Source organism: Coleofasciculus sp. G3-WIS-01 (assembly GCF_040223135.1).
In the GTDB taxonomy this organism is placed as follows: domain Bacteria; phylum Cyanobacteriota; class Cyanobacteriia; order Cyanobacteriales; family Coleofasciculaceae; genus Coleofasciculus.
This window is the reverse complement of sequence record NZ_JAVJZI010000090.1, coordinates 1-57513: the sequence shown is the minus strand read 5'-3', so window position 1 is coordinate 57513 and position 57513 is coordinate 1. Positions and strand designations below refer to the sequence as shown.

Sequence of the window (57513 nt, the reverse complement as noted above, 5' to 3'; positions counted from 1 at the left end):
AGTAGATGTCAATGTTGACCAACCGGGGACAGTAGCCCAACTCCCTGGTAACAACCAACCCATGCTGCCTGCGGCAGGTCAAACCACGGATCAAGCTTGGCAGGAGTGGGTACAGCCTGTGTTTGACTTTTTGTCCAAACTTCCGGCGATAATCAGCTCATTTTATTATGAGTACCAACAAGCCATCATTTTGATTGGGCTAGTGATAGCCGGCTTTATTACCGTGTATGTCACCCTAGCTGTACTGGATGCCATTAACGACATTCCCTTATTAGCCCCAATTTTTGAACTTGTCGGGATTGGTTACACTATCTGGTTTATTGCCCGTTATCTTTGGAAAGCCGAAAGTCGCCAAGAATTGGCTCAAGAGTTTGATGCTCTTAAAGGACAATTGCTCGGCAAAGATTCAACTCATAGTTAACTTGATAAATATTCCCACCTGAGTCTTGGATTTGGGTGGGGATTATCCGAGAAAACCAAGCCGAGAAGGGAGGGTTTTGTGGTTCAGCTATTGGTGACAAGCCAGCTTTATGCCTAACGGTAGCCCCTAAAATTGACCCTTCGACTACGTTTAGGGCATGGTTATGACTTCCCAAAAAGCGATACTAGGGATTAACTCGAATAATTCTAGGCATATTACAAATTTCTTGATTACTCTCCTCACTAGCTTGATTTGCCGTTAGGGAATTGACTAAATCAGAAATACCCTCGGCTCCAGTTTTTTGCAGGGTTTGCAAAAGCTGATAACTGTGGCTAATTAAATCGGTTACCTGAATTTCTTCATAAATAGGTTGGTAGTCACCTAAGCGTCTAATTCCCTCCCCAAGCAAGATGACAGCGCCACGCCAGTTAAGATTATTGAGGTGGTAGCAAGCGACCGAAATCTGTAATATGCCTTGATAAAACTGTTTTTTTGGCTCGACAGCATCCATCCACAACGCCTCTAAGGTGTCGTGACAGGCATAAAATTCCTGTTGATTAAATTGCTCAACACCTTGCCAAAATTGCTCAGTCATGGGTGATTAATTCTAATGTATGAGTCATTGGTCATTTAAGGTTAAAAATGACCAATGACCAATGACATAAAGACAATTAAGCCATACTATCTCGAACGGATTGAATCTCCTCCATGGCAATGTCCTGCTGTTCTCCAGAAAATTCGTTGTCTGGTGTCAAAAACAACATACAGTGGCACTCTTTGCGCTCACGCATGGGGATGCAAGGACAATTCCAATAGGTGGCTTTCACCTCGGCTTCTTTGTCTTCATAATGACGGCAAGGGCATAGGGGTGAACCTAAATCATCTTTGTGCTTAGCCAATCCTTCAATGACGACAGCCGTTACCGAGGGGTCAACACAAAAGTAAGTACCCGTTCGTTTTGCATAAGTTTCGGCGAAATTCTTCATCGCCGCCAGTGTTTTCTCATTGGAAAGATTGGTGGTTTCTGATGTACTCATAAGTAAAATTCGCTAGATACCCTATTCCTTGGCGTGGTCGTTCAACTTTTGTTTGCATTTTAACGCAAACCAGGTTCCCCGAAGGTCATGAAGGGTGTTAAGTTCGGGTAAGGGATTGTTGTAACTGACGTTGTAAGGGTTCTTCAGGATCAATGATTCTACCCGTGCAATTGGTAACTCCTGAAGCCTGTCGGTCAGGTTCGGCTAATATTGATGGAGACCAAAATAACCAACGACTACCCGGAGGGAGGGAATTGAGACTGGAGGATTCTTGTGTGAGCCAGATTAAGGGAAGATAAGGAGGATCGCCAGTTTCTGTATCTTCTCCAGGTTGGGTCGCAGCCAGGGCTTCTAAGACGACTTGATTGCCGTGTAATAACCCTGTTCTAGCTGTCCAGAGTCTAGCGTCAAGCTGACGAGAACAGGCATAGAAGTAGAGGGAGGCGGCGGCAATAACGGCTGATTCAAAATCCTCAGATTGCCAACTTACCGAACTATCAAGGCAAATGATAATTTCTTGAGATCCGGTAAAGACTTCTAACTCCCGTACCATCAATTCCCCATAACGGGCGCTGGTGCGCCAATGAATCAGACGAGTTGCATCACCCACACGGTAAGGTCGTAGCGATCGCGTCAGGTCTTCTGTGGCTGATTGAGAACGGCGATCGCTTAACAGTTGTAAACTATCATCTGTGCCGATTTCGTCTACGATGGGGCAACTGGTCAGGGGTAATACCGTGGGATAAACAACCGCTGTGGCTGGCCCATGGCGGCTACGACGACACCAAAATAATCCTACGGGGTTTCCGGTTCTCAGTTGGATCTCATGCCAATGGTAGACGCCCCGCTTTTTGGTGGAATGGAAATAAACCCAGTGATAGACACGGCTCGGCGCAATGGTTTCAATCGCGGTTTGCAGGGGTTTTCCCAGTTCCGATTGGAGCATGTCCTGAACTTGTAATAAAGTTTTGGCACGAGCCGTGGGATTTTCAATATCGATTTCAATGGTGAGTTCCTCGCCCACACTCACCGGAAAGATGGGATTTCGGTGGACTTTCAGATGACGTAGCGACAAGGGCGGCAAGATAGCCGCTAACCCCAATAGGGCAAAAATTATACCACTGATCACATACAGCCATCCTGACATGGTATTGGTCGCCGCACCAAAGAAACAAATCGCAATACCCGCTAATATCCATCCAGCATAAGCAGGAGTGACCCAATGGGTTTCTAACCAATCCGTGATCCGAGTAATGATTCCCATCTGACACAATCCCTACCCTGTTTAAGGTTTGATCTTATCCCATTCAATCAATTGACATCCTCCCTCGCCGGAGACGAGGGATTCCTAAACCTCACGATTTAGGTTTCTGCTTCTTTCCCCTAAGAAAAAGCGAGAGAGGTTTTTCGCAACTGCCCTTTGGACTTATGCCCATCAGGTCTTATGTTCGCTCCACAGACTATCACCGCAAGCCCTGCGGCGAGAATATTATTCGCGGCATTAATATCTCGGTCATGGTGGGTTCTACACTCTGGACAATCCCATTCCCTGACATCAAGCGGCAATTTATCAACAATGTGTCCACAGTGTCCACAGCGCTTAGAGCTGGGAAACCATCGGTCAATCTTAACCAGTGTCCGACCGTACCACTGGCACTTGTATTCCAACTGTCTAACCAGTTCGCTCCAGCTTGCGTCAGCAATTGCTTGAGCTAACTTGTGGTTTTTCATCATATTCTTCACTGCTAAGTCTTCGACAACAATCGTTTGATTTTCACGTACCAGTCGAGTCGTTAGTTTGTGAAGAAAATCTTTACGGGCATCAGCGATTTGAGCATGGATTCGGGCAACCTGCTGCCGAGCCTTTTCCCTATTATTTGAACCTTTAACTTTGCGAGATAATGCTTTTTGAGCTTGTCTCAACTTGCGTTTTAGCCGCTTAAAGTGCTTTGGATTAGCAATCTTTTCCCCATCGCTGGTCGCCACCAAAGAAGTAACACCTGCATCAATCCCAATCGCTTTGTCAAGTTGAGGGAATGTCTTAACAGTATGATCCTCAACCAATAGAGAGACAAACCACCGTCCAGAAACATCTAGCCTTACTGTAACCGTAGAGGGTTCGCAGTTTTCTGGAAGGGTTCGACTCCAGCGAATTGGTAAGGGTTCGCGACATTTTGCTAACCATAATTGCCCATCTTTCCACTTAAAAGCAGAACGGGTAAACTCAGCACTACCGCCGTTACGCAACTTCAAGAAGTTGGGATACTTAGCACGACCTGCCCAGAAATTGGTAAACGCTTTTTGCAAGTTTCTCAATCCCTGCTGCAATGGTACGCAGCTAACTTCATTGAGGAACTGCAAGTCTTCTTGCTTTTTCCAATCTGTCAGCATAGCGGATGTCTGTTTGTAGTCAATCCGCTCTTGCCTTTCATACCAGCCTTCAGTTCGGGTGTGCAACGCCAAGTTGTAGACCAACCGAACACAACCCAACGTGCGGCGCAAGAGTTGTTCTTGTTCCGGCGTTGGGTAAAAGCGGTATCGGTAGGCGCGTTGAGTCATGCATCACATTCTATCACATTCCCTGTAAAAACTGTAAACTGTAACCGGAGGCGCGGCTTTCCTCCCTCGCTTTTAGCGAGGGAGGAAAGCCGCTTGCGAAAGATGACTCCAGAGTTGGGTGAAGCATTTTTGCAGCCAGTTATGATGCTTCGGAGTAAGTTTTTGGCAAAAATGCTTCACCCCTACGACTGATGAAACCATGCCGTTAGTGCCACAGCCAAAGCATCTGCTGCATCATCTGGCTTGGGTATATTCTCTAAATTTAACTCTCGTGTCACCGCTTGCTGTACCTCGTACTTGTCCGCGTTACCATAACCCGTCAACGCTTGCTTCACCTGCCCGGGTGTAAACTCCACCATTGGCACCTGATGCTGAGCTGACACCAACGTGACAACCCCCCGTGCCTGAGCTACGGTAATTGTCGTACTCATCCGATAAAAAAACAGCTTCTCTACGGCAACTAGATCCGGCTGCCACTGTTCGAGTAAGGTATGCAAATCTTCATAAATTGTACAGAGTCGCTGCCCCATCTCTGTCCGTGCTGGCGTCTGAATTACACCAAAATCCAATAACTGCACCAATTCAGAGGTTGATTTTCCCTGAACCTTGGTCATCTGTTTGACTTCAGCTTGGCAGATAATTGCCCCAAAGCCTAAAATCGCTAGTCCTGGGTCTAGTCCTAAAATTCGCTTTCCCATCTACCTTGCCGTATCCTAGAACACCAGTCTAGTCGTTTTGATGATCCACTTCCCCATGAGATTAATCGCCATCCCAGTATAATTCCCAGAATGTATCCTGACAGACATATCCAAAAGAGCTAATAAAGAATATGGCACAGTTGACAATCGACAACTCTCCACTCACGTCAAGGACTTGAGCAATTACACTGCTCTTAGCTAAAGTCTATCCAGTTTTGTTCTCTGTTTCTGGTATCAGCGATGTCCTCAATTAGTCTCTTCAAACGCGCTCTACGTACCCTGCACAATGAGTCAAGAGGTAGGACGCCTCGACAAGTCAATCGGTGGTTTAAGTGGTTAGCGCCTGGACTTTTCGTCAAACGCTGGTTGCTTCTGAGTGCCATAGGCGTACTACTGACGAGTCTGGGGGTGGCGATTTGGGCAAAGCTAACCCCCATTTTTTACTTAATCCAACTCACGTCCACCATTCTGGAAACAATCACCACGGTTATCCCCAACTATGTATCCGGACCGATGGCGATTATTTGTGGTCTGATTTTCATCTTCTGGGGACAAACCCGGACGGTGGGTTCGATTACTGAGGCTTTAAAACCCGGAGGCGATGAAGAACTGATAGACGTGCTGATTGCCCATCGTCGCCTGTATCGTGGTCCAAAAATTGTGGTTGTGGGAGGCGGTACGGGGTTGTCTACCTTACTCCGAGGACTGAAAATTTACAGCGCCCATATTACTGCTATTGTTACCGTAGCCGATGATGGCGGTTCCTCTGGGCGGCTGCGCCAAGAATTTGGGGTTCTGCCTCCGGGAGATATTCGCAACTGTTTGGCAGCTTTAGCCGACCAAGAAAAATTATTAACTGAGCTGTTTCAGTACCGCTTCTCGGCGGGCAATGGTCTAGTGGGTCACAGTTTTGGTAATTTATTCTTGACGGCAATGAGCGAGATTACGGGGGACTTAGAACGGGCAATTTCTGCCAGTTCTCAAGTCTTAGCGGTGCGGGGACGAGTTCTCCCAGCTACGTTGAGCGATGTTTGTCTGTGGGCAGAATTAGAAGATGGGCGTCGGATTGAAGGTGAATCGAATATTACGGCTGCCAATGGTAAAATCGTGAAAATGGGTTGCACGCCAGAAAATCCCCCGGCTCTTCCCGCCGTGCTCAAAGCAATTCACGAAGCCGATTACATTATTATTGGTCCGGGTAGTCTGTATACCAGCATCGTGCCGAATCTGTTAGTCCCAGAAATTACTGATGCGATCGCGGCAAGTACCGTTCCCCGGATCTATGTGTGTAATATCATGACTCAACCGGGTGAAACTGACGGATATACGGTTGCCGATCATGTTCGCGCCCTAGACAATGCTTGTAGTCAACCCCTATTTGATGCGGTTTTAGTCCATCGAAAGGTTCCTTCCGCCCAAGCATTGATTAAATATTCCCAAGTGAATTCCCATCCCGTTTTTCTAGATCGAGAAGAAACCGAGACTCTAGGACGACGCATTGTTTTAGCCAATGTGATGGATGAAGATGAGAACACTAATCTAGTGCGACATAACCCCGAAAAGTTAGCCCGGGTGTTGCTACGCTGGTACAGTCGCGCTCATCTGTTGTAATTTAGAGTTGATCGGGTAGAAGGGAAAGAATGACTCAATTGCGTCTAAAGGATGCACAAGCCACGCGATCGCTAGGTGTTCGTCTGGGGGAATCTTTGAGAGCGGGTAGCGTGATTTTACTAGAGGGAGATTTAGGTGCGGGTAAAACCACACTGGTGCAGGGAATTGGTGCAGGCTTGGGCATCACGGACGCGATCGTCAGTCCCACGTTTACTCTAATTAACGAATATCTAGAAGGACGCATTCCACTCTATCATCTAGATTTGTACCGCCTAGAATCGGAAGCCGTAGCTGGGTTACATCCAGAAAGCTATTGGGAAGGCGTGGAAATGCCTTTGGGAATCGTCGCGATCGAGTGGGCGGATCGATTACCCTATTTACCAGAATCTTATCTGCATCTGAATTTAACCTATTTAAGCGAAGGTGGACGCCAAGCCCAACTGATTTGTGTCTCAACGGGGAAATCTGAGGCGGCGCACGAACTGCGTCTGTGACATCATCCCACACCAGAATCTTTGATTTGGTGTGGGCTTCCAAGCTTCACAACTTGGATTTATCCTGAGTGTTTATGGGATAGAGTTCTCATTTGCCACCAATGGAACGCTCAGCAGAAAAAGGACAAACTTGACCAGAGTAAGCAACAACTCGCCTAAACTCATTATGGGGGAGATGCCAGCAAATTCTGGTAGAGATTAAAGAACACCGTCAATTCCACCCCAGACCAAACGAGTGAGTCTTATGGCTTTATCCGTAGCACAGGGGGAAATCTTACAGTGATTGGAGTGCAGGTGCATTGAATGGATAGAGGTACAAATGAGCGATCGCAACAAGTCCTACGAACAACTCCAGGCGGAAGTGGCATCCCTACGCCGACAAGTGATTAAACTGAAAATGACTAAAATGGCGTTTGATGCCCAACATCAGCTCATGAGAACCTTTGCCACAACTTTGCAAGCGGCGAGGGGGACACTGATGCTCAGAGCCATGTTGCAACAAATTGTGACGATTGCTACCAAGCTAACTCGTGCTGAATCTAGTAGTTTGTTCTTACTCGATACCCATGGCGTTGTCACCGAAAGTATTCTGGCTCGTGGTGCGACGCTACGTGGACAAAAGCAACGGCTGATTGGTCAAGTATTGGATAAAGGTTTAGCGGGTTGGGTTTATCGTAACCGCCAACTGGGACTGATTACTGATACGATCAAGGACGAGCGCTGGTTGACTTTACCTAATCAACCTTATTCCGTTCGCTCCGCCCTTGGCATCCCGATTCTTATGGGTAAGGAAGTATTAGGAATTCTCACGTTAACCCACTCACAACCTGGACATTTTAGCCCGGAATCTGCTCATCTAATGCAAATCACAGCAGAATCTATGGCACTGGTGCTTGACAATGCTCGACTCTATCATGAACGTCAGCAGCAAGAAATGGACTTAGAGTTACAGCAGACTCAAACGCAAGCAACCGATCAATCTCGCCAAAGTGTACCTCAATCCTTCAGCGAGAAAGAATTTTCCCGAATTGGCATATATATCCTGTTTGGCGAAGGTAATTTTCTCTATGTCAATCCCAGATTAGCCGAAATTTTTGGCTATACTTTTGGGGAACTGATCTCCTTAGAATCGGTTCTAGATCTCGTATGCCTGGACAATCGTAAGTTTATTGAACAACAAATCTCTAGTTGCATTCAGGGTCAAAACAAAAACCTTTCCTGTCGCTTTAAAGGGCAGCGGAAAGATAGAAGTTTGATTAATATAGAAGTCTATGGAAACCGAACTAAGCTTTACGGTCGGTTTGTAATTATCGGGGCACTCAGAGCAATGTGACTAGAGTTAATAGGTTAAAATAATAGATAATAATGTATAAGAGTTCTGATTAAGCAAGAAATTTTAAATTATAAAAATTCAAAATTAAGCTAATTAAAGAATTTGAATAAATTATGAATCAACCTCAAGCTATAAAATCTTTGCTGGAATCAGTGGCGGCTGGCGAAATGAGTCCGGCGGTTGCCTTAGATAAACTCAAACATTTTACCTTTGAGTCAGTTAGTGACTTTGCGAAGATTGACCATCACCGCACATTAAGAACAGGTTTTCCAGAGGTGATTTGGGGTTTAGGTAAAACACCTGATCAAATTGCACAAATTATGGCAGCAATGCGAAAACGCAATTCAGTTGTGATGGCAACGCGCATATTCCCTGATGTGTTTGCCCAGCTCCAAGCCACAGTCCCCGATATCCACTATTATCCGACTGCCCGGATTTGTGCGATCGCCCCCGAAACTATTCCATCCAATTCTCCCGGAACGATTAGTATTATATGCGCTGGAACCTCAGATTTATGGGTGGCTGAAGAAGCAGCAGTTACGGCTCAACTGTGTGGATTTCAAGTCCTGCGTCTGTGGGATGTGGGTGTAGCGGGACTCCACCGCTTGCTGAGTCATCAACAGGTGATTGCTGAGGCGAATGTGCTAATTGTCGTAGCTGGAATGGAAGGAGCATTACCTAGTGTTGTTGCGGGTTTAGCTGATTCTCCAGTCATTGCCGTTCCCACCAGCATCGGCTATGGTGCTAGTTTTGGCGGACTCGCTCCTCTTTTAACCATGCTCAATTCTTGTGCGCCGGGAGTGGGAGTGGTGAATATTGATAACGGTTTTGGTGCGGCAATTCTGGCAGGTCAAATTCTGCGGGCGGCTGAAAAATTATCGAGGGAATAGGAAACTCTTAACTTTGACATTAATGTGATCAACCCATACCCTGTGATCTATTCCCACACCGGATGAACCCTGATGAATGCCATCACTGTAATATTTTTGATTAGTGGATTTGTTTTATTGATTGTCGGAGCAGAGATTCTGGTACGGGGAGCATCCAAATTAGCTGTATCTGCTGGACTTTCACCCCTAGTCGTCGGATTAACGGTTGTTGCCTATGGCACCAGCGCTCCGGAATTAGCTGTATCTGTACAGTCGAGCTATGCGGGACAAGCCGATATTGCCATTGGTAATGTCGTGGGTAGCAATATTGCCAATATTTTGTTAATTCTGGGTGCTTGCGCCGCCGCTGCTCCGTTGATTGTCTCGCGACAGTTGGTGCGACTGGATGCGCCCCTAATGACTGGAATATCGTTAATGGTATGGTTAATGGGGTGGGACGGTAAACTCGGTCGAGGGGATGGGATTTTCCTGGTTATGGGAGCGATCGCTTATACCCTATTTACCCTATACCAAGGACGTCAAGAAAGTCAGTCCCAGGAATTATCTGAGGAAAACAGTAATCGCGGCTCTCGCCGAGGGATCTATCAGATTTTACTCAACCTAGGACTAATTATTGGCGGTGTAGGGCTTTTGGTGCTCGGCTCAGACTACCTAATCAAAGGATCTGTAAATGTTGCCCAAACCCTTGGGGTAAGTCAATTGATTATTGGCTTAACCATTGTTGCCGTTGGCACTTCGCTACCAGAAATTGCCACGTCAGTTGTTGCCGCGATTCGAGGTGAACGGGATATTGCGGTTGGTAATGCGGTTGGCAGTAATATTTTTAATCTCCTGTTAGTGTTGGGAGTGTGTGGTGTCCTTGCGCCTGAGGGTATAGCAGTATCAATACCTGCTTTAACTTTTGACATTCCCGTCATGATTGCTGTAGCCGTTGCTTGCCTGCCAATTTTCTTTACGGGTTATCGGATTGATCGGTGGGAGGGGATTCTGTTTCTGGCATACTACGTCGCTTATACGCTGTATTTGTTTCTTAACGCAACTGAACATGATGCGTTGGAAGAATTTAGCGCGATCATGCTCTTGTTTGTCATGCCGTTGACTCTAATAACATTGGTTATTCTGGCGGTTCGTTCCTTCCGCAAAAATTGAATTGTTATCCGCCATTTTTCCAAAAACTTTTGTGGAGGACTTTACAGAGGTGTTGATAGGTAGAATCTCCCAACCTGTTCAACTTAATGTTTACAGCCAAGGTAAAGGCTTTCCGATTCTCTGCCTCCATGGTCATCCGGGATCGGGTCGTTGTATGTCGGTTTTTACCGACCATCTATCTCAACGATTCCAAACCCTGTCTCCTGACTTGCGAGGATATGGTCGCAGTCGTACCTTAGAAGCGTTTCAGATGAGTGATCACCTGATAGATTTGGAGGATTTACTTAACCGCTTCCAGATCAATCGTTGTTTGGTACTCGGTTGGTCTCTGGGTGGGATTCTCGCCATGGAATTAGCGCTAAGTCTACCTGAGAGAGTTAGTGGTTTAATTTTAGTCGCCACAGCCGCACGACCTAGAGGAAACCATCCTGCGATCGCGTGGCAGGATAATCTCTATACAGGGATCGCCTCTGTGTTGAATCGCGTCTCTCCAGGATGGCGGTGGAACATTGAAACCTTTGGGGTGCGATCGCTCTATCGCTATCTCATCCAAAACCATAGTGCAACAGCTTACCAGTATTTGGCACAGGAAGCCTTATCTGCTTATCTTCAAACCTCTAGGGTGGCAACTGGTGCCCTCAATCAAGCATTAAAAGCTGGATACAATAGACTGGCTGACCTAGAAAAAATTCAATGTCCCTGTCTAGTATTAGCGGGAGAAGCCGATCGCCATATCACCGCTACATCGAGTCAAGAAACGGCTCAACACCTACGAAAATCTCAGTGGCGTTGCTATCCTCATACAGCTCACCTTTTTCCTTGGGAAATTCCCAATCAGGTACTCAGTGATATTGATAATTGGATTGAACGTCACCCTCAAGTTGTTGATCTCAGGGGACAAAAAGAACCCTAAAAAAGGTTTTAACAAAAGCTTCCGTGTTTCCTATACCCTACCTAGAATGTTGATTCTAGGTAGGGACTGCGCTCAACTTTTGTTCAATTGTTCCCGACACCCGACAAGACGTTCTAGGAAAGTTGTCCACTCAAGGTTGGGACTCTCACACTAACCGTTGACTCTTCCAAGTTTTCGTCAAAAATTGTTAGATGAATCGGTTTGCCGCGCATAATCGTCACGGAAATCCCTTGAGCGCCTTCATTTTCTAGATCTTCAATATATCCACCTTGAGCGGATTCGGCTTCCTGTTTACTGGAGAATGGACCGAAATAGTAGGTGCATTGGGGATCGTCTGTGATGATTTCTACCCAAAACGCCAAGCCTAAAAATTGGAGAGTGTTGATCAAAAGTTCTTTCATACTATTTACCTAGTCGATGGGATGCTATGTGGTCTTGTTTATTCCCTGCTGTTTACATTTTGTTATACTACTTTACGTTTCTTTTTTCCAAGAATTTTTGCTGAGATCGTCAAGATGCAGTGGGTTAACCCAACGCTGACGATAGGTTTCATACAACGTCATGGCTGCGGCTACAGAAGCGTTGAGGCTAGGAGTCTTGCCATACAGGGGAACCGAAACCAACACATCACAGCAGCGCTGAGTCAACAGACTTAGACCACTACCTTCTGAACCAATAACTAATACTATCGAACCGCTTAAGTCAACAGTGTGTAGTAGCTTACCACCGTCAGCACAAGTCCCATAAATCCAAAAACCAGCGGTTTTCAGCTCCTCTAAAGCCCGACTCAGATTGACCACTCTGGCAATCTGCAAGGTTTCTAACGCGCCGGCTGCTACTTTCATCACGGTGGAGGTAACGCCTACGGCTCGTCGTTGGGGAATAACCAAACCTTGAGCGCCCAAGGCTTCTGCAGTACGAATAATAGCACCTAAATTGTGGGGATCACTAATCCCGTCACAAACGATGATCACGGGGTATTTGCTGGTGGATTTGGCAGTTTGAATCAAATCCCCTAACTCCTTGTAGGAGTAAGGCGCAACTTGAGCCGCGACACCTTGATGATTGGCGCCTTGAGTAATTTGGCTCAGGCGTCGCGGATCAACTTCATCGATAACCGTACCGTTGGCTTTAGCTTGCAGTAGTAACGAGTGAAAGCGGTGATCATAGCGTAACTGGGGCAAAATCCACACCCGATTGAGCTGGCGTTGATTTTCTAGGGCGGCTAAAACCGGATGACGTCCGTAGAGTAAGTCAACATCTTCTGACAAAGTGGACTCAGACTCCGTTGTTTGTGAAGGCAACGGTTGGGAATCTGGGTGACGTTTGAGAATAGGCTTATCAGGGGAGCGTTGATCCCTGAAGAATTTACCTTTAGAGGAGGGACGGCGATGGTCATGTTGGAACTTCCCTAGCTTCGGCTTGCCAGAGGTGTGAGAGCGGCGATCTTGATTAGCCATAGTATTATAGTATACGAATGATTTAGGGGGTATCGAGTTCTAAATACGCCAATAACTCAGTCAAACGTTGGGGATCACTCAGATACAGATATCCAAGTAATGTTTCTAAGCTGGTGGCTTGTTGATAGATTTTGCGATTGAGGCGTCGTGACGTTCCAGTCGCTGCATTCCGTCCACGTCGCAATAGTGCCAATTCGGGTTCAGTTAGGTAAGGTTCGAGTGTTCGCAGCGTATTCGCTTGACTTTCGGCGCGGACTTGAGCCACGACTTGATCATGATAATCACATAGACGTTTAGGTGGGAGTAAATAGCGACTGCGAATATAGAGTTCATACACAGCATCTCCCAGATAAGCCAACGCCCCTGGTGAGATCTGTTGAATTTGGCATTGGGGATCGGCAGCAGCATTCAATTGCCGAAATCGGGCTTCTGTTCCAGAAAGGGCTGAGTTATTGTCTGTGCTGTTTGAAGTCTCTTCCTGCTGCTCCATAAAACTCGGACAAGATGAAGGGCGATTTCAATGCCCGTCCCTATTTTAGCCGGCTCCTAGACGTAACCTGCTACGTCTGGAACATGTTTCTTGACGAACAAAGGGAAATCCCCCGCCGCAATGTCAGGGGATGGGTTTCACAGTTTTTTCGGTCAACTAGGCTTTTTTGACGTTTTCTAAGGCTACGTCAACCGATGGTTGAAGTGAGAGAAATTGTTCTAGACGCACTAACTTCACCGTTTGAGTCACACGGGGATTGGTGACAATTTGCAATTTTCCCTCAGCCGTTTGAGCCTTTTTCGCTATACGCACTAAAGCGCCTAAGCCCGAACTATCCACGAAATCGATCTTAGAGAGATCCAAAATAATATTTTTAGGTCCCTCATCAACACATTTACCAATAACCTTCCCAAAGGTTGGTTCTGAGAAGGCATCTAACAATCCAGTCAGGCGGAAAAGTTGATAATTGCTTTTGACCTCACGAGTCCCTCTTAAGCTGACTGTCAGGTTGAGTTGCTCAGGAATAACACCCTCCTAGCTGTACTTACACTAAACTAATTCAACATGGGTTGGTGGTTTACCAGCGATTAAGCTCATTCGATAGTATAGCGAGAAGTTTAGTGATCATCCACATCGAGTTCGGCGGGCGTGGAAATAACCCACCGATCAAAATTTTTCCCTCGCTTCCAGAGGTAGCCGATTACATCTGGAATATGGCTAGCGAACTTATGTACGGGCTTTGTGCGATCGCATGGATTCGACAAACTGATTAAACAAGTAGTCGGCATCATGAGGACCCGGACTCGCTTCTGGATGGTATTGCACCGAGAAGAATGGTAGCGTCTTGTGACGCAATCCTGCCACAGTACGGTCATTCAGGTTTAGATGAGTAATTTCCACATCTGCCCCTAATGACTCAGACTTGATCGCAAATCCATGGTTTTGGCTAGTAATTTCTACCCGTTGCTGTAACCCAGCCGGGTGATTCAACCCACGATGCCCGAATTTTAGCTTAAAAGTTTCAGCTTCCATCGAAAGCCCCAATATCTGGTGTCCCATGCAGATGCCAAAGAGGGGTTTTCGGTGTTTTAACAAGGCTTTGGTCGTTTCAATACCGTCCTTAACCGCCGCCGGATCGCCAGGTCCGTTGGAGAGGAAAATTCCATCAGGGTTGTACTTGAGAATTTCTTCGGGGGACGTATTCGCCGGTACCACGATCACCCGACAACCATAGCTGGCTAAACGCCGCAGAATGTTGCGTTTGATGCCAAAATCGATCGCCACCACGGTTAGGGGTTCACCCGTCGTCGATTCAGCCGTGGGACTGAACTCCCAATGATTATCCGTGGCTTGGGACCACTCGTAAACGGCTTTGGTGGTAACTTCCTGCACGAGATTTAACCCCGCCATACTCGGCGCGGCTTGCACTTGCTGCAGCAATTCGCCGGGATCAAGAATTTCTGTGGAAATACCACCATTCATCGCCCCGGTTGAACGCAGTTTGCGAGTCAGCGCCCTCGTATCAATCCCGTAAATTCCGGGGACATGGTGTTGCTTGAGGTAGTCGGGTAAAGACTGGGTTGAACGCCAATTACTCGGACGCCAACAAATGTTCCGGGCGATCGCGCCCCGGATCTGAGGATGGGCTGATTCTTCGTCCTCTGGGTTAACCCCTGTGTTTCCCAGTTCGGGATAGGTAAAGGTGACAATCTGACCACAGTAGCTGGGATCTGTTGCCACTTCTTGATACCCCGTCATGGCGGTATTAAATACGACTTCTCCAATTGCCGTACCTGAAGCGCCGAAAGACCAACCGGGGTAGGATGTTCCATCCGCCAGCACCAGAAGCGCTGGTGTAGCCGCTGAAATAGGCATAAGCAGTTTTTTTGTTGATGGTTGGTTGATTGTTATTTCTAAGAGTACGATAACTTGAACGCTCAACTGAGGCGATATTATCTCATAGCAATGGAAAAACTGGCGAGGATTGTTGGCGGCGATCGTGAAAATCCCCCGACTGGATCAGCCTGGGGGAAGGAAGCTATGAGGAAATTTGAAGGGAAACAAGCATTACTGGGGCGTCGATTTCACCTTGATGGTTGAAATGGTGACCGCCTTCACCGTAATGCCACCTACATCAAACAGTACAGTAATGAATGAATGGAGGTTATTAGAGTGTGACTTTTGTGACATCCTCCCACACCAGAATCTTTGATTTGGTGTGGGCTTCCAAGCTTCACAACTTGGATTTCCTGGTTTTTCCCGTTCGGCTGACGCTCACGGCGGAAGCCTTGCGGGATTTCGACACTTACCTAGACTCAGACGAATTTGAGTCCCCGGTAGACCGTCTGCACAGGCAGTTTCCATTCCCGCGAGTCCCGCGGTACTAGTTAGTTTGATTGGCGTTGGTTGTTGATTATCGATTTCGAGAATCAACTCACACTGCAGCAATTTCAACTAGCGCGAGTGAGCATCTATATCGAAGCCAATGTCAATTTACAACAATGAGGTTGGGGAAGTAAGCCTGTATCCCAACGCCCAATTAAAAATTATGGCGTGGGTCTTATTGCTCCCCCTTTCTCCCCACAACTAGATAATCCTGGATTGCCCACTGTCTCAGCAAGATCAGTTGTATCTCTGTCTAGATGGGCAAAACTGATCTTGATTTTTTTGCCCTCATAAGATAGTGGAGAAAGGCAAAATCATTCGTCATAATAAAAAGAAATAGCTCATGATCTGTTTGAGCCTATACTATGTTATTTCGCGATCGCGCCGTCATTGTCTTTCTTTCTAGCACCTTAACATTAAGCATGGGTGCTTTTATAGTTCTGGGTGTAATCCTAATCCTCAAAGCTAAAGCGAACCTGCCTAAAGGAATGACATGGCAATTGTTGCCCCTGCATGATCACATATTGCCCATCTACCCAAGCTTGTTGCACTGATATACCATGAACATGCAATCGCACGTCTTGATAAGGAAAATCATAGGTTCCCTGCTGCTTCCAGGTCAGTTCTAAATCCTGCTGATTTCGGATTAAGTAAAATTGCTCCAGTCGAGACTCTCCATATCCATCTCCCGCATCGCTGTATAGGCAACCTTCGCTCTCACCTTCTATTGGTGGATACAGGTGAAGCGTTAATTGCTCTTTGTTTTCCATGGGTACAATACTACCCGCTTTAACCAGCAACGGAATCTGTTCTAATGAGGCTTCTAATTCAATAACTGTCCCACCTTCAACCATTGCATCATCCCAGAAGTTGTACCAGTAACCCTTGGGCAGGGAGATTAGACGCGATCGCTCTTTTGGGTGCATAATCGGACAGACTAGCAGTGCATTACCTAAACAGAAGGCATCGTCCACATCCCACAGTGATTGATTCGTCCAGTCTAACCAGAACAGCGGACGTACAGGAGGATATCCCTTCTCTCGCGCTTCCCAAGCCAGGGTATAAAAGTAAGGCATCAATTGGTAGCGTAATTGCAGAAAGCGACGCATAATGCTTAAATGAGGCTCACCATAAGTCCAAGGAGCGCGAGGCAAAACACTGATGGCACAGTGCGTCCGATAAAACATCGAAAAGGTTGCCATCTGAAACCAACGCAGATAGAGTTCGGCGTCAGGATTTCCCAAAAAGCCACCAATATCAGAACCACTGTAGGGAATACCAGAAAGCCCTAACCCCACAATCGTGGCTATTGTCTGACGCAATGCTTCCCACGTAGAAACAATATCCCCTGTCCAAGTCCAAGCATAACGTTGTAACCCCGCCCAACCCGATCGCGCGACAATGAAGGGACGTTTTTGAGGTTGATACTGACGCATCCCTTCATAAACGGCTTGGTTTTCCAGCAATCCATACAAATTATGTGCCTGTCGATGATCCCCTTTTTTTCCTTCTAAGTCATGTTGTGCGACTAGAGGAAGGGTGGGAGCACCCCAACTAACGAACACTGACGGTTCATTCATATCATTCCAAACACCAGCAATTCCCACCTTGAGCAGATAGGCGAATTGCTGACTCCACCACGTCCGAACATCGGGGTTTGTGAAATCAGGAAATACCGTTTTTCCCGCCCAAACTGGCGCAATGATAAGTTCTCCATTGGGATAGGTGCAAAAGGCATTAATAATTTGTCCTTCTAGAAACAAATTGCTCTGACGGCTGTACTTAATCCCAGGATTATTAATGGCAACGCATCGGACACCTAATTCTGCCAGTTCTTGGGTAAAATTTCGCAGATTCGGAAAACGTTTGGGGTCAATGGTAAAGGCACGATTTTTAACTTGACAATCAATATCAAGATGAATCGCGCTTAAAGGTAAATCATGAGTTTGAAATAAATTTACTTCCTGTCGCACCTTGTCTTGGGTACGGTAGCCCCAGCGCGATTGGTGATACCCTAATGCCCAACGAGGCGGCAGTGGCGCTCGACCGGTTAATTGGGTATAACGTTCTATCAGTTGGGGGGGTTCGCCAATGGCGATGTAGTACCGGAGAGAGCCATTTTCAAAATTCGCGATCGCCTGCTCAGAAAATGTAAATTCAGCGCGACAATAGTTCTCATAAAAAATCAGGTAACTACCCAAATTATGCAATCCAAAATAAACCGGAATGCAAATATACATTGGATCGACTCCCGGTCTATAAATATTTCCGGGGTCATAATTCCACATCTGGTACGTTTTACTCGTTTGCTGCGTATCTTTCGCGCCTCGTAAATTGATAGAAGATGCCCGTTCTCCTAGACCATAAATATGTTCTGCTGATGGCAAATCGGCTTGATGTATCCATCGTAGTCCCTGTCGTTGGGGCGGCAGTTCTTCTCGGATTACTTGTCCGGTTTCATTGTAAAATGTGAGGCGACCATCAAGACCAATCGTAATCTTCAAAGCATCGCTGGCAATCATCCAGTCGTTGCCCCGGTTTTCTAAGGTTGTTTCAACAGCATCCCAATCCCCACAAGCAATGGCGTAGGGAATCGGTGGCAAACCCGGAAACCAATTCACTCGCACAAAATCAGGCGTGAGAAAATAGAGTTCAAGTTCTGCCTGCTCAAAGTAGAAATAAGCACCTCGCTCTGTTGGCTTAGCCTGGAGGAGTTTTCCTGGTGTGACAACGGATTCTGACGTGGCTTTGGGAAGATACAGGCGTTCGGCGCGATCGCGTTTATAGGAATAGACAAATGCGGCTGGTAAATATTGCCAAAAAAATAGCGAATTCACCAGGAATTTTAAGAATAGCCCTAGCCGTTCTAGGAGTCTCATCAGGCTGCCTTCAATGCCGGGGCAATCGCGTTTAATGATAAAATTTTACCGATAAGTTGCATTAGACAAAAAAATTTGTAATGGTGATGATATTTGGTGCATCCAGGTCAATGTCAGGCTAGGATAACCCAATGCATGGAAACAATGGTTATTCTTTCCTATAGACTAATCACTCGATTACTATCGTGCTTCTGCCAGAAGAGTGACATCCTCCCACACCAAATTGGAAATTATGGTGTGGGCTTCCTCAAATCACTTTGAGGATTTCCTGGTTATTCCATCGGAGGGATTTCGCCACTTGCCTAGATTGAGTTACCTCAACCCCCGGTAGATCGGCTGCACAGGCAGTTTCCTTTTCCACAAGTCCTGCGGTACTAAGTGAATCTATTCCTCGATTTCTAATGACCTGACCACTAGCGACATCCCTATCGGTTTTGTAGCCGCAGTGAGGGCAATCATGTACCCGAATACTTAGATCTTTTTTGACTTCACCTTTACATTCAGGACACTCCTGAGAAGTGCCTCTGGCATCAACAACAGCAAGTAAGGGCGAAGCATTTGCGGAGATTAGTGAACAGGAAGTGGCATAAGTATAGTACGCAAATGCTTCGCCCCTACACTCCACGCTTCCAACACACATATTTGGCAATGGCGCGGAATTGACCAAACCCTGCATCAAGCATCTGCTTACCCAACATCCCTTTGGCGCTAACTCTATAGTCTAAATCTTCCATGAAAACCATATCACCAGCATCACAAAGGGAATGAGCTTGCTTGAAGTGAAAGTCTTTCCTGATGTTGTCAATGTAGTGGTGAAGTCGAGCAACCTTGAGTCGTTGTTTCTCGTAATTTTTTGACCGCTTCTGTTTCCTAGACAGCCTACGTTGCAGCAATTTTAGCTTGCTTTGTAGTGTCTTAAAAAATTTAGGCGGTTTGACAACAACGCCATCACTGGTCGCCAGTAAGGGCGAAGCATTTGCGGAGATTAGTGAACAGGAAGTGGCATAAGTATAGTACGCAAATGCTTCGCCCCTACACCTATGTCTACCCCAATTGGGTGTCCATGAGGTTTTGGGTCGGGGACACTGACATCGCATTGAATGTTGATACATGCATACCACTTATCGGCTTTCCTTGTAATTCGCACCTGTTTAACCGTAAAACCAGATGGAATAGGGCGGTGCAGGTTAATTGGGATTGTCCCCAGTTTTGGCAGTTTGACATGGATATTCGTTACTGGATTCTCTTTAAACTGGGGAAACAGTAGTGACTTAAACTGCCCAATTTTCTTAAACCTAGGGAAGCCAAACCCGCGAGACCTAAAATAATCCCAGCCTTTATGTAGTTGCTTTATCGTCTGCTGAAGGACTTGAGAGGGAACCTCTTTTAATTTGGGGTATTCCTTCTTAGCCTTTGGCAAATTGTTAAGCTGCCTTAGTTCGCCGGGGAATGGGGTATCGCACCGAATGATGTACTCTTTTTCCAGAGAACATCTATCAATCAAGCATTTGCGACTATTGCACCAATCCTTTATCTCCCCCAGTGCATAGTTGTAGGCACAGCGGCAAATTTCCATCCACTCAATCAATCGTTGTTCTTGAGCGGCATCCGGATAGATTCGGTAGCGATAGTTAAAGGTCAGCATACCCGTATTATAAAACATTTACTGGCTAGCCGCGCAATGTTAAATGTCAATTTAGGTGAACATTGAGTTACCTAAATTGACCTTGGGGAATCGTGTATCCCAGCACGCTCATCACAGATTACAGTGTGGGTCTTACGACTTCCCCAAACCCCTGCTAAGATAAACCTCTACCTACCCTTTTTCTATCTAAAGATAGAGTCAATGTATTCAACAATTACGAATCGACTAGCATCACTAGGCGTCAAACCCAACTACATCATTGAGCTTGATTCGGCGACAGCGGCTCTACGGGCAACGGCTACATACCTTCATGGCAAAGAGTTGCGCTCAGGGGGGATTGCACCAGGGGTTATGGCTACCTTAGCCAACTTGGCTAACTACCTCCCCGATTCCGTAATTGAGACAATATCGACGTTATCGGGATGGATGGATGCCTCATCACCTAGGGTTGTCAATAAAGTGCGGGCAGACGCCAATAGTCATTGATAGTCCAAAATTGGCGCGATGATGCATAATAAAAGGATCGGGGACATTAGCTACCAGGAAAGCCATGACCCAACGCCACTGGCTCGATATTACCGAATATGTCTGTATCGGGGGTTCACTCTTAGGAACCGCGATCGCAGCCGCTACTCAGCAAGTCGTCTACGCGGCTACCCCCTTAACCTTCACTCTGGGGGTAAATGTCCTGAATCGCCAACGGCTGTATCAACTCAACCGTCAACACCAGGATAGTGCGATCGCGCAGGTGTATCAAAACCTAGAACCGATTCACGAGCAATTCTCTCAACTGGATATCCAGACTCAGGAGCGTATCGATCACCTCAAGGATATTAACGCTCAACAGTATAAGGCGGCGATTAACAAAATTCATCAGCTAATCGAACCCCTGAATCAACAACTGATTCAACTGGATACCCGCAGCCAAGAACAACTTGAACAATTCAATACCGCGAATCAGCAACAACAGGCGGAAATTATTGCCCACATCTATCAACTCATCCATCCGCTGCACCTGCATCTTAGCCAACTCGACGAGAAAACCCAACAGCGCGATCGCCAAACCCAAGCCCAACTGGATCAATTACAGGCATTGCAACACCTGCAAGCGGAAGGTATTCTGGCTTACATTAACCCCCTCATCGACACCCTTAATCAGGAACTAATTCGCCTAGATAGCCAAACTCAACAACAGTTTGCCGAATTTAGCGCCGCCAATCAGCAACAGCATGATGGGATTATTGTCCAAGTTCAGCAACACCTGGAACCCCTAAAAACTAAACTCGACACCTTAACGCCACATGTTACCAGCCAAGGATTACAGCTTGGACAGTTGAAGGAGGCGATCGAGAAATGGTATGACTACCTTGAACCCCTGAACCAGCAAGTCTCTCACCTGGAAACCAACTCGCAACAGGTAAATTCCCCGCGACACCAACAGATTGAACAACTCAAAGAAACCATTGTTCAACTTCAAACGACAATCTATAAACTGCAAGACATTAAGGACAAAAATCGATTACCCTCGCCGCCCAAAAACGCCCCAGAAACACCAGAACCCTCCTCCCTTTCTCTAGCAATGTTAAGACATGAACTCGACGCCGGACTTCAGGGAGTGGGTAAAAATATTCATCAGATTGGTAATTCCCTGCAAGACTTATGGACGGGATTAACGACATTGGAAACCCGCACAGAGTCTGGCTTAATTACCCAGAAATGGCATTGTGTGCAAACCTTAACCGCCCATTCGGGTAAAGTGAATACTGTGGCAATTAGTCCCCAAGGAGAGGTTTTTGCCAGTGGTAGTGATGACCAAACCCTTCGACTCTGGCAATTAAAAACAGGTCAGGAGATGGGAATTCTGGCTAAAAACTTTGCCTGGTTTAATGGAGTCAAATCAATTGCCTTTAGTCGAGATGGGAAACGGCTTGCCTTTGGTAATGATGATTATACGATTAAGGTATGGGCGTTAGAAACGGGACAGGAACTTTATACCCTCATGGGACATTCGAGTTCAGTTAAATCAATTGTCTTTAGTCGCGATGGGCAACGTTTAATTAGTGGAAGTGATGATAGAACGATTAAACTGTGGAACCTGGAAATTGGCAAAGAAATTCCCTTATCGATTCAGCATTCAGATTGGCTAGGGCGAGTCAACGCAGTGGCGATTAGTCCCAACGGTCAAATTCTTGCTAGTGGGAGTGATGATAAGACGATTAAGGTTTGGGATTTAACCATAGGTCAATTAATCATGACGTTGAGTGGACATAAAGCGGCGGTTAAGTCAGTGGTATTTAGTCCCGATGGTAAAATGATTGCCAGTGGTAGTGCAGATCAAAGGATTAAGCTTTGGTATCTGGGAACGGGTAAAGAAATGAGTACCTGGCAAGGAAATTTTGGTTCGGTTAATTCACTTGCTATTAGTCGGGATGGAAAGGTTTTAGTGAGTGGGAGTTCTGATGAGACTGTGCAGCTTTGGCAGTTAAGTACAGGGAAAATTATTGATATTCTGAAAGGGCATAACGGTGCGGTGTATTCGGTGGCGATAAGTCCGGATCGAAAGACTGTGGTGAGTGGGAGTTCGGATAAGACGATTAGGATTTGGCGGTGTTGATAATATTGGTATTGGAATTATAGTTTAACCCCCAGGGACGCAGATTCTAAGTAGTCGGACAAAATTAAATCGGGTTATCGGGCTACTCATGACAAATTTTAATTTGATTCCAGATATTTCAAAGGTTCAGGTTTACCAACTTCAGCAAAAGGAGCTTGCCTGATAGCCGTAATTAAATCCAATCAATTGTATAGCCTTAAAGACTATCTGGATCAATATTCAACTCCCGTAATTTCGCGGCTAACCGTTCAGCGCGTTGAGCTTCTTGTTGGGCGCGTTGAGCTTCTTGTTCTCGCTGTTGTTCTAATTCCAAATAGGATAAAAACCGTTGCCCATCGGGTCGATATAATTCTAACCCGGCTTCGGGTAATTCAAACCGCACTGTTAAGCGAGGACTAACCCAGCCGGACATCGGTTCAATGACTTCTAATAGTCCTTCAATTCTTTGCCATCCTCTCAAATCTTTATCGTCTGGATCATAGAGGTAATATTCTTCAACACCGTAGCGATTATAAAATGCCAGTTTTTTATCCATCTTAGTCTGGCTGTCATGAAACGAACGAATTTCAAAGACAACTTGTGGCGGGATATTGTTTTCGCGCCATTGCAGGTAGGAACGACGATCCTCTTTAGGGACACCAAAAACAACCATGACATCCGGCGCTTGGGAGATGGTGTTATTGCCTTCGACGGGATACCAGAGTAAGTCTCCGGCTACAAATACATTAGGCTCATCTTTAAATAGAGCATCACAGCCACCTTTAATTTTGGTAATCCATTGATATTGAATGGTGCTGTCTGCCATGGGTTGACCATCACTACAGGGATAAATGATTTCTTCTTTTGTAAGTATCATACTATTAGGTGTTAGGTTTTAGGTTCATTTATTATAAGCAATGCGCCCGGATAAAGCCAAAATAGAGACGAATACCTCTATATCCCTTGGCTGATGAGCTATTGTCTCAATCCTCACTGCGATCACCCCCAAAACCCAGATGGGATGCGGTTTTGCCGACGTTGCGGTTCCAAGCTGTTGCTGCGAGAACGTTACCGCAGTCTGCGATTGATTGGACAAGGGGGTTTTGGCAGAACGTTTTTAGCGGTGGATGAGGATAAACCCTCGAAACCTCAATGTGTGATTAAGCAGTTTTTCCCCCTCTACCAGGGGAAAAGCGATGTCCAGAAAGCGACAGAATTATTTGAACGAGAAGCCGTGCGCCTAGATGAATTGGGGAAACATCCCCAGATTCCGGAATTGCTGGCTCATTTTACCCAGGATAATCGCCAGTATTTAGTCCAAGAATTTATTGATGGGCAAAATTTAGCCCAAATCTTGGCAAAGGAAGGGGTATTTAACGAACAGCAGATTCGGGATATGCTGCGAGATTTGCTAGCTATCCTTGAGTTTATCCACTCGCGCTCTGTTATTCATCGAGATATTAAACCAGAAAATATTATTCGTCGTCGGCATATTTATACTGGGGAAACGGAGGAAAATGAAGAAGGTGTAATCAAAGGGAATTTGGTTTTAGTTGATTTTGGTGCGGCTAAACATGCCATTGGGACGACAAAAACGGGAACGACTGTGGGGACACCGGACTATATTGCCCCAGAACAAGCCAAAGGAAAAGCTATTTTTGCCAGTGATTTGTATAGTTTGGGTGTTAGTTGTATTCATTTACTCACCCAGGTACTTCCTGAACAACTGTTTGATACGGGAGAGGATATCTGGATATGGCGGCGTTACTTAAAAAATAATTCGGTTAGTGATGAATTAGCCTATATTTTAGATAAACTTCTGAAACGAGCAACTAATCATCGTTATCAATCCGTTGCTGAAGTTATCCGAGATTTAAATCAACTCCCCTCGATTTCACTAACCCAACTCACTACCCCATCGCTATCGCCTCAATCGATTACCCTGTCAGGATTTCAGGGGGCTGGAGGTCAAAGCGCGATCGCATCCACTCCGGCACATCCACTAAGCCTCAAGCCACCTTCTCATCCACCCTTAACCAATTGGCAAGTTGTGCAAACCCTAAATGGACATTGGGGTTCGGTGGAAGCGGTGGCGATTAGTCCCGATGGTTTAATTCTGGCTAGTGGTAGTGCAGACGCCACGGCGATGTTATGGCAGTTACCAGAAGGACGAGAGTATCATACTCTAAATGGTCATATCGAACGAGTCTGTGCTGTCGCATTCACGCCTGATAGTCAATATTTAGCCACAGGAAGTTATGACCAAACGATTAAACTTTGGCAGGTACAGAATGGACAACTTATTTTAACCCTAACTGGTCATAAAAAATGGATTAGTTCCCTCGCCATTAGTCCCGATGGGCAGATATTAGCCAGTGGTAGCAATGATGGCACGATTAAGTTATGGCATATCCAACAGGGTAGGGAATTATATACGCTTACAGGACATACCACTTATATTAATGATGTTGCCATCAGTCCCGATGGAGAAAGTATTGCCAGTGTCAGTGGTGATGGAACGGTAAAATTATGGCAAATCAGTACAGGGGAAGAACAGAATAGTTTTGGCGATAGCCAGTTACGTTTCGGCTTTTTCTATTCCGTCGCCATTAGTCCCGATGGCCAACTCCTCGCCACCGGAAAAAGCGATGGCACAATTACATTATGGCAGTTAGAGACAAGAAGGGAACTTGGTACTCTCAAGGGTCATAATCAACGAGTACGGACATTAGCCTTTAGTCCTGATGGATACACCTTAGCCAGTGGTAGTATGGATAAAACAATTAAGATTTGGCAACTGTACGATAGGCAAACCCTTGCTACCCTGAACGGGCATACCTGGGAAGTCTATGCTGTCGCCTTCAGCCCCGATAGTAAGACACTTGTGAGTGGCAGTATGGATAAAACCATTAAAGTTTGGCGTTGTGATTAAAACTTGCTCACAGGAAATAGTTTGATATAGCTCCTTGGCGTACCTTTGCACTTTCCTCTGCGTACCTCTGCGCTTTCCTCTGCGTACCTCTGCGTTAAAAAAATATAATTTTCGCACTCAAAGATTTAATCAAAAAAAACATCAAAAATTTCCATTTTAATAAAAAAATATAATCATTGGTCAAAACATTTATGTAGAGGCGCACCGACGTGCGCCCTCAGCCTACACTACCACTTGAGCAAATTAAACTGCTCCATATCAATCGTGTCGCGATTGCGATAAATCGACAGCACAATTGCTAACCCAACCGCCGCTTCAGCCGCCGCTACCGTAATCACAAACACAGTAAAAACCTGACCTTTAATTCCCACAGGGTCAATAAAATTAGAAAACCCCATTAAATTCAAATTGACCGCATTCAACAGCAGTTCAATTGACATTAACACGCGCACAGCATTGCGGCTGGTAATCAAACCATAGATACCAAGGCAAAACAGAGCCGCCGCTAGAAGTAAAAAATATTGAAGTTGGAGTTCCATGAATTGACGTTTAATGTTTGATGTTTGACAGTTGGGCGGGTTTTGTTGATCACTTATCAGTCACAAAGTCTATTGAAAGGCTAAACCCGCCCCTACACCCGCCCCTACACTCGTCCCTATTCCCGCCCATAGCACAATAGGTTTTATCGAGTACTTTTTTGAGCATCTCCGCCTACAGATGCCAACTGACGCTGGCGTTCTGGTAAGGTAGAAAACTCAGTCTCTGATGTATCGCGAGGTATCAAGCTTTCTGGGATAAAATCGCGACGTGCCAAAATAATCGCACCCACCATCGCCATCAACAACAGTACCGAGGCGAGTTCAAATGGCAGTAAAAAGTCACTGAAGAAATGCTTGCCAATCTCCACCACTGATCCTTCACCCTCGACCATCGTACCCGAATATATCGACCAAGGTGTCGCTAATATCATCGTTCCCAGCAAAGCAAATAATCCCAGACAAACCAGCGCGGTTGCACCTTGACGAATCCAACGATTCGCAATTGGTTTAAAATCTTCTCGCTTATTCACCAACATAATGGCAAACAAAATTAGCACATTCACCGCACCCACATAAACCAAGATTTGCGCGGCGGCGACAAAATCAGCATTTAGTAACAGGTAAAATCCCGCCATACTAATGAAGACACCGCCAAGTAAAAATGCCGAATAAACGATGTTATTGAGTAGGACAACGCCTAAGGCTGACCCAATCATCATGACCGACAAAATCGCAAATGAAACAAACTGAACCCCTTGGGCTAGATCCACTGTACCTTCACTCCTTACACTCTAGTTAAACTGACACATTAATCCCACGGAAAAAGACTCCGTGGGATTAGCTTTAAGCATTCTTCGCTGTTTCTTCTTCTTTAGCAGGTTCCATTTGCTCGATAATTTCTTCAGGACGCAAACCAGCACGTTGAGAACCTGGCGGTAAACCGTGGGGATCTGTGACTCCCTTGGGTAAGTAAGCCAACTCCCGTAATGGCGTAACCATCGGGTCTTGCGTCACCTTGTACGGCAGCCGTCCCATCGCCACATTATCATAGTTGAGTTCGTGGCGATCGTAGGTAGACATTTCATACTCTTCTGTCGCCGACAGACAGTTGGTGGGACAGTATTCAATGCAGTTAGCGCAGAAAATACAAACCCCGAAGTCAATACTGTAGTGCTTGAGATTCTTTTTCTTACTGGCTTTATCGAACTCGTAGTCTACCACCGGCAGATTAATCGGGCAAACTCGTACACAGACTTCGCAAGAAATACACTTGTCAAATTCAAAGTGAATCCGACCCCGATACCGTTCAGAGGGAATCAGTTTTTCATAAGGATACTGCACGGTAACAGGACGGCGCTGCATGTGGTCGAAGGTTACAGATAAACCTTGACCAATATAACGGGCAGCTTGAACGGTTTCTTTGGCGTAATCGCCAACTTGTTTGAGGAACTTGAGCATAATTTATTATTCGTCATTCGTCATTCGTCATTCGTCATTCGTCATTTATCATTTGTCATTTGTTTTTAACTATGACCAATGAACAATGACCAATCAACAATCAACCCCCGAACGCAACGGGAAAGGTGAGTTTAAGAGCAGCCGTCAACAGCAGATTTACTAATCCAATCGGTAAAAGGAACTTCCATCCTAGATTTAGGAGTTGGTCAATCCGCACACGGGGAACTGTCCAGCGCAACAGAATGGCAATAAAGACGAGAAAGTAAGCTTTAAGCAAGGTCATGGTAATTCCCACAGAAGCGGTAATCACCTGTAACCAGGAACTGGTTTCACTTACACCTAGCCAAGTTGCTAATCGGTCAAGGGGAATCGGGAATTCCCAGCCGCCTAAGTACAGCACTGCCACTAATACGGCAGAAAGGATTAGGTTAACGTAAGACCCGATATAAAACAAACCAAATTTCATGCCGGCATATTCCGTTTGATAGCCAGCAACCAGTTCCTCCTCGGCTTCGGGTAGGTCAAAGGGAAGTCGCTCACATTCGGCTAACGCCGCAATCCAAAAGATCAAAAAGCCAACCGGTTGACGCCAAATATTCCAGCCTAAGATGCCATACCCGGATTGCTGTTCCACAATATCAATGGTACTTAGGCTATTGGACATCATTACCACTGCTAATACCGCCAGCGCCAGGGGAATTTCATAACTAATCGACTGGGCGGCAGCTCTTAACCCCCCAAGTAGGGAATACTTGTTATTGGAGGCATAGCCTGACATCAGCAAACCAATGGGCTGAATACTCGACAGGGAAATCCAGAGAAATATCCCCAGTCCTACGTTGGTAATCACCAGGTTCTGTCCAAAGGGGACAATCAGGTAGGACAAAAAGACAGGGATGACGACGAGTATGGGTCCGAGGGTAAATAGCCATCGGTCTGCTTTGGCGGGGACGATATCTTCCTTAAACACCAACTTGAGACCATCGGCGACGGCTTGCAGAACACCCAGAGGTCCAGCATATTCCGGACCAATCCGCTGTTGAGCAGCAGCCGAAATTTTCCGTTCCAGCCAGACGACGACAAGGACACCCACGGTGGCACCGATAATCATCAGGAACATCGGTAGGGGCATCCACATCGCCTTGGCAGCACCACTGGGGATGCCAAAATCTTTAAGCGATTCAATAAAACTTCCTTGAAGGTCAATTCCTGCGTTCATCTTGGCAGCTACATGATATTTACTGAGGTAATTTGACACTTGCCGTATCAAATTATGCTATCGGTTGGGTTTGTGAAGTTTTTTTGACAGCCTCACTGCCTAGTATACCGTTCGAGGGTGATCCCCTTAGCCTAGACAAGGGAGAATTTCCGTTGATCGTAGCCGATGTGCTACGACGGTTAAATCAGACGGATGTACTGTCTGGATTTGTTCTCAATCTAAGGCGAGTGTGGCGGTGACAAAAGGTAAAAGGCAAAAGAAAACCTGATTACGGCTTAATTTGTGGCAATTGCTTCTATGGTATCCATCATTATTTTTGATGCTTGTTGCTTCTCCCAGACGTGCCATGGTACGTCTGGAACGTTATTCCCCTTGCTCAATCGGGGCAAGCAAGGCATCCTGAAAGAAAATATTAAATTTTAAGCTTTTGAGTCCAAGTAGTAGTTATGACCCAAGCGAATCTTCTGGAATTAGCGAAACAGGGTGATGATGCGGCGATTGTGTCGGTGATGAATTATGTGCTGAAAGACCGCCATATTATCGCCCAAGCTGCACTCAAAGGTAATTGCCTGTTGGTACTCCTGAAAGCGGTTCAAATCCCTGACCAAAAATTATCGGTGACAATTGTCCGCAAACTGATGACACACTTACGAGTCCCATCGATCACCTCTGTGCAAGTGTATGGCAAACAGGTTGGACAACCCGCCCCATCTTGGATAGAGGTTATCGATTTGCGGGATGAACTTGAACCCTTAAAACCCAAGACTGGCTTTTTCAAGGTATTACCTCATCTGACTCTGTGCCTACCTAAGTGACTTAGTGTTAGCAAACATTTGCCATGTTTCCCCATTCAAGGGGATAGATCTCAATCAGTTCACGCAGTCGATACTGTTGATAATTTTTCGGTGAACTTAAGCGGGCTTTATTAATGGTCTGAATAAGTTGATCACGGGAAAAAGGTTTACTGAGGTGAGCAGTAGCCCCTTGCTTCATTCCCCAAATTCGGTCAATTTTATGATTTTTAGCCGAACAAATGACAATAGGAATGTCCTGAGTATCCGGATGCTTTTTTAACTGACGACACACCTCAAATCCATTCATTTCTGGCATTATTAAGTCAGTGACAATGACATGGGGTTGATAAAATACTGCCTTGTTCAGCGCTTCTTTCGGGTTGGTTAGATTGATAATCCTATGACCGCTATCGCGCAGGTAAAGATTCATCAATGCTAACTGAGAGAGACTATCCTCAATCAATAAAATCTTACTCATGGGGAGATTAGCAAAAAAACTAAATGGGGGGAAATTAATAAAAATAGGAAAATTTCTTAGAGATATATGTCAACGACTAGGATACCTTGAATTCTTGTACCAAAAAATCCGTTAATTCACTGAATACTCCTACGCACAATGGCTGATTTCAAGACAAATGAATCAGTATATATGCTTATTGGTTTGACAAAATTGGGGTTATCATGATGCATTCAGGAGGACAGGAAAAACTTGCCAATGGAGTTCCCAGAAGGGAGGATGGTAGTAAGACTATATCCATCACCGACTTTTCCGTAAATTTAGTTAGGAGGTCTGGCTTTCCTCCGGAACCCATACATAGTATGGACGAGGTATCCAGCAGCAAATTAAGATGACAGACATTTCTGGTGCATCAACTCACCTGCAACACCATCGACAGCAGTTTCCGGCTTTAGCCAACAAAGCTTATTTCAACTTTGGCGGTCAAGGTTCTCTCCCCTCAAGGTCCTTAACCGCGATTCAACAGGCTTATGAGTATACTCAGCATCATGGACCGTTTTCCGGTAAGGTCAATGAGTGGCGGGTGGAACAAACCCAGCAAACCCGAGACGCGATCGCGTCTGAGTTGAGAACGCCTCCAGAAACTATTACCCTCACGGAAAACGTGACCGCAGGCTGTAATATTGCTTTCTGGGGAATAGACTGGCAAGTTGGCGATCGCATCCTACTTACGGATTGTGAACATCCCGGTATTGTGGCGATAGCCCAAGAGATTGGACGGCGATTTGGTGTAGAGGTGTCCACCTGTCCAATTATGGCGACGCTGAATCAAGGTGATCCCACCGCCGTGATTCAACAACACCTGACACCCCGTACCCGGTTAGTCGTTCTCAGTCATATCCTCTGGAATACGGGTCAAGTTTTGCCCTTAAAGGACATTGTGGAAACCTGTCGTGATGCAGTGACAGAAAACGCCCCGATCAGAATTTTAGTCGATGCGGCTCAATCCGTCGGTTCCTTACCTTTAAATTTAAGTGAACTTGGCGTAGACTTTTATGCATTTACGGGTCACAAATGGTGGTGTGGACCGGCTGGGGTTGGGGGTTTGTACGTGCGCCCTGATGTTTTAGAACACCTGCATCCCACGTTTATTGGTTGGCGTGGTATTGTCCAGGACAAAACGGGTAAACCCATCGGTTGGAAACCTGATGGAGAGCGCTTTGAAGTCGCTACCTCCGCCTATCCTCTCTACGTCGGACTTCGAGAGGCGATCGCGACTCATCAGCAATGGGGAACGGATCAAAGCCGCTACGAAGAAATTTGTCAGCGCAGTCAGTATCTTTGGCAACGTTTATCTGAGTTAAACTCGGTTCGTTGCTTATTGACCTCTCCCCCCCAAGCCGGTCTAGTTTCCTTTGTCTTAACCAATAGCACACCTTCTTCCCAACTCGTCCAACAATTGGCACAAAAGGGTTTCCTGCTTCGCACGCTTCGTGATCCCGACTGCATTCGCGCCTGTGTTCATTACTTTACAGACTATGAAGAAATTGACCAGTTAGTGGACGCGATCATAAGTCAATTGTAGGGGCGGGTGTAGGGGCGGGTGTAGGGGCGGGTGTAGGGGCGGGTGTAGGGGCGGGTGTAGGGGCGGGTGTAGGGGCGGGTTTAGCCACACAATTGGAATCTCAGTGATAACATCTCAACAAAACCCGCCCTTATTCAATTGGAATCTCAGTGATAACATCTCAACAAAACCCGCCCTAATACCAAATCCTGACAAATCACAAATGAACAAAACTATTCTGTTGACTTTTGTCGCACACCTTGCACAATCCGCGAGAGTTCACTCTTTTCGTCAACAGTAATCCGACTCGGAGAACCACTGATGATTCGCTCGTAATTGCGGAATGAATCCTTAATGTCTGCCCCACCTTTGCTAATTGTGTACTCCCGGATTCCGGTATCGTGCCAAGACCCACGCATTTTAAAGACATTAATTGCCCGGGACATTTGACCCCTAATTTCTACGTATTGCAGCATTAAAATTGTATCAGTAATCGTAGAAATATGGGAATCTGTAATCGAATTAGAACCCATAAATTGGTCAGTCGTATTTGTAAAAAAGCCCGTAATTTCTTCTTGTTTGGCGTAACCGGTCACCCCAATCACGAACTGACGGAACGCATTATTGCTTACTCCCCGCGCTAACGCTGAAAGAGAATCAATGGCAATGCGAGACGGTTTGAACTCCTGGATTTGGGATTGAATAATTTGTAAGTGATCTTCTAATCCGGCTGATTCGGGGTAAGAACAAAGAATTTTCAATAATCCTTTTTCTTCCATTTCCTCAAAATCGATTCCCCAGGATAAACCGTTTCGCGTGAGCTGCGCTCTGGATTCTTCGTAGGCAAAAAGTATCGCCCGTTCCTCATTTAAACAAGCATCCTGAATAAACTTACTGACTAATAAGGTTTTTCCAGTTCCTGTGGCTCCCGTTGCCAAGATAATGGAATCTTTAAAGAAGCCACCGCCACACATATCATCCAGGGTTTTAATTCCGGATGATACCCGCACATTGGACGAACGCTGAGTCAATTGCATGGCGCCTAAGGGGAAGATGTTAAATCCTTGATTAGTTAGGGTAAAGGGATATTCCCCTTTCATGTGGGTTGTACCCCGTAGCTTGAGAATTTCAATAGTGCGGCGTCGGCGTTCTCCTTCTAAAACATTGCGAATAATTACCACATTATCGGAGACAAACTCTTCCACGCCAAACCGCGCAACCGGTCCATATTCTTCAATGCGCTCTGTCGTCATGACTGTCGTCACTCCAATTTGCTTGAGACGAGCGACTAAGCGAAAAATTTCTCGCCGCACAACTGAAGCAGCATCGTATTGTTGAAATATGGCGGTGATGGAATCAACGGAAACGCGCTTGGCTTTGTACTTGCGAATTGCGTATTGAATCCGTTCGATTAAAGCAGATAAATCAAAGTTACCCACAACTTCTTGTCCTTCTGGATCAGGAGAGGCGTCCAGAATAAAAAGTTTGCCGTCATCAATTAGCTTTTGCAGATTCCAGCCTAAGCTATGGGAATTTTTAATAATATCGTTGGGAGATTCTTCAAAGGTAACAAAGACACCCGGATCATCGAATTGAGTGATCCCGTTATAGAGGAACTGAACCGCGAACAATGTTTTGCCAGTACCAGAGGTACCACTAACCAGTGTGGTTCTACCCACGGGTAACCCCCCATGGCTGATATCATCGAACCCTTCAATCATCGTCCGGATTTTATGGATTCCTGCTGTGGTAAATTCATCGGGTCTTTGCTCATCTAGATTAAATGGACTCATATTTTGTCGTCAAATTTAAAGATATAACTAAAATCACCGTAATCTGAGAATAGATCTCGGAGTTGCTATTATGCCATAAAATCTGAACGTTACCTAAAAATCAATCTCTCCATCGCGAATTTCTTCATAAAGCAGATCCAATCCGATTAAAACTTTTTCGCGATCGGACAGATCCCCAATAATTTTTCGCACCGGAGGGGGTAAAACTTTCGCTAGGGTTGGAGTTGCCAAAATTTTATCTTCCTCAGCAAGTTGAGGACTTTTGAGAACATCAATTACTTTCAGGGCGTAAACCCCTTGAAATTCTTGTTCTAGGATATTTTTAAGTGTTTTCAATGCTGTAACTGAGTGGGGAGTATTCCCAGCCACGTAAAGCTTGAGGACATAAGTTTTTTTTAAGGGACTCATAGGGTTAGCCATTAGGAATCAGCGAAGGATAGTTGCAACTTTAAAAGTAACCCGAAATAAATTCGTTCACCGTTCACCTGGATGGGTCGTAAGCTAATTGCCAATGCCATAAATTATAGCGGTTCTCACTCTTGATGAAATACAAGCATCTGTTTTTTTGTTCTTGCTACTCCTTTACTCCAAGCATTCTCCATGATTTATGGTTCATTGCCTGGTGAAGTTGCCATGAACGAGGAGCCTGAGACTGTGTTCCATGAAACCGAGAATTGCTACATCTCCCAATTATAACTCTCTCGGTATCGAGCGACGATACATTTCACCTAAATGGGCAATCACATCGATCAGCGTTAGGCGATAGTCTGTGAGAATATCTTCACTGCGACCCTCTAGCTTGAGTTGTTGAGAAAAATCATCCATCAAATCCATGTGAATTTCTACAATTCTCGAAACGGATATGTCGGCAAAAAAGGCTTCATTGACAAAATTATCAATTAACTGGTTAATCGTGGTATCTTGACTGAAGTACATTAAAACAATCTGACGATAATCCCTCTTAAGTTGTTCGATCAGCTTGGTTCTTTCATTTTGCGGTAAATAGCGAAAGAAAAACTGAGGATTTCGTTTATAGTACACACCGAGATATCCCAGTCGCTCTTTGAGTTTTTCAGATAACCGATACTGCTGTTTCATTAAAGAACCCCGATGATTTTCCTCTGCTTTCTGATCCGCATTAGCCAGAAGATCGGGCAAGTTGCAGTTCGGAGACAGAGAAAGAAACTGGGTAATTGCCTGTTCTATTAAATGTTCTATCTCAGAGAGTTGGATAGTATCGATTCGGACTTCAGCGGCGTGAAACAGATAATGCACCTCCCCTGGTGTAAAATGAACGGTTGTCTGAATCGGGTTGGACTGACCATTTGTGACAACAATCATGTTGTTCTCTTTTGATTCTTTGGGTAAAATCACCAGAGGTAGGAGGGTTCCTTGTTCGTACAACTGATTAATAACGGGTGGTAAGGATTCATCTTCTTGCAGCACTAAACAATCGATGTGTTGCTGTTTTTTTTCAACGAACTCCAGAAACTCAGCCTCTGAGTTCGCGATCGATAACAGATAGCGATCGCCACTTAAAACCTGGCTCAGTGACTGCGCCAGGGCTGGGGAACGAACAAAAATACCAATCGACAGTTGAGGATGCAAAACGATAGAACTTTAATAGACAATACAGTTGAAAAACAACCTTACCCATTGCCGAGTTAAATCACTCGACTGTAAAGTATTTTAACAAATTTTTTATAAACTTAATTAACATTGAGTTAAATACTCTAAGAATTGTAAGTAATTGTAAGCGCTTTGCCCTTTCCCCCCCCCATCCAGAGCAATAATTAAACTAGAGCTGTGGTTGTGTTGGTCAGCGTCAGAGTTCCTGACGCTACTCGGCTTATGGGCAACTTAATATACATTGATAGCCTGCGACCCAGCCGCTGCCCCTGATTTGAGCTAGATTGGTCATATCCATGTCAACTCCCAGTTTAAAAGAATGTGCTGCTCCTGTTCCGATTTGTTCACAAACCACTGATCTGACTGCCTTACTGGAAATTTTTCACGCATCAGGGAGTGACTCGATTGTGGTAGTCAGTGAGCAGCAATATCCCCTGGGAGTCGTGAATCTGCGACAGATTATTCCCCATCTCCTAACCGGAGGGAGGTCAGCAGTAACTCTAGGAGAAAGAGCAACTGAAGATTTCTCTCAACCGCTCTCGGAACTGGAACCCTCTGTAATTGAACCCCTAGCGATTCTACCAGCATCGTTGACAATCAGCCAATTCTGGACTATTCTACCTGACTTAGACGGGGGAAAACCAGACACACCACTCGATACATTCAACATTCCCTACCCTAAAGGTTCCAGACAATGGGCATTAGTCGAACCCAATGGCAGATTTTTGGGACTGCTCAATAGCTGGCAATTATTGCAATTCTTAGCGCCTAAATCCCAGACTGAGGATGTAGAGACGCGCCATGGCGCGTCTCTACGTCAGGGCGGGTTTTGCACAAACATTACCATCAATAGCCAAAAGGAAGTTCATTCACCCGCCCCTACAAACCATTCCCTCAAGAGTCGCGAATGGTTCCCCAATCCCCAATCCCTATTAATCCAATTCCTCGAAAAACTACCACTACCCCTGAGTTTACAAACTGCAACCGGGCAAGTCTTGTCAGAAAATCTGGCTTGGCGTCAGCAGATAGGGCTATCCTGGGATCATCCAACTGGGATAGAGTCAACGTCAGTTGAATCACCATCTAATGTAGGCGTCCTCAGTCATAACGCTCAGTCCGAGTCAACCCGCTACTGTGCCAATTGGCAGACAAATCCTCAGGTGACAGAACCATTAACTGTAGCCGATCCCAAGCCCACCCCAATGGAACTCAACAATCGGGAGAAACCAGTGGCTTGGGGCGTTGGTTATGAACCTCAGCCAATATTCACCTCCCCTAGAGCGATAGGTTGTGACTTTGGAGGCGAAGGCACCCGTCCCATAACCCATGCTCAACATCCAGAACTTGAGTCTACAGCGACATCCCCATATCCTCAAGACTCACGAATGGATAGGGAAATGCGAGAAACCACAACAATCCAGGATCGCCAGTTTTCGTTGACAAAAATGCCTCTATCCCCATCGTTGTTTCCAGAATTGGCAACGGAGAACTGGAAAAATGCACCATGGAAAGACTCACCATGGCATGTTTCTACACAATCAGACACAGCCAACTCCCCGCTCCCAGAAAATACCCTAAATCCCCCTAATTCACAGCTTTGGTTAGTCATGGCGCAAGACACGACAGATCAGCAGCAAGTCGCTCAAGAACTGACTGCCAAAAATGCAGATTTAGTCCAACTCAACCGCCTGAAAGATGAGTTTTTAGCCTGTATTAGCCACGAACTCAAGACACCACTCACTGCCGTTTTAGGATTATCAACTCTGCTCAAAGATCAATCCTTGGGAGAACTCAATCAACGTCAAGCTCGTTATGCTCGGTTAATTTATCAGAATGGGCGTCAACTGATGGCGGTGGTCAATGATATTCTGGATCTAACGCGCATGGAAACAGGTCAGCTCGAACTGACCTTAGAGCCAGTGCCGATTCAAAGCCTGTGCGATCGCGCCTATAAACAAGCGCTCCAAGTCTACTCAGACAAGGATCAAACCAAAGAAGGCACAACACCCGACATCTCCTTTGTTTTAGAGATTGAACCCGGTCTAGAAACCATCATTGCCGATGAACTGCGGCTGCGGCAAATGCTGACGCACCTGCTATCCAATGCGCTCAAATTTACCGACAGCCAAAACACCGTGGGTTTAAAGGTTAACAATCAAGATGGCTGGATAGCCTTTACCATCTGGGACACAGGAATTGGTATTCCCGAAGACAAGCAGCACTTGATTTTCCAGAAATTCCAGCAATTAGAAGAACCGCTCACTCGTCGATTTGAGGGGACAGGTTTAGGATTAGTCTTAACCCAACGCTTGGCTCGTTTACATGGGGGAGATATCTCGTTTATCTCTAAAAGTGGTAACGGTAGCGAGTTTACCCTGCTCCTTCCCCCCTGTCCACCGTCTGGCAGAGATTTGGCAGAGACTGAGGACTGGGCACAGGCGAACGCCAACTTCCCATTTCCGAATCGTAATCGTTTAGTGTTAATTGTAGAAACTGTACCCCGCTATCTAGAAAGCGTGACGGTGCAGCTCAAACAGCTAGGCTATTGGGTGGTCAATGCTCGCTCAGGTCCTGAAGCACTCTCAAAAGCTCGTAGCTTACAACCAAGCATCATCTTACTCAATCCCCTCCTCCCGCAAGTTTCGGGTTGGGATGTACTGACATTGCTCAAGTCTGATCCGCAAACTTGTCATATTCCTATCTTAGTTACAGCGACCCAAGCTGAAAAAGAACAGGCTTATAAAAATAAGGCGGATGGCTTCTTAAGTTTACCAGTTCAAGGGGAAGCATTGGCGAAAAGCCTGACTCGCTTGGGTAAACACCAGCGTTCCCCCAATCAGGTACTAACGTTGCTTTATCTGAGTGCTGGGTTAGTCGAGGTTCCCCCGGAATCGTCAAAACTAATTTCTCAGTTAACTAATGCACTAAGTTGCCAACATTCAGACTTGAAATACCGCATCTTGGAAGCCGATGATTTAGAACAGGCAGAATTATTGGCGCGGGTTTGGCATCCGGATATCGTTTTGCTCGATGGGGCTGGGATTAACGATCCCCCAGGTTACTTTAAAACCTATTCGTTATATCCCACATTAGCGGATCTACCCCTGATTACTCTGGATCATCAAACCACAGAAGCTGCCAATCAAGCGATGGGACTTTCTGTCTATCCATGTTTAGCACCGGATAACCCACAGAAAATTACCACGTTGCTGCAAGTGATTCAAATTGCGGCGGGAGTGAGTCGCAAGTCTAGCATTCTCATTTTTGATCTGGGCGACACTCAAGGAGTTAGTCCCAAATATCACGCCTTCAACACAAATCCCGTCACACCTTACACACCTTGGCTACGGGCATTGATTCAATATCTCCAAGCGGCTGGATTTAGAAGCCTATTCTCCCACTGTTGGTCAGATGTCTGCCATCAACTTCAACAACAAATGGTTGATGTATTGCTAATTCGGATCAAAGATATCGAGAATGATTCGGGCGTGGTTCAAGGATTTAGGGATCTGAGTCAGCTACCGAATCGACCCCCGATTCTTTTGCTGGATCATCGATTGCCCGATTCTTCTCTCAATGTTGGAGTCTCTGAGTCGGATCAGATAACGACGGAATTAGAGTCGCAATTACAAGGCGTTGCGACTAAAATTTTGCCCGGACGTTCCCATTCTATGAGTCAATTGTTAGAACAAATTTATCAGGTTCTCGGCTAGGGCAAAGTGTTCTAAGCTGTTCAGCATTTAGATTAGGATACCTAAATTACCCAAAGGGAATAGGGAACAGGTAATATCCAATTTAAATGCACATCAGTTTAGTAAATATCAAGTAACAATCAACGATTAACGATCAACAATTAATTTAGTCTGAATCCCTAGATAAGAGTGGCTGCCAATTCTGACCTCTAAATTTGACGCTCTGTCGAAATAGACGAGAGTCGCGGTAATCATCGCAAGTCCGATGAGGATGACGCCAATATCATTTTTTTCCATGGTAGTATGCCTTCATTGCTGATATCTTCAACAATAGACGGCTGACTCCATCCGGAGAAAATACACAGGGCAAGTTGCTGAATTGACTAGGGCATAAGGGTTTAACTTAACCAAGATTGGGGAACGGTTAGCCTTTGGGAGTGGACAATTTCTCAGCTAGCACTGCTGAGGGAAGAGGGATATAGGAGGTCAACAACTCACCGCTAAGTTCTAGCGAACTATAGCGGGAGCTTGTGAAAACAGGCTCTAGTTGACCAGACTAAGTGTCCCTGCTCCCAGACGCGCCATGGCGCGTCTCTACATTGCTTCCCCTGCTTTTAGCGCTTAAGTTGACACCAATGTTGTAAAACCCGCCCCTACACGCCTGTTCCCTCACTTCAATGTAAATCTTCTTCCCAAATCCCGATATAGATTCGTCCCTCTTGTTGGCGTTCAATCACGCCTTCAAGATAATCTAGCCGAAAGGAAAACTGCTGAGATTGACGTTGCCACACTTGTTCTAATCCCTGTTGGATTTGCTGGTTAAGCTTGCACCCTAACATTCCATTCAATGTCAATATTACCGTCTGAGAATCAACTTCAGCCGTAAAGGAGGCTTCGGTTTGTCGAATTCGTAGAGAATTTCGGTCAAACAGAAAACCTAAACTAATCTGATCAGGTATTAATTCATAGAATACAGCACGAGTATTGGGCCAATAACCCCGTGCGGTTCCGGTGGGAGCGCCTAATAGACGCATCACATCTTCTTTGGTAATTCCTGGCTGAAAGGCGGGAATGCCAACGCCTGTTGGGGCTTCTCGACACCGAGTTTCAATCATGTCTCCTAGAGAAGGTGGAAAGACATTGATGGATTCTAAGGGAAATGTAGAAGGCTTTGAGGCAAGTAGGGAACTTAGTTGTAACCGCGTCAGTGGTGAAAAAAATTGATTGGATAGCACGATGGTAAAAATCCCGGCTATCAGGAAATTTGTAATGATGACTATTCCCATGACTATTTTATTAAAATTTAGAGAGTATGTATAGCACCGCAGATAATCGGTTTTGGCTACCTCATTTTTGGCAATTAAAAGGTTATAATAGGATCAGATTTATACTCAAAAATGGCGCATTTTTTAGGAATATCCAAACATTACGCCTTAAATAATTTGGTTAGAAAACTGTCGCTCGTTTTTTAGGAGTAAATCATTTTTATTGTCATCCCACCATCAATGACAAAATTCGCACCCGTCATAAATGTGGCTGGGGAAGACGCTAAATAAACGGCTAATGCGGCAATGTCTTCTGGTTTGCCCACTCTACCCGCTGGATGTTGTTGATGATCCTGGGGGGTTAATTGCGAGGGCATGAGTTAAGGCGACAATTCCGCCTTTAGCCGCCGCACAAGCTTCTGAGCTGTTCCCGCTTCTTGATCAATTTCTGCGATCGCGACGTTCATTCCCTGTTCTAAGAAGGCTTTCGCGATCGCCTTACCAATCCCTTGTCCGCCTCCGGTAACAATGGCGACTTTCCTGTGCAAGCTCATCGGTTACTATCTCCTAATCCTTAGGATTGAGCCGCCCGTTGTTCTTTCAGATAGGCAAAAACTGACTTATCGCCAATGTCAGGAGGAATTGGCTGGATTGCCTTACGCACCGCAAAGACTAAAAATAGAACTGTCCACAGTCCTAAAAGCACCTGTTCCGCCGTGGCGGGTAACATATTAACTAAATGTCCCAGTAATAAGACGGGTACTAAGGGAGTCAGCAACTTAGTTTCAAAGCGGTTAAAACAAAATGCTTCTTTGAAATAAATCCCAGTTAACGCCACAAACACAAAACCAATCCCGAAGAGGGTAACGGGTTGGTTATACACGAAAAGGGCAAGGGGTTCGCTACTCTCGATGGCGAATACGACAGCCGCAATCGTGCCAATCCCCCAAAATAATTGTAGGAGTCGGTGTAGGGGGGCTAAATAGATATGAATCTTTGCCAGACTCACGCCTAGCGCCACACAGAATAAGCCATACAGGGGAGTGAGGGCGGTTAAAACGGTGGGATTATCCGGTTGCCATAAGACTAACCCACTAGCGATCGCAAAGCTCAATGCCGCGATTATCAGGCTACTGCGGTATACAATAACCCCGACGCGATCGCTGTCGGTAATCCTAAATTCGCCAAATTGACCCTGGTAAACCTCAGAGTCCCATTGTTGCTGTAGTACCATTTTATCTCCTCTCTATACCACGAGGGGGCTGGGAAAGCCCTGACTGTAGAGACGTTGCCAGCAACGTCTCTACACCACACCTGCCTTTTTTACCAGCCTGTACCCTCTGTCTTTATACAATTTAACCTTTGATTTCAGTGGTGACAGCCACGTCTACCCTCTTCCCTAAATCTAACTGCAACTCAGATTGAGCGCTACCGCCATTCACAGCAATTTCTACCCAACCGTGACTCCCAATGAGGGCGATGAGTTCTCCGAGGGGGCGATCGCTATAGGTTTGACCCCTGGGGATCTGGCGTTGGTTGACGGTGACTGACCCCATTTTTCCCTTCACGTCAGCGGCGGGAATATTGGTGATTAGGTTGCCGAAATGGTCAATATATTGGATAGAACCCGTGATCCCCGTCGCGGTTTTGGTCAGTTCCGGGATCGGCAATTGTACCAGAGTGCTAGGTTCGATCACTGATCCCAACTCGTCTAAGGGAACACCACTGGCAAGATGTGCGCCAACGGGGGCAAATATATCTCGACCATGGAATGTTTGACTAGGGGTGGGGGTGCGCCAGAAGTCTGGGTTAGTGAGTTCAACGGCAAAAACAATCGTACTTTGGGTTAAGATACCGCTAAATAATCCATTATCAGGTCCGACGAGGAAACCATTATCCACTTGTAGCGCGATCGCACGGCGCTGGCTGCCTACACCCGGATCAACCACAGCGATATGGATGGTGCGATCGGGAAAATAGGGATAAGCGTTCATCAGATTAAATCGGGCGGCGGCGATGTTTTGCCGAGGAATCTCGTGGGTGAGATCGATGATCGTCAGGGCTGGGTTAATTTGGGCGATGACGCCTTTCATGACTCCCACGTAGACATCGTTGATGCCAAAGTCGCTTAATAGGGTGATGATTGGGGTTTGGGACATAATGAATCTAAATGCATTAAGTTAACTGGGCGGTTGAAACCACAGCTACACAAACGAAACCCGCCTGCGCGGGTTTACGCACCCTAGTTTTTCTCTCTTTCCTTGTCAAGGGAACGAAAGTTTCGTTTGGTTCCGCGATTTCCTTTTCAACAGGGCTTAAGTTGACACGGATGAAGGCTTGCGCCCGCACATAAGTACCTCATCTATTATTCCTTCCAAGCGCAGGAAATGCACTCGTCCCGATGCTTCACCTGCAACAATTGTTACTCCATCGGGCGCAATAGCACAGCAGGTTAACTCACTCTCCCCAATGAAATTAGCAATTATCTCTCGACTCTCCAAATCCCAGATAGTGAGAATGTGGTCAGATGAACTAGATATCACCCAGTTACCGTTTGGTGCTACTGCCACAACATTGACATGATTGGTGTGAGTTATGGAAAAAAGTTCCTTTTTTGTCACTATGACCTTTGAGGGTAAAAACTTCTTCTTCTGTTTTCAGATTCCAGACCTTGAGAGTTGTGTCTTTTGATCCAGAAATTATTAGTCTACCATCTGATGTAGCTGCTACAGAGCGTATGGCAGCAGTATGACCTGTGAAAATTTTAAGCTCTTTTCCTGTTTGGAAATCCCAAATCTTTAGCGTTCTATCATCTGAACCAGAAATGAGCCAGTTAGTATCTGGTACTATCTCTAAAGCCATTACTGAGTCAGCATGACCTGTAATAGTACGTAACAATGGTTCACCTGGCTGGGTCAAGCTAGGAGTTAATGGACGTAGCCAGGGAGAAACTTTTCCTTGCTTTGCCTGTTCTAGCAATGCCTGAATATCTGGTATATCAAAAGACAGCAAACGCCCCCATAGTTGCCCTGAAAGTTGCGTTTTGTCTCTATCTAAAATGTGTGCAGATAATCGAAGCGCACCTTGAATTAATCTGAATAACTTGCCTTTTTCATCAGAAAGTATGATATCAGGATTGAAAGCTAAATCATAATCTTTAACAAGTGATTGTACTCCAACAGCAGAAATCTTAGCCTCAATGAAATCAAAATTCGTCAAACAGCGATACAATTCCCCTGCTTTTCCAGCTTTTGCCAGATGACGTGGCGCATGTTTCAACGTATAGTCTCTCTTTTCAGGCGACAGACTAGCTAACCGATTACGAATATCACTCATCCCCAAACATCCCTTGCATCAAGTTATCCGAAATCCGTGCATTAATATCTTGAAGTGTCACCCCAGCCGCTTGAACAATATCTTTGCGAGATAAAAAATCACAGAAACTTGAATGATAGACGCTGTAGCGAGTTTCGCCATTAAATTTATCCCGGTGTAAAAATTGCTGCCACTCGTCAAGCACCTCCTGCACCGTGAAGGCATCTTCACCAGCAAACTCAGCAATTAATTCACGAGATACGGGTTCCCGAAGTTCCGCTAACACGTACACAATCTTAATTTTGGTACGTTTACTTTCCTTGTCAAACATCCCCATTCGCCGCCAGTGGTCTTCGTAGTAATCCTGCAAACCTTGGGGTAGACTCTCGATACTCAAATTTCTATACTTACCATCGGCTATATCTGGCAAAACATAGCGCAGATACATGAAATTATTCTCGCTTTTATTCGCTAACTGAGTAACAAATTCTTCAACCGTCAATAATAAGTTTCAGTACGACTTGAGGATCTCTCCATTTCAGATCATCGCCGTCGAGATGATAATCCTGTAAACTAAGACGCGCATCCTGCAACCAGTTTTTGCCATAAGCCTTTTTCATCTGGCGTTGGATGAAAAGCTTGAGTCCCGGCACTAAATCCTCTTCCAGTGCCTGATCCACCCAGTCTTTATTCTGCTTGCGATCGCCTTGAGTCATGATATCTCTATTTTATGCTTGGGAAGAGGGTGTTGGGTTTCGCTTTCACTCAACCCAACCTACAATCTTTCTGATTCAATGATATGGATAAAACTCCTATCTTGCAGCACTGGTAATAAATCCTCACTTACCTTAAGGTGGGCAAGAGCAACAAAGGATAATATCAGGATATCAAGTTTATAAATCTTGCCCACCCTACATAAAATCAACTTAATCAAAGAACCCGCGCAGGCGGGTGCAAGTTTGTGTAGCTGCGGTTTCTAACCGCCAAGCTTTTCCCGATACGTTGGGTTTCGTTCCTCAACCCAACCTACTCCAGCGCCTGCTTCACCCGTTGATATTCTGTAATTGCCTGGGAAACCAACGGTTCGGCTTCACCTATTGTACCCGTCCGTCCCAAGGCTTCTAATTGTTGACAAAGCTGGGCAAGATTCTGCACTCCTAATGCCTGACTGCTGGACTTGAGACTGTGAGCTGTATGATACAGCAAATCAGCATCTCCTTGCTTAACGGCATCGTGAATAGATGTTAACAATTCCGGTGCTTCTTGTAAGTAACAGTTAATCACTGCGCTAAGTTCATCCCCTGCCATTTCTTGCAAGTTTTCCATCACGTCTGGATCAATAACAGGCTGTTCCGTCGGCTGTTCTGTTGTCGGCGGTTGACATTGACTCAATGCCTGTTTTAAAACATCAACATGAATTGGTTTACTCATATAGTCATCCATCCCCGCCGCTAAACAGGCTTCGCGATCGCCTTGCATCGCATTAGCTGTCATGGCAATAATCCGGGGACGCGAAAATACGGGAAATTCTTGACAAATCTGCTGGGTTGCGGTTAATCCATCCATTTCTGGCATCTGTACATCCATGAGTACCACATCGTAGGATTGACGGCGCAGTGCTTGTAACACTTCTAACCCATTGGCAACAATATCTGCTCGATATCCCAACCGCTTCAGCATATTAACCGCCACTTTTTGGTTCACCACATTGTCTTCCGCTAAGAGAATTTTCAAGGGAAATTTTTGGGCAAAAGTGGGGTCATATTTGGATGAATGGGAACGAGTTTTTCGGGGTGAACTTTCCTCATGCGTCAGAATATTGACTAAGATGTTGTACAACTGAGACTGTTTAATCGGTTTATGCAAATATCCCGCGATCGCAGGGCTTGAATTTGCTAACTGGGTGTCAGGCTGTGTCTCGACTTGCCCGATCAATCCCAGCATGACTATGGGTAAGTTTTGGCAATGAGGATGCTGACGAATTTGGGTGATTAAACTGCAATTTTCCATCTGGAGAATCTGGGATGCAAAAATTGCTATATCAAAGCGTTTTCCCTGTTCTAACCATCCTAAAGCTTCTGTTGTTGATGCGGTAGCTTCTACTTGTATGCCAAAGGATTTGGCTTGTTCGGTCAACATTTGCCGAGTCGCCGCATTATCTTCTACAATCAACAGACGTTTATCACTCAATACTTGCTGAGAATTATCGGTTTCTGAATCTGAGGAAACTGGAGTCGCGATCGCGGTGAAATAAAAGGTCGAACCTAAACCCTCTTGACTTTCTACCCACATTCTGCCTCCCATCAATTCACTCAGTCGCTGGCTAATCGCTAATCCTAATCCTGTACCGCCATATTGACGAGTGGTTGACGCATCAAGTTGGCTAAAGGGTTTAAATAGCCGATCAATATGCATTCTGGGAATCCCAATTCCTGTGTCACGCACAGCAAATTGCAAACAGATTTTATCATCGGACATTTCTGCAGTAGGGTTCACTGAAATCACCACCTCTCCTGTTTCGGTAAACTTGACCGCATTACTGACTAAATTCACTAAAATTTGGCGCAATCGCGTCACATCTCCCCTAATCATCTCAGGCGTTTGAGCGTCCATTAAATAGGCTAACTCAATCCCTTTCTCTCTTGCCTTAGACGATAGCAGATCTAAAGACTCCTCAATACAATAACGTAAATTAAACGGATGTTCCTCTAAGTCTAGATTGCCTGACTCAATTTTAGAAAAATCCAGAATATCGTTAATAATCGTCAGCAGGGCATCACTACTATTGCGGATAATATCCACAAACTCTCCCTGCTGGGCGGTTAATTGCGTATCCAGTAGTAAGCTAGTCATGCCAATTACCGCATTCATTGGCGTGCGAATTTCGTGACTCATCATTGCCAGAAAATCACTCTTCGTGCGGTTAGCTGTTTCTGCTTCTTCTTTCGCAACTTTGAGTTGTTCCTGGGCAATTTTTTTATCGGTAATATCAGTAATAGTGCCAACTATACGGTAGGGATTGCCGTCGCGATCGCGAATACATCTGCCCTTCGCCGCAATCCACAGATAATGCCCATCTCGATGTTTTAGCCGATGGATATTTTCATAAATCTGGGTTTCTCCAGCTAAATGATGATTTATATCTTCTACTACCTGCTGGAAGTCCTCAGGATGAACCTGATCAGACCAGCTTGATAGAAGGTTTGGTAAGGGATTCTCTTCATAGCCAAGAATCCGCATCCAAACAGGGGAATAATACACCTCGTTGGTCAAGACATCCCAGTCCCAAATCCCGTCATTTGTACCAGAAACTGCCAGTTCATAGCGTTCTTCGCGTTCCCGTAATAGGGCTTCTATCCGTTGGCGCTCTTTAATTTCAACTGCCAGTTCACTGTTAATTGCTGATAGTTTTTGCGTGCGTTCTTGTACTCGTTGTTCTAAGGTTTCTTTTGCCTGTTTAATTTCCTGGAATTTTTGAGTCAGTACCGATGCCATTAATTTAAAGTTGCTAACCAGGGAATGAATTTCCCGGACTCGGCTTTGAGACCAATCAATCGATACAGTGCTATCCAGCAGTTTTTGCGGTAAATTAGTTGTTACCTGTGCCAACTTGTATAAAGGTTTAACTAAGCGATGGCTTAATAGTACGGCAACCAGCAATGCTAAGACAGTAATCAGTAGCATTGTTGCCATGTTTTGCAGGTAGAGTGCTTCTAAATTATCAATATAAGGGGCAGTCGGAATTTTAAGAATTAACGTCCAAGGAAGATAGGGTTCAAGAGAGATTTCTTGAACATGAAAGGAATTTCGCCAACGCACCATAATGGGCGTACCGGGTGCTTTAGGTAACCACTGAAAAATATCAGCATCAAGGGGACGAATTTCACCCCCTTGACGCGGATTAAACGATTCCATGACACGGGTATTAGACTGGGTACTGGCAATCAGGCGATTTTGACGATCAACCAGCGCTATCTGTAATCCTCGTTTTTGGATATTCAGTGTCAAGAATTCCTGAATTTGACTTAAATCCAGGGAAGCATAGGCAATACCACGAAATCGATTATTAACAATGACTGGCACACTTAAACCCACATGAGGTATCGGATCAGTATCATCAATATGTACATCAGAGAGAATCGGCTGTAAACGAGTGGCGGTTTCTTCTAGTAAGGAGTATGGAGCAATATTCAACCCGATAATTGATTCTCCCGCTTCATTCAATTGGGGCTGAGCGGCAATTATTGTTCCCTTGGCATCGGTGACATAACTTTTAATAAAATCAGAGAAACTCCGCTTGAGCAATTCAGTACTTTGCTGTAAATATTCCGAAGGTTTATCTGGAGATTGAGCCGCAATCTCAGCTAGTTCCTCGACCCCATGTAAATGTTGCTGATACCAGAAATTTAGGTTAGCTACAAGGGATACAGATGTGGCGTTGAGTTCGGTACGAATTTCTGATTCAATATTGTTGAGAATTTCCCGTCCGTTTAAAACCGTTAAAATTAATACCGGGAATAATACAAAAGAAACGAAGAGATTAAAAATTGTTTGCTGAAGCGAAAGCCGCTTGGATTTGCGCCGAATATTTAGCCACTTTTGTAATGGTAAATTTGTGACAATTAGCGTTGTGATTAAAGCATTGAAGATACCATTTACCGATTGCTTAAACACAATCAGCCAAGTTTGAGTTGCCCCAACATGTAAAACCCCACCGTAAAATAGCCCGACGAGAGGCATACCCATTAGCACCCAATAAATGCCAGCGAGGAGCAGCATGTTTTCTGTCTTGCGGTGCAACAGCAAGCTAATAAACAGGGCTTCCCCGGTTAAAATAATAATGGCGTAGGGATGTCCCCAAAGAGTGTAGGTGTAACTGCTGGCAATGAGGGCGGCTAAAGTCCCCCAGAATACGCCATAAAAATACACCACCATTAAGACAGCGATACTGCCAAATAAAAAGTCCACCCCAAAAAATAGGGATAGACTGAAATAGTTGCCTAAATATCCAGCTCCAATCAGTACGATGAGTAAGAGGTTAACGCGCTTAAACAGGGATAAAAATCCTTTGATAAAATGAAAAGGGAATTTCATAGATGAGAGAGCGTTGGCTGGTTTTCTGGAGCTAGACGTGGCAGAATGATCACCGACAGATCATTATCTGAGTTGAACTAATCCACCTTAGATCTAGCTTAGACTCAGATCTTGCATCTGTCGCTTTCTTTGCACAGTATTGGGCAGCCTATCACCTTTGTAGTGGCTCGGCACAGCTAAAAAGGCGCTACCTGTAGGGGTAAGAGACTCTCGTACCCTTACTATATGTGGCATTTGTGCGTAAATTCTGTAGATTTTACAGTTAAATTGGGCGCACGGCTTGCGCCAGTGTCAAGGGTTCACCAACGGTTTCGGGCAAAGGTGGTGATTGTTGGGATTATTGGAATTATTAGGATTATCACGGTTGTAGGGGCGAGTCGCTGCACAAATGTTCGGTGTGAGAATTAACCTATATCGACTCGCCCCTGTCTAAATGCGGTGTTAGATAATTCCCGATATCTGGCGGGGGCGACCCGATAACATTAAGGGTTGGGTGGTGTGAATTAGATACGGCGGGTCGCCCCTATGGTGTCTACTTTTAATTAGTGATACCCTATTCCTACAACGTCCTAGAATGCCTCATTTTGGCAATATCTAAGGCACAACGGCAATACATTCAATTTCAACTAAAACGTCTTTGGGAAGTCGGGAAACTTCGACACAAGCACGGGCGGGAGCAGACTCTTCATCAAAATAACGAGCATAAACTTGATTCATTGCCGCAAAATTATTCATATCAGAAAGAAATACTGTGGTTTTGACGATATCTTGCATCTGAACACCAGCTTCTTCCAGGATAGCGGCTAAATTTGCCATCGCCTGTTCCGTCTGCTTGGCAATATCGTTTGCTCCAATAATTTCACCGGTTTTGGGGTCAAGGGGAATTTGACCGGCGACAAAAATCAGTTCTCCTCTCGCCGCGATCGCTTGATTATAAGGACCGACGGGTGCAGGGGCGTTGGTTGTACGGATAATTTTTCGGCTCATGGGTTGATTGGGAAAGTGTTGAGTTTTGAGTTTTGAGTTTTGAGTTTTGACCCTTCACTTCGTTCGGGGAACCTGTTTTGTCGGGGCGGGTTTAGGGATTTTATGCTTGGCTATTGATGGTAACGTTTGTACAAAACCCGCCCTGACTTGACCCTTCACTTCAGTATTCTTGTACAGTAGTCTCAGCCTAATTTACCACGTTGGCAAATCGCTCTCTTGCTTGTGCCGTATTTAAGATGAATCAATCCACTCAATCTACCTCTACTCTCCCCAAACCGGATATCATTCAGCGTAAAGAACGACGTGGGCGCGTCAATTTCTGGACGCTGATGGTTTTGGCGATCGCGCTTTTGGTGGCTACCCCTGTCTTATTTATATTGAGCAATATTTTTACAGATGCGGGCGAGATTTGGCAGCATCTGGCGCAAACGGTTTTATGGCGCTACATGGCTAATTCCTTCTGGCTGATGATTGGTGTAGGGTGTGGTGTTGGTTTAATCGGTGTGGGAACAGCCTGGTTAGTAACAATGTGCCGTTTCCCCGGATCTCGCCTGTTTGAATGGGCGCTATTATTACCCCTGGCTGCACCTGCTTATGTCTTAGCCTATACCTACACCGACTTTTTGGACTTCTCAGGACCGATTCAAACCGCGTTACGGGATGGGTTTGGCTGGAGTTATGGCGACTACTGGTTTCCCAATATTCGTTCCCTCAGTGGGGCAATTCTCATGCTGACGCTAGTGTTGTATCCGTATGTTTATTTATTGGTACGGGTGGCGTTTTTAGAGCAATCGGTTTGTACATTAGAAGCCAGCCGCAGTCTGGGGTGTGGTCCGTGGCGCAGTTTTTTTACTGTAGCATTGCCCTTAGCCCGTCCCGCGATCGCAGCGGGTGTGGCGTTAGCTTTAATGGAAACGCTGAATGATTTTGGCACGGTGAAGTATTTTGGTGTGGAGACATTCACCACAGGTATTTATCGGACGTGGTTTGGTTTGGGGGAACGAGTCGCCGCCGCCCAATTAGCCGCATTTCTGCTGTTATTTATTTTGGCATTAATTTGCGTCGAGCGATGGTCACGGCGTCAGGCACGATATTATCAAAACACGACCAGTTATCGCCAACTGCCCAGTTATCGGTTAGGAGGTATACGCGGAATTGGTGCGGCGTTGGCGTGTTTTTTGCCATTGAGTCTGGGGTTTTTGCTTCCGGCTGGACTCTTGCTGGAGATGACGCTAAAAAATACCACGACGACGCTAGATGGTGAGTTTTGGGTCTATGCCCGTCATAGTTTTATTCTGGCAGTCGTTACCGCCGTTTTAGGGGTTGCGATCGCAGTCATTATGGCTTATGGATTACGGTTGCAATCAACCTTAGTGATGCAGTTAGCGACTCGGATTGCGGCGATGGGCTATGCTGTACCCGGTTCAGTGATTGCCGTAGGGATTCTGATTCCCCTTGGCAGACTGGATAATGCTATTGATGCGGGAATGCGGGCGATAGTTGGCATATCCACAGGCTTACTATTCAGTGGCACGATTACGGCTTTAGTTTATGCCTATTTGGTGCGCTTCCTTGCCGTATCTTTCAATAGTGTGGAAGCCAGTTTAAGTAAAATTAAGCCCAGTTTAGATGATGCTGCCCGTTCCTTGGGTTACACTCCAACGAGTACCTTAGTCAAAGTCCATACACCGATGATGTGGGGTGGATTACTGACGGCGGGGATGCTGCTGTTCGTGGATGTGATGAAGGAATTATCAGCTACCTTAATTATTCGACCCTTTAATTTTGACACCCTTGCCGTGCGCGTCTACAATCTGGCATCGGATGAGCGGTTAGTGGAGGCGGCGGCGCCTGCATTAGCCATCGTCGTTGTTGGCATAATTCCAGTCATCTTATTAAGTTGGCGAATTGCGCGATCGAGATAAGACTTGTTGAATAAGCATCGTGCTAAGGGTAGGGAACAGAGAACAGGGAACGGGGAACAGGTGATACCAATTACAGTAATGAAGTCCTGAAGAACCACATTTATAAAACGTTACAAAATATTCGTTTACTTTTGCTTAATTTTTTGGATACGATAATCCTTGCACATTTACAGTATTCAGAAAAATGGAAACTCTTTCAGGAATGTGGGTGGCTAGTAACGGGGGTCAAGACATTGTGGTTCTTCAAACTGGGGATACAGTATTAGTTCACTGGAAACAACAAAACCCCTATTGGAACTATGCTGCGGGGACTGTGAAGAATGACGTAGTAAAAATGAGCTTTGGCGGTTCCGATCAGCAAAGTGGTAACATTTCAGGAAACTTTGATGCTATCACTTGGGGGAATGGAACGTCTTGGACTAAGATTCAATAGCTATTAAGGTTGCCATTTTTCATTTGTCATTTGTAAGGGATTGTGTTTTTGGGCATTCTTAACTCAGTCTAGTCTTTGTGAGACTCTCCCATCTCCCAGACGTAGCCGGTTACGTCTGGAACATTGCTTCCTCATCTCCCCCAGCTTCCCCAGCTCCCACATCTCCCTCTGCTCCCTCTGCTCCCCCATCTCCCTCTGCTCCCCCAGCTCCCACATCTCCCCCATCTCCCCCAGCTCCCAATCTTCCCTGATGCAGAATGTCGGTTATTATGATAAATTTTTTAACATACGTTTTAAGATTTGCTGCATCAACTTAATGAAAGCCAGCGATGATCGAACCAGCTAACGAGCAAACCTTGGCCGAACTTGCGCCAAGTAGTTACGAGTGCCGCTCTTGCGGCTACGTTTACGAGCCAAATAAGGGAGATAGTAACCAAAATATTGTCGCCGGGACAACCTTTGAGGAGCTACCCAGCGACTGGCGCTGTCCGGTTTGTGGCGCCAAAAAGCCCCAATTTCAGGATATTGGTGCCAGTGGTACCCCATCTGGGTTTAAGGAGAACCTCAGCTATGGCTTTGGGGTGAACCTTTTGACCCCAGGTCAAAAGAATATCTTGATTTTTGGTGCCTTAATGCTAGGCTTTATCTTCTTTATAAGTTTATACGGACTGCGCTGAACCGAGGAGGCAATCCCTTACACACCAATGTCTCAGTTACGCCAAAAGACAGCATGTTGCCAATGAGCGATTTAATGAAAACTTTGAAACGAATTGTAATAGTCTTCGCGATCGCCTGCTTGTGTATTAGTTGTAAGTATGCCGAACCCTTGAGCTATAACCCTTGGGAGCTGGTTTCCTTACCCACTCAGGAAACGCTACGGGATATCGGGTTTACCGATAACCCCAGTCATGGATGGCTCGTTGGCAGCAATTCCACACTCCTGGAAACCACCGATGGTGGCGAAACCTGGCAGGAGAAAGTCCTTGATGTTGGGGATGAGAATAAATATCGTTTCACATCCGTGAGCTTTGCAGGTGACGAAGGCTGGATTGTGGGTGAACCCTCCATTATGCTGCATACTACTGATGGTGGTGTTTCCTGGTCACGCATACCCTTAAGTGAAAAGTTACCCGGAGACCCCAACACAATTTTGGCAGTGGGTCCCAAATCAGCGGAGATGACAACCACAATTGGGGCAATTTACCAAACCCAAGATGGGGGTAAAACCTGGAAAGCCCAGGTAGAAGAAGCCGTGGGTGTACTTCGTAATATTGCCCGTTCCAACGATGGCAAATATGTCGCGGTTTCTGCTAGAGGGAACTTTTACTCAACCTGGGAACCCGGTCAAAGTGCCTGGGAACAGCATGAACGCAGCAGTTCTAAGCGTCTGCAAAATATGGGATTCACTCAAGATGGGCGTCTGTGGGGACTAGCACGAGGAGGAATGCTACAGTTTAGTGGTAGCGAAGATTTAGAGGCTTGGGAAGAGCCAATTTATCCCGAATTTTCCACCAGTTGGGGATTACTGGATTTAGCTTACCGAACTCCCGATGAAGTGTGGCTAGCGGGGGGTAGTGGGAATTTGCTTTGTAGTTTTGACGGGGGCAAAACCTGGCTCAAAGATCGCGAAGTTGAAAATGTACCATCCAACTTGTACAAAGTTGTCTTTATCACGCCAGAACAGGGATTTGTTATTGGTCAAGCGGGTGTTTTGCTCAAGTATGAACCCCCAGCCAAAACAACGGCTTGATCGTTCATAATCAGTTGGCTCTATCTCGGCTTGATCATGGCTGTAAAGCCCGCTCGATGCTTTAAAATAGTAGGGTCGAGTGAATTATAACTGTTACTGGGAAGGAGGAATCATTTATGTCAGGAACTACTGGTGAGCGTCCATTCGGCGATATTGTTACCAGCATTCGTTACTGGGTCATTCACAGCATCACGATTCCGGCTCTGTTTGTTGCCGGTTGGCTATTTGTTAGCACAGGTCTAGCTTATGATGTGTTTGGCACACCCCGTCCGAACGAATATTTCACGCAACCACAGCAGGAAATTCCGATTGTGAGCGATCGCTACGATGCGAAAAAGCAAATTGATCAATTTACCAAAAAGTAACGTAACCTTTGGAGATTTCTGTAAAAAATCATGACTAATACTCCCAATCAACCCATTTCCTATCCAATTTTTACCGTTAGATGGTTAGCTGTTCATACCCTAGCGGTTCCCACCGTCTTTTTTCTCGGCGCGATCGCTGCCATGCAATTTGTTCAACGATAGGAGATAAAATCCATGCCAGAGCGTTCTCGCAATCCGAATAACCAGCCAGTTGAACTAAACCGGACCTCTCTGTTTCTGGGTCTGTTGTTGGTTTTTGTTTTGGGCATTCTCTTTTCCAGTTATTTCTTTAATTAACTCAACTCATTCATTCGTTAGCTTGAACTAGGAGGTATTAGCCGTGTCTGGAAGTGGAAGAATTCCGTTGTGGGTTGTCGCCACAATTGCTGGAACAGGTGTTCTGGTCGTTGTTGGTCTTTTCTTCTATGGCGCCTACGCAGGCGTTGGTTCTGCGATGTAGCATTGACCGCCAACTCATTTGAAAATTTAGCTGAGAATTGACACCGCCAGTTTTGTGGAGACTGGCGGTATTTTATGCGTATTAATACTTATAAGAATTTACCCGTCTCCCTCATTGGTGATTGAGGAAGAGGTAATGGGTGATGGGGACAATCTTCCCCATTTCCCCGTCATCAGTGCTGGAACTCCTGGGAAACTGCCGTCTTTGTGTGATATTTTCCTGACAATTGACAGTTTAAATCAAAAAATGTAATAATATATACAGAAATAATTTGATAAACCCATCTAAATCTCAGGGTTCTATCCCAAGTTAGATGTCGTTTCAGCCAAGTTAGAACAAGAAACCCATTTCCCCCAAGCCAACATTCGCTAGTGGTGGAAATCAATCGGAGGAGTCCTAATGAAACTTCATTATCGAGGTGTTAACTACGATTCAGAGCCATCAATGGTAGACGTAAGCGAAGGTGAGACTGGTGGCACATACCGAGGTCACAGTTGGAAAATTCACAAGCCGAAGCTGCATCAGAGACGCCCAGGGTCAGTGGGACGCCTAGGGTCAATGGAACTAACCTATCGGGGTGTCACCTATCGGCGCGGCAAAAACGCTTAGAGTCTAGACATCACTCAATCAATTGAAATCATTTTTTTAAAAGACTTAAGGGAGACAAGGCAAATGAAACGTTGTTATCGGGGTGTTCATTACAATGACACACCATCCACATTAGAGGTAAGCGAAGGTGAAATTGGTGGGACCTATCGGGGTCAAAAGTGGCAGCTTCACTATCTTAGACATATCCCCGAACCCCTACCTACCCATGATTTAAAGTGGCGAGGCGTTGGATATCAGACCGATAAAGCCAGTGTGGTTAAGTCTACCCCGGTCAAGTCACCCATGGCGATGGTCGGAACTCGTTCTTGGTTTCTTAATAATTTGCGCCAAAAAGTCTTCCCGCAAACCAGCATTACTCACCTGGAAAATATTTGTCAGTCTTTAGAACATCGCTTAGACGTCGCCAGGGCAAAAGGAGATCAAGACTTAGTGCGCCAGCTTGAGAAAGAATCTGAGCAAATCGCCTGTCCTTTGAGATAAGAATTTCGTAGAGACGTTCCGCCGGAACGTCTCTATCAAAGTTGGTTTGTCCTCAGCTATGTGTTTACTGCTATAGCTGTCGGCATATACAGCGCTTTGCGCTGTAATAAACAGGACTTACGCAGCTACACCACAGATGGTGGTAAAGGTGCGTTACGCTTGGCTAACACACCCTACTCATAGAGTCTTTGCGTAAGTCCTGATAAAGTACAGTAAATAAAAGTCCCCCTTAAAAAGGGGGATGCGAGGGGGATCGACAATGTACCGCATAGCAGAGCAAACTGCTGTATATAAGGTTAGGACAGGTTTAATGACCCAAACAACAACCTACCAGTAATAAACCTTATGCCCTAGAGCCTTTTGCTATATATCAAGCTCAGGGTTGACTTAGTGAATCGTCACTGCGGAGCTTAAATTTTATTTCATGGAGAGTTGAAGAATCAACAGAACCCGGTTGTGGAAACATTAAAACAGACTGATCTCCGAGTTTGCCAGTCGCTAGCTTGAGGGTGATGTCAGCGTCTACCACTCTCAAATTTTTTATGCCACGGAAGGCTTGGAACGTTCGGTCAAGCAGAGCGGAACCTTCCTCTGGAGTCAGGGGTTGTAGTGGAGTTTCTTTTACCTGTGCAGACAAACGTTGAACTTGAGATTGAAGCTGAGTATTAAGTTCTTTTAACTGAGCAACTTGAGGCTGTAGCTCCTGTATTTGTTCCTGAGCTACCTTTATTTCTGTCTCGGCTTTTTGCTGAGCTTGAACCGCCTCTTGGGTTTTCTGTTTGAGTAGATTAATCTCTTTCTCAAGAGCTTCGATGGTTTCACTGGATAGCCGATTCTCTTTGATTAACCCTTCGATTTGCTGTTGAGCCTCCTTGATCGTTAGTGCTTCAACCATACTTTTGTACTACTCTCAATTTATGTTAATATACTGTTCAATGGAAGAATGGGGGTACAAACTCTAAGTAGGAACAAAACACCAAAGCTTATAATTGTACCCCCATTCTGGGGATTTGTACATTGCTCAACTGAGCTAATGACTATTCACTATCGGAAATCTGGATACTGCGAAGGGTTTGACCTCTGGGTTCCTTCACATCTACAATCCACCGTCGTGCCGCACCGACGTAGGTGGGTTCGACTTGCAGTTCGCCAAAGACGTCCTGCAAGCGAGTGATATCGGGACGAGAAAGAACCTGCTCGCGAATGTCTGACGGTTTCCGCACGGGTGGACGGATTTCCTCATTAGGTACTGCCACCAAGCGAGCGCGTAACCCAGATAGAACACCAGGATTAAGATCCGCTAGTCTTGCCTCTCCCGCACTCACAGGTCGAATATTAACTCCAGAACTGTCTTCGTCGAAGACCATTTTTAAGTCAATCTCCGTCTCGCTGATGGCGATACCTGTTTGTAACCGCTTCTAAAAACCTAGACAAACCTACCCATAAGTAATTCTGCCTTGGTATAAGTCCACGGTGTAACTTTTGGTCGATAACCGTTAACGCAAAAACTTGGCTGATACCCGGCATTGTTGCTCGATATCAGCCTTAACCAACGGCTCCCAGTTAGAGACGCAGTAGTAATCGTGTCTACGATTAACTACAGAGCATCGACCAATAAAATTATTAAATTGATTTAGAGCGCTCCATACGTGCTTTCTCGGATTCACTCCGAGATAGGCGGACACAGAACGCGGCAATCTCTCGCTTTTATTCATTCCCCTTCTGGCAATTGCTAGGGCGGCTGCCACATCAGACGATAGTCCATACATTCGACTATATTTAACCAATCCAATCAAACTCGTGTAAGCTGGATTGACCAACTGATGAGCTATTCCTCGATTGGATAAAATCGATGACAAAATTTGATAAAAACGACTGTATGCCCAGGCAGAAAGCATTCGAGCATATTTTTTTCCACGCTCTCTTAATTGAGCTTTCTTGGTCGAAAAATCTAAGCTTTCGCACAGAATCGGGCTATTTAAATCCCTGGCTAAAGCTGCCAATTTCAAACAAACCTCTACAATTTGAGCATCTTGTTTACCTGTGGGTAAACCGGTCTTTATAGGAATAGTTCCCTGAGCTTTTAAATTTCCTTGACCATCAACATAAGCCCAACCGATAGAACTAGGATTTAGATCGATACCCAGGGCACCATACTGAATTTCTCTACTCACCTTCTCCACCGGTGCGGGCGTG

Annotated in this window: 57 protein-coding genes and 4 pseudogenes (1 of these 61 only partly in view); 24 read left to right on the top strand and 37 right to left on the bottom strand. The window is 45.5% G+C overall.

What is annotated here, in order from left to right:
* Window positions 1-421, top strand: partial view of a CAAD domain-containing protein gene (locus RIM23_RS09655; RefSeq protein ID WP_446366516.1) — the 3' portion only. The gene continues 95 nt to the left of window position 1, outside the view; the window shows 421 of its 516 coding nt (coding positions 96-516); the start codon falls outside the window, past its left edge; it ends in the stop codon at window positions 419-421.
* A gap of 184 nt (window positions 422-605) precedes the next feature.
* Here RIM23_RS09655 and RIM23_RS09650 read toward each other — a convergent pair whose 3' ends face one another.
* From RIM23_RS09650 to ruvC, 5 genes and pseudogenes are all read right to left on the bottom strand, one after another.
* A complete protein-coding gene (locus tag RIM23_RS09650; RefSeq protein ID WP_446366514.1) occupies window positions 606-1016 on the bottom strand; it encodes a DUF309 domain-containing protein in 411 nt (136 codons plus the stop codon).
* Window positions 1017-1092: 76 nt separating this feature from the next.
* On the bottom strand, window positions 1093-1458 hold the full coding sequence (locus RIM23_RS09645; RefSeq protein ID WP_446338242.1) for a ferredoxin-thioredoxin reductase catalytic domain-containing protein: 366 nt from the start codon (window positions 1456-1458) through the stop codon (window positions 1093-1095).
* A 97-nt stretch (window positions 1459-1555) separates the two neighbouring features.
* Window positions 1556-2722, bottom strand: coding sequence for a DUF58 domain-containing protein (locus RIM23_RS09640; protein ID WP_446366512.1), 1167 nt, complete (start codon window positions 2720-2722; stop codon window positions 1556-1558).
* 91 nt (window positions 2723-2813) lie between these two features.
* Window positions 2814-4017, bottom strand: a pseudogene (locus RIM23_RS09635) (RNA-guided endonuclease InsQ/TnpB family protein).
* A 182-nt stretch (window positions 4018-4199) separates the two neighbouring features.
* Window positions 4200-4715: a crossover junction endodeoxyribonuclease RuvC gene (gene ruvC, locus RIM23_RS09630; RefSeq protein ID WP_446366510.1), complete on the bottom strand. Its 516-nt coding sequence runs from the start codon at window positions 4713-4715 to the stop codon at window positions 4200-4202.
* A 240-nt stretch (window positions 4716-4955) separates the two neighbouring features.
* Between ruvC and RIM23_RS09625 the strand changes: the two genes are divergently transcribed.
* The 6 genes from RIM23_RS09625 (at window position 4956) to RIM23_RS09600 (ending at window position 11105) form a co-directional block, all read left to right on the top strand.
* Window positions 4956-6326: a gluconeogenesis factor YvcK family protein gene (locus tag RIM23_RS09625; RefSeq protein WP_446366508.1), complete on the top strand. Its 1371-nt coding sequence runs from the start codon at window positions 4956-4958 to the stop codon at window positions 6324-6326.
* A gap of 29 nt (window positions 6327-6355) precedes the next feature.
* Entirely contained in the window at window positions 6356-6820 is a 465-nt protein-coding gene (tsaE, locus tag RIM23_RS09620) for a tRNA (adenosine(37)-N6)-threonylcarbamoyltransferase complex ATPase subunit type 1 TsaE (RefSeq protein ID WP_446358266.1), read from the top strand.
* A 319-nt stretch (window positions 6821-7139) separates the two neighbouring features.
* Window positions 7140-8153 (top strand): GAF domain-containing protein, encoded by a 1014-nt coding sequence (locus RIM23_RS09615; RefSeq protein WP_446366506.1) that lies wholly within the window; start codon window positions 7140-7142, stop codon window positions 8151-8153.
* 113 nt (window positions 8154-8266) lie between these two features.
* Window positions 8267-9043 (top strand): nickel pincer cofactor biosynthesis protein LarB, encoded by a 777-nt coding sequence (larB, locus tag RIM23_RS09610; RefSeq protein WP_446366504.1) that lies wholly within the window; start codon window positions 8267-8269, stop codon window positions 9041-9043.
* Between the two features lie 72 nt (window positions 9044-9115).
* On the top strand, window positions 9116-10192 hold the full coding sequence (locus tag RIM23_RS09605) for a calcium/sodium antiporter (RefSeq protein ID WP_446366502.1): 1077 nt from the start codon (window positions 9116-9118) through the stop codon (window positions 10190-10192).
* A 31-nt stretch (window positions 10193-10223) separates the two neighbouring features.
* Complete coding sequence (locus RIM23_RS09600; protein WP_446366500.1) at window positions 10224-11105, top strand: alpha/beta fold hydrolase; 882 nt, start codon at window positions 10224-10226, stop codon at window positions 11103-11105.
* A 113-nt stretch (window positions 11106-11218) separates the two neighbouring features.
* Here RIM23_RS09600 and RIM23_RS09595 read toward each other — a convergent pair whose 3' ends face one another.
* The 5 genes from RIM23_RS09595 to carA all read right to left on the bottom strand — a co-directional run bounded on the left by RIM23_RS09595 (window position 11219) and on the right by carA (window position 14930).
* On the bottom strand, window positions 11219-11506 hold the full coding sequence (locus RIM23_RS09595; RefSeq protein ID WP_446366498.1) for a DUF1816 domain-containing protein: 288 nt from the start codon (window positions 11504-11506) through the stop codon (window positions 11219-11221).
* A gap of 72 nt (window positions 11507-11578) precedes the next feature.
* The gene (gene rlmB, locus RIM23_RS09590) at window positions 11579-12565 is read right to left on the bottom strand and encodes a 23S rRNA (guanosine(2251)-2'-O)-methyltransferase RlmB (RefSeq protein WP_446366496.1); all 987 of its coding nucleotides are present in this window, start codon (window positions 12563-12565) and stop codon (window positions 11579-11581) included.
* A gap of 22 nt (window positions 12566-12587) precedes the next feature.
* Complete coding sequence (locus RIM23_RS09585; RefSeq protein WP_446366494.1) at window positions 12588-13055, bottom strand: Mini-ribonuclease 3; 468 nt, start codon at window positions 13053-13055, stop codon at window positions 12588-12590.
* A gap of 156 nt (window positions 13056-13211) precedes the next feature.
* The gene (locus tag RIM23_RS09580) at window positions 13212-13580 is read right to left on the bottom strand and encodes an STAS domain-containing protein (RefSeq protein ID WP_446366532.1); all 369 of its coding nucleotides are present in this window, start codon (window positions 13578-13580) and stop codon (window positions 13212-13214) included.
* A 201-nt stretch (window positions 13581-13781) separates the two neighbouring features.
* On the bottom strand, window positions 13782-14930 hold the full coding sequence (gene carA, locus RIM23_RS09575) for a glutamine-hydrolyzing carbamoyl-phosphate synthase small subunit (protein ID WP_446366492.1): 1149 nt from the start codon (window positions 14928-14930) through the stop codon (window positions 13782-13784).
* Between the two features lie 90 nt (window positions 14931-15020).
* Between carA and RIM23_RS09570 the strand changes: the two genes are divergently transcribed.
* A complete protein-coding gene (locus RIM23_RS09570; RefSeq protein WP_446366490.1) occupies window positions 15021-15155 on the top strand; it encodes a hypothetical protein in 135 nt (44 codons plus the stop codon).
* Between the two features lie 737 nt (window positions 15156-15892).
* On the opposite strand, the gene RIM23_RS09565 is transcribed toward RIM23_RS09570, so the two are convergent.
* Complete coding sequence (locus RIM23_RS09565) at window positions 15893-18319, bottom strand: glycoside hydrolase family 31 protein (RefSeq protein ID WP_446366488.1); 2427 nt, start codon at window positions 18317-18319, stop codon at window positions 15893-15895.
* 382 nt (window positions 18320-18701) lie between these two features.
* Window positions 18702-19964 (bottom strand): annotated as a pseudogene (locus tag RIM23_RS09560) (RNA-guided endonuclease InsQ/TnpB family protein); the annotation flags it as partial.
* A 201-nt stretch (window positions 19965-20165) separates the two neighbouring features.
* Between RIM23_RS09560 and RIM23_RS09555 the strand changes: the two are divergent.
* Both RIM23_RS09555 and RIM23_RS09550 read left to right on the top strand, forming a co-directional pair.
* Window positions 20166-20450 carry a hypothetical protein gene (locus tag RIM23_RS09555; protein WP_446366486.1) on the top strand — a complete coding sequence of 95 codons (285 nt, stop codon included), beginning with the start codon at window positions 20166-20168 and terminating at the stop codon, window positions 20448-20450.
* 64 nt (window positions 20451-20514) lie between these two features.
* Window positions 20515-22578 carry a hypothetical protein gene (locus RIM23_RS09550; RefSeq protein ID WP_446366484.1) on the top strand — a complete coding sequence of 688 codons (2064 nt, stop codon included), beginning with the start codon at window positions 20515-20517 and terminating at the stop codon, window positions 22576-22578.
* A 196-nt stretch (window positions 22579-22774) separates the two neighbouring features.
* Here RIM23_RS09550 and RIM23_RS09545 read toward each other — a convergent pair whose 3' ends face one another.
* A complete protein-coding gene (locus RIM23_RS09545) occupies window positions 22775-23434 on the bottom strand; it encodes a Uma2 family endonuclease (protein WP_446366482.1) in 660 nt (219 codons plus the stop codon).
* Between the two features lie 93 nt (window positions 23435-23527).
* Between RIM23_RS09545 and RIM23_RS09540 the strand changes: the two genes are divergently transcribed.
* Window positions 23528-25489: a protein kinase domain-containing protein gene (locus tag RIM23_RS09540; RefSeq protein ID WP_446366480.1), complete on the top strand. Its 1962-nt coding sequence runs from the start codon at window positions 23528-23530 to the stop codon at window positions 25487-25489.
* A 227-nt stretch (window positions 25490-25716) separates the two neighbouring features.
* On the opposite strand, the gene nuoK is transcribed toward RIM23_RS09540, so the two are convergent.
* The 5 genes from nuoK to RIM23_RS09515 form a co-directional block, all read right to left on the bottom strand.
* Window positions 25717-26028 carry an NADH-quinone oxidoreductase subunit NuoK gene (nuoK, locus tag RIM23_RS09535; protein ID WP_446342412.1) on the bottom strand — a complete coding sequence of 104 codons (312 nt, stop codon included), beginning with the start codon at window positions 26026-26028 and terminating at the stop codon, window positions 25717-25719.
* A gap of 143 nt (window positions 26029-26171) precedes the next feature.
* The gene (locus RIM23_RS09530) at window positions 26172-26798 is read right to left on the bottom strand and encodes an NADH-quinone oxidoreductase subunit J (RefSeq protein ID WP_446366478.1); all 627 of its coding nucleotides are present in this window, start codon (window positions 26796-26798) and stop codon (window positions 26172-26174) included.
* 73 nt (window positions 26799-26871) lie between these two features.
* On the bottom strand, window positions 26872-27486 hold the full coding sequence (ndhI, locus tag RIM23_RS09525; RefSeq protein WP_446366476.1) for an NAD(P)H-quinone oxidoreductase subunit I: 615 nt from the start codon (window positions 27484-27486) through the stop codon (window positions 26872-26874).
* Between the two features lie 100 nt (window positions 27487-27586).
* Window positions 27587-28705, bottom strand: a complete 1119-nt coding sequence (gene nuoH, locus RIM23_RS09520) for an NADH-quinone oxidoreductase subunit NuoH (protein WP_446366530.1) — start codon at window positions 28703-28705, stop codon at window positions 27587-27589.
* A 213-nt stretch (window positions 28706-28918) separates the two neighbouring features.
* Window positions 28919-29053, bottom strand: coding sequence for a hypothetical protein (locus RIM23_RS09515; protein ID WP_446366474.1), 135 nt, complete (start codon window positions 29051-29053; stop codon window positions 28919-28921).
* Window positions 29054-29151: 98 nt separating this feature from the next.
* Here RIM23_RS09515 and RIM23_RS09510 point away from each other — a divergent pair, with 98 nt between their 5' ends.
* Window positions 29152-29520: a hypothetical protein gene (locus RIM23_RS09510; protein WP_446366472.1), complete on the top strand. Its 369-nt coding sequence runs from the start codon at window positions 29152-29154 to the stop codon at window positions 29518-29520.
* Between the two features lie 7 nt (window positions 29521-29527).
* Here the strand turns inward: RIM23_RS09510 and RIM23_RS09505 are convergent, their stop codons facing one another.
* Window positions 29528-29977, bottom strand: a complete 450-nt coding sequence (locus RIM23_RS09505; protein WP_446366470.1) for a response regulator — start codon at window positions 29975-29977, stop codon at window positions 29528-29530.
* 370 nt (window positions 29978-30347) lie between these two features.
* On the opposite strand from RIM23_RS09505, the gene RIM23_RS09500 reads away from it, so the two are divergent.
* Window positions 30348-31541: an aminotransferase class V-fold PLP-dependent enzyme gene (locus RIM23_RS09500; RefSeq protein WP_446366468.1), complete on the top strand. Its 1194-nt coding sequence runs from the start codon at window positions 30348-30350 to the stop codon at window positions 31539-31541.
* Window positions 31542-31753: 212 nt separating this feature from the next.
* On the opposite strand, the gene kaiC is transcribed toward RIM23_RS09500, so the two are convergent.
* The 3 genes from kaiC to RIM23_RS09485 form a co-directional block, all read right to left on the bottom strand.
* Entirely contained in the window at window positions 31754-33313 is a 1560-nt protein-coding gene (kaiC, locus tag RIM23_RS09495; RefSeq protein ID WP_446366466.1) for a circadian clock protein KaiC, read from the bottom strand.
* Window positions 33314-33406: 93 nt separating this feature from the next.
* Complete coding sequence (kaiB, locus tag RIM23_RS09490; RefSeq protein ID WP_446334974.1) at window positions 33407-33721, bottom strand: circadian clock protein KaiB; 315 nt, start codon at window positions 33719-33721, stop codon at window positions 33407-33409.
* A gap of 282 nt (window positions 33722-34003) precedes the next feature.
* A complete protein-coding gene (locus RIM23_RS09485; RefSeq protein WP_446366464.1) occupies window positions 34004-34921 on the bottom strand; it encodes a circadian clock protein KaiA in 918 nt (305 codons plus the stop codon).
* A gap of 317 nt (window positions 34922-35238) precedes the next feature.
* Between RIM23_RS09485 and RIM23_RS09480 the strand changes: the two genes are divergently transcribed.
* Window positions 35239-38655, top strand: coding sequence for an ATP-binding protein (locus RIM23_RS09480; RefSeq protein WP_446366462.1), 3417 nt, complete (start codon window positions 35239-35241; stop codon window positions 38653-38655).
* Window positions 38656-39308: 653 nt separating this feature from the next.
* Here the strand turns inward: RIM23_RS09480 and RIM23_RS09475 are convergent.
* The 11 genes and pseudogenes from RIM23_RS09475 to RIM23_RS09425 all read right to left on the bottom strand — a co-directional run bounded on the left by RIM23_RS09475 (window position 39309) and on the right by RIM23_RS09425 (window position 49295).
* Complete coding sequence (locus tag RIM23_RS09475) at window positions 39309-39920, bottom strand: hypothetical protein (protein ID WP_446366460.1); 612 nt, start codon at window positions 39918-39920, stop codon at window positions 39309-39311.
* Window positions 39921-40102: 182 nt separating this feature from the next.
* Window positions 40103-40267 (bottom strand): annotated as a pseudogene (locus tag RIM23_RS09470) (SDR family oxidoreductase); the annotation flags it as partial.
* A gap of 12 nt (window positions 40268-40279) precedes the next feature.
* Window positions 40280-40453, bottom strand: coding sequence for an SDR family NAD(P)-dependent oxidoreductase (locus RIM23_RS09465; protein ID WP_446366458.1), 174 nt, complete (start codon window positions 40451-40453; stop codon window positions 40280-40282).
* A gap of 20 nt (window positions 40454-40473) precedes the next feature.
* Entirely contained in the window at window positions 40474-41133 is a 660-nt protein-coding gene (locus tag RIM23_RS09460; RefSeq protein WP_446366456.1) for a DUF2301 domain-containing membrane protein, read from the bottom strand.
* Window positions 41134-41254: 121 nt separating this feature from the next.
* A complete protein-coding gene (locus RIM23_RS09455; RefSeq protein WP_446366454.1) occupies window positions 41255-42058 on the bottom strand; it encodes an SAM hydrolase/SAM-dependent halogenase family protein in 804 nt (267 codons plus the stop codon).
* Window positions 42059-42214: 156 nt separating this feature from the next.
* Complete coding sequence (locus tag RIM23_RS09450) at window positions 42215-42469, bottom strand: WD40 repeat domain-containing protein (protein WP_446366452.1); 255 nt, start codon at window positions 42467-42469, stop codon at window positions 42215-42217.
* Window positions 42447-43235 carry a WD40 repeat domain-containing protein gene (locus RIM23_RS09445; RefSeq protein ID WP_446366450.1) on the bottom strand — a complete coding sequence of 263 codons (789 nt, stop codon included), beginning with the start codon at window positions 43233-43235 and terminating at the stop codon, window positions 42447-42449. Before RIM23_RS09445 ends, RIM23_RS09450 begins: the two co-directional genes overlap by 23 nt.
* Window positions 43228-43716, bottom strand: coding sequence for a hypothetical protein (locus RIM23_RS09440; protein ID WP_446366448.1), 489 nt, complete (start codon window positions 43714-43716; stop codon window positions 43228-43230). Before RIM23_RS09440 ends, RIM23_RS09445 begins: the two co-directional genes overlap by 8 nt.
* Window positions 43706-43930 carry a hypothetical protein gene (locus tag RIM23_RS09435; protein WP_446366446.1) on the bottom strand — a complete coding sequence of 75 codons (225 nt, stop codon included), beginning with the start codon at window positions 43928-43930 and terminating at the stop codon, window positions 43706-43708. The genes RIM23_RS09440 and RIM23_RS09435 overlap by 11 nt, the downstream gene beginning before the upstream one ends.
* A 310-nt stretch (window positions 43931-44240) precedes the next feature.
* Entirely contained in the window at window positions 44241-48308 is a 4068-nt protein-coding gene (locus RIM23_RS09430) for a response regulator (protein ID WP_446366444.1), read from the bottom strand.
* A gap of 594 nt (window positions 48309-48902) precedes the next feature.
* The gene (locus RIM23_RS09425; protein WP_446366442.1) at window positions 48903-49295 is read right to left on the bottom strand and encodes a RidA family protein; all 393 of its coding nucleotides are present in this window, start codon (window positions 49293-49295) and stop codon (window positions 48903-48905) included.
* A 329-nt stretch (window positions 49296-49624) separates the two neighbouring features.
* Between RIM23_RS09425 and RIM23_RS09420 the strand changes: the two genes are divergently transcribed.
* Together RIM23_RS09420 and RIM23_RS09415 are read left to right on the top strand one after the other, a co-directional pair.
* On the top strand, window positions 49625-51220 hold the full coding sequence (locus RIM23_RS09420; protein ID WP_446366528.1) for an ABC transporter permease: 1596 nt from the start codon (window positions 49625-49627) through the stop codon (window positions 51218-51220).
* A gap of 184 nt (window positions 51221-51404) precedes the next feature.
* A complete protein-coding gene (locus tag RIM23_RS09415; RefSeq protein ID WP_446366440.1) occupies window positions 51405-51653 on the top strand; it encodes a hypothetical protein in 249 nt (82 codons plus the stop codon).
* Between the two features lie 109 nt (window positions 51654-51762).
* Here RIM23_RS09415 and RIM23_RS09410 read toward each other — a convergent pair whose 3' ends face one another.
* The gene (locus tag RIM23_RS09410) at window positions 51763-51894 is read right to left on the bottom strand and encodes a hypothetical protein (RefSeq protein ID WP_446366438.1); all 132 of its coding nucleotides are present in this window, start codon (window positions 51892-51894) and stop codon (window positions 51763-51765) included.
* Between the two features lie 88 nt (window positions 51895-51982).
* Between RIM23_RS09410 and RIM23_RS09405 the strand changes: the two genes are divergently transcribed.
* The 8 genes from RIM23_RS09405 (at window position 51983) to pirA (ending at window position 55317) form a co-directional block, all read left to right on the top strand.
* Window positions 51983-52330: a rubredoxin gene (locus RIM23_RS09405; protein ID WP_446366436.1), complete on the top strand. Its 348-nt coding sequence runs from the start codon at window positions 51983-51985 to the stop codon at window positions 52328-52330.
* Between the two features lie 62 nt (window positions 52331-52392).
* Window positions 52393-53403, top strand: coding sequence for a photosynthesis system II assembly factor Ycf48 (locus RIM23_RS09400; RefSeq protein WP_446366434.1), 1011 nt, complete (start codon window positions 52393-52395; stop codon window positions 53401-53403).
* Window positions 53404-53519: 116 nt separating this feature from the next.
* A complete protein-coding gene (psbE, locus tag RIM23_RS09395) occupies window positions 53520-53768 on the top strand; it encodes a cytochrome b559 subunit alpha (protein ID WP_446334988.1) in 249 nt (82 codons plus the stop codon).
* Between the two features lie 30 nt (window positions 53769-53798).
* Window positions 53799-53930, top strand: a complete 132-nt coding sequence (gene psbF / locus RIM23_RS09390) for a cytochrome b559 subunit beta (protein ID WP_446334989.1) — start codon at window positions 53799-53801, stop codon at window positions 53928-53930.
* Between the two features lie 12 nt (window positions 53931-53942).
* Window positions 53943-54065, top strand: coding sequence for a photosystem II reaction center protein L (locus tag RIM23_RS09385; RefSeq protein ID WP_446361202.1), 123 nt, complete (start codon window positions 53943-53945; stop codon window positions 54063-54065).
* A gap of 43 nt (window positions 54066-54108) precedes the next feature.
* On the top strand, window positions 54109-54228 hold the full coding sequence (locus RIM23_RS09380; protein WP_446334990.1) for a photosystem II reaction center protein J: 120 nt from the start codon (window positions 54109-54111) through the stop codon (window positions 54226-54228).
* Between the two features lie 399 nt (window positions 54229-54627).
* A complete protein-coding gene (locus RIM23_RS09375; protein WP_446366432.1) occupies window positions 54628-54837 on the top strand; it encodes a DUF4278 domain-containing protein in 210 nt (69 codons plus the stop codon).
* A 63-nt stretch (window positions 54838-54900) separates the two neighbouring features.
* The gene (gene pirA / locus RIM23_RS09370; RefSeq protein ID WP_446366430.1) at window positions 54901-55317 is read left to right on the top strand and encodes an arginine synthesis PII-interacting regulator PirA; all 417 of its coding nucleotides are present in this window, start codon (window positions 54901-54903) and stop codon (window positions 55315-55317) included.
* Between the two features lie 376 nt (window positions 55318-55693).
* Here pirA and RIM23_RS09365 read toward each other — a convergent pair whose 3' ends face one another.
* The 3 genes and pseudogenes from RIM23_RS09365 to RIM23_RS09355 all read right to left on the bottom strand — a co-directional run.
* Complete coding sequence (locus tag RIM23_RS09365) at window positions 55694-56212, bottom strand: hypothetical protein (RefSeq protein WP_446334994.1); 519 nt, start codon at window positions 56210-56212, stop codon at window positions 55694-55696.
* Between the two features lie 142 nt (window positions 56213-56354).
* A complete protein-coding gene (locus RIM23_RS09360) occupies window positions 56355-56684 on the bottom strand; it encodes a hypothetical protein (RefSeq protein ID WP_446366428.1) in 330 nt (109 codons plus the stop codon).
* 129 nt (window positions 56685-56813) lie between these two features.
* Window positions 56814-57513: pseudogene (locus tag RIM23_RS09355) on the bottom strand (hypothetical protein); the annotation flags it as partial.

What these genes read in the sequence shown, in the direction of transcription:
- RIM23_RS09430 (WP_446366444.1), bottom strand. Translation starts at nt 48,308, where the DNA reads ATGAAATTCCCTTTTCATTTTATCAAAGGATTTTTATCCCTGTTTAAG.
- RIM23_RS09595 (WP_446366498.1), bottom strand. Translation starts at nt 11,506, where the DNA reads ATGAAAGAACTTTTGATCAACACTCTCCAATTTTTAGGCTTGGCGTTT.
- RIM23_RS09365 (WP_446334994.1), bottom strand. Translation starts at nt 56,212, where the DNA reads ATGGTTGAAGCACTAACGATCAAGGAGGCTCAACAGCAAATCGAAGGG.
- RIM23_RS09415 (WP_446366440.1), top strand. Translation starts at nt 51,405, where the DNA reads ATGGAAACTCTTTCAGGAATGTGGGTGGCTAGTAACGGGGGTCAAGAC.
- RIM23_RS09515 (WP_446366474.1), bottom strand. Translation starts at nt 29,053, where the DNA reads ATGGCACGTCTGGGAGAAGCAACAAGCATCAAAAATAATGATGGATAC.
- RIM23_RS09545 (WP_446366482.1), bottom strand. Translation starts at nt 23,434, where the DNA reads ATGATACTTACAAAAGAAGAAATCATTTATCCCTGTAGTGATGGTCAA.
- RIM23_RS09585 (WP_446366494.1), bottom strand. Translation starts at nt 13,055, where the DNA reads ATGGAGCAGCAGGAAGAGACTTCAAACAGCACAGACAATAACTCAGCC.
- RIM23_RS09475 (WP_446366460.1), bottom strand. Translation starts at nt 39,920, where the DNA reads ATGGGAATAGTCATCATTACAAATTTCCTGATAGCCGGGATTTTTACC.
- RIM23_RS09375 (WP_446366432.1), top strand. Translation starts at nt 54,628, where the DNA reads ATGAAACTTCATTATCGAGGTGTTAACTACGATTCAGAGCCATCAATG.
- RIM23_RS09505 (WP_446366470.1), bottom strand. Translation starts at nt 29,977, where the DNA reads ATGAGTAAGATTTTATTGATTGAGGATAGTCTCTCTCAGTTAGCATTG.
- larB (WP_446366504.1), top strand. Translation starts at nt 8,267, where the DNA reads ATGAATCAACCTCAAGCTATAAAATCTTTGCTGGAATCAGTGGCGGCT.
- RIM23_RS09645 (WP_446338242.1), bottom strand. Translation starts at nt 1,458, where the DNA reads ATGAGTACATCAGAAACCACCAATCTTTCCAATGAGAAAACACTGGCG.
- nuoK (WP_446342412.1), bottom strand. Translation starts at nt 26,028, where the DNA reads ATGGAACTCCAACTTCAATATTTTTTACTTCTAGCGGCGGCTCTGTTT.
- RIM23_RS09465 (WP_446366458.1), bottom strand. Translation starts at nt 40,453, where the DNA reads ATGAGCTTGCACAGGAAAGTCGCCATTGTTACCGGAGGCGGACAAGGG.
- RIM23_RS09405 (WP_446366436.1), top strand. Translation starts at nt 51,983, where the DNA reads ATGATCGAACCAGCTAACGAGCAAACCTTGGCCGAACTTGCGCCAAGT.
- rlmB (WP_446366496.1), bottom strand. Translation starts at nt 12,565, where the DNA reads ATGGCTAATCAAGATCGCCGCTCTCACACCTCTGGCAAGCCGAAGCTA.
- RIM23_RS09445 (WP_446366450.1), bottom strand. Translation starts at nt 43,235, where the DNA reads ATGAGTGATATTCGTAATCGGTTAGCTAGTCTGTCGCCTGAAAAGAGA.
- RIM23_RS09435 (WP_446366446.1), bottom strand. Translation starts at nt 43,930, where the DNA reads ATGACTCAAGGCGATCGCAAGCAGAATAAAGACTGGGTGGATCAGGCA.
- RIM23_RS09640 (WP_446366512.1), bottom strand. Translation starts at nt 2,722, where the DNA reads ATGGGAATCATTACTCGGATCACGGATTGGTTAGAAACCCATTGGGTC.
- tsaE (WP_446358266.1), top strand. Translation starts at nt 6,356, where the DNA reads ATGACTCAATTGCGTCTAAAGGATGCACAAGCCACGCGATCGCTAGGT.
- RIM23_RS09625 (WP_446366508.1), top strand. Translation starts at nt 4,956, where the DNA reads ATGTCCTCAATTAGTCTCTTCAAACGCGCTCTACGTACCCTGCACAAT.
- kaiC (WP_446366466.1), bottom strand. Translation starts at nt 33,313, where the DNA reads ATGAGTCCATTTAATCTAGATGAGCAAAGACCCGATGAATTTACCACA.
- kaiB (WP_446334974.1), bottom strand. Translation starts at nt 33,721, where the DNA reads ATGAGTCCCTTAAAAAAAACTTATGTCCTCAAGCTTTACGTGGCTGGG.
- RIM23_RS09510 (WP_446366472.1), top strand. Translation starts at nt 29,152, where the DNA reads ATGACCCAAGCGAATCTTCTGGAATTAGCGAAACAGGGTGATGATGCG.
- RIM23_RS09385 (WP_446361202.1), top strand. Translation starts at nt 53,943, where the DNA reads ATGCCAGAGCGTTCTCGCAATCCGAATAACCAGCCAGTTGAACTAAAC.
- RIM23_RS09570 (WP_446366490.1), top strand. Translation starts at nt 15,021, where the DNA reads ATGGAAAAACTGGCGAGGATTGTTGGCGGCGATCGTGAAAATCCCCCG.
- RIM23_RS09555 (WP_446366486.1), top strand. Translation starts at nt 20,166, where the DNA reads ATGTATTCAACAATTACGAATCGACTAGCATCACTAGGCGTCAAACCC.
- RIM23_RS09420 (WP_446366528.1), top strand. Translation starts at nt 49,625, where the DNA reads ATGGTTTTGGCGATCGCGCTTTTGGTGGCTACCCCTGTCTTATTTATA.
- RIM23_RS09605 (WP_446366502.1), top strand. Translation starts at nt 9,116, where the DNA reads ATGAATGCCATCACTGTAATATTTTTGATTAGTGGATTTGTTTTATTG.
- nuoH (WP_446366530.1), bottom strand. Translation starts at nt 28,705, where the DNA reads ATGAACGCAGGAATTGACCTTCAAGGAAGTTTTATTGAATCGCTTAAA.
- RIM23_RS09650 (WP_446366514.1), bottom strand. Translation starts at nt 1,016, where the DNA reads ATGACTGAGCAATTTTGGCAAGGTGTTGAGCAATTTAATCAACAGGAA.
- RIM23_RS09460 (WP_446366456.1), bottom strand. Translation starts at nt 41,133, where the DNA reads ATGGTACTACAGCAACAATGGGACTCTGAGGTTTACCAGGGTCAATTT.
- RIM23_RS09360 (WP_446366428.1), bottom strand. Translation starts at nt 56,684, where the DNA reads ATGGTCTTCGACGAAGACAGTTCTGGAGTTAATATTCGACCTGTGAGT.
- RIM23_RS09615 (WP_446366506.1), top strand. Translation starts at nt 7,140, where the DNA reads ATGAGCGATCGCAACAAGTCCTACGAACAACTCCAGGCGGAAGTGGCA.
- RIM23_RS09500 (WP_446366468.1), top strand. Translation starts at nt 30,348, where the DNA reads ATGACAGACATTTCTGGTGCATCAACTCACCTGCAACACCATCGACAG.
- RIM23_RS09540 (WP_446366480.1), top strand. Translation starts at nt 23,528, where the DNA reads ATGAGCTATTGTCTCAATCCTCACTGCGATCACCCCCAAAACCCAGAT.
- RIM23_RS09565 (WP_446366488.1), bottom strand. Translation starts at nt 18,319, where the DNA reads ATGAGACTCCTAGAACGGCTAGGGCTATTCTTAAAATTCCTGGTGAAT.
- RIM23_RS09480 (WP_446366462.1), top strand. Translation starts at nt 35,239, where the DNA reads ATGTCAACTCCCAGTTTAAAAGAATGTGCTGCTCCTGTTCCGATTTGT.
- pirA (WP_446366430.1), top strand. Translation starts at nt 54,901, where the DNA reads ATGAAACGTTGTTATCGGGGTGTTCATTACAATGACACACCATCCACA.
- ruvC (WP_446366510.1), bottom strand. Translation starts at nt 4,715, where the DNA reads ATGGGAAAGCGAATTTTAGGACTAGACCCAGGACTAGCGATTTTAGGC.
- psbE (WP_446334988.1), top strand. Translation starts at nt 53,520, where the DNA reads ATGTCAGGAACTACTGGTGAGCGTCCATTCGGCGATATTGTTACCAGC.
- RIM23_RS09400 (WP_446366434.1), top strand. Translation starts at nt 52,393, where the DNA reads ATGAGCGATTTAATGAAAACTTTGAAACGAATTGTAATAGTCTTCGCG.
- ndhI (WP_446366476.1), bottom strand. Translation starts at nt 27,486, where the DNA reads ATGCTCAAGTTCCTCAAACAAGTTGGCGATTACGCCAAAGAAACCGTT.
- carA (WP_446366492.1), bottom strand. Translation starts at nt 14,930, where the DNA reads ATGCCTATTTCAGCGGCTACACCAGCGCTTCTGGTGCTGGCGGATGGA.
- RIM23_RS09550 (WP_446366484.1), top strand. Translation starts at nt 20,515, where the DNA reads ATGACCCAACGCCACTGGCTCGATATTACCGAATATGTCTGTATCGGG.
- RIM23_RS09455 (WP_446366454.1), bottom strand. Translation starts at nt 42,058, where the DNA reads ATGTCCCAAACCCCAATCATCACCCTATTAAGCGACTTTGGCATCAAC.
- psbF (WP_446334989.1), top strand. Translation starts at nt 53,799, where the DNA reads ATGACTAATACTCCCAATCAACCCATTTCCTATCCAATTTTTACCGTT.
- RIM23_RS09425 (WP_446366442.1), bottom strand. Translation starts at nt 49,295, where the DNA reads ATGAGCCGAAAAATTATCCGTACAACCAACGCCCCTGCACCCGTCGGT.